Annotated in this window: 53 protein-coding genes (1 of these 53 only partly in view); 33 read left to right on the top strand and 20 right to left on the bottom strand. The window is 72.7% G+C overall.

What is annotated here, in order from left to right; all coding sequences use genetic code 11:
* Window positions 1–190, top strand: the 3' end of a protein-coding gene (locus OJ962_RS14470) for an MEDS domain-containing protein (protein ID WP_270006420.1). The gene continues 728 nt to the left of window position 1, outside the view; the window shows 190 of its 918 coding nt (coding positions 729–918); the start codon falls outside the window, past its left edge; it ends in the stop codon at window positions 188–190.
* 51 nt (window positions 191–241) lie between these two features.
* Here the strand turns inward: OJ962_RS14470 and OJ962_RS14465 are convergent, their stop codons facing one another.
* Window positions 242–2,383 (bottom strand): hypothetical protein, encoded by a 2,142-nt coding sequence (locus OJ962_RS14465; protein ID WP_202957427.1) that lies wholly within the window; start codon window positions 2,381–2,383, stop codon window positions 242–244.
* Window positions 2,384–2,385: 2 nt separating this feature from the next.
* The gene (locus OJ962_RS14460; RefSeq protein WP_202957428.1) at window positions 2,386–5,586 is read right to left on the bottom strand and encodes a hypothetical protein; all 3,201 of its coding nucleotides are present in this window, start codon (window positions 5,584–5,586) and stop codon (window positions 2,386–2,388) included.
* 231 nt (window positions 5,587–5,817) lie between these two features.
* On the opposite strand from OJ962_RS14460, the gene OJ962_RS14455 reads away from it, so the two are divergent.
* Entirely contained in the window at window positions 5,818–6,084 is a 267-nt protein-coding gene (locus OJ962_RS14455) for a hypothetical protein (protein ID WP_202957429.1), read from the top strand.
* Window positions 6,066–7,778 carry an APC family permease gene (locus OJ962_RS14450; RefSeq protein WP_202957430.1) on the top strand — a complete coding sequence of 571 codons (1,713 nt, stop codon included), beginning with the start codon at window positions 6,066–6,068 and terminating at the stop codon, window positions 7,776–7,778. Before OJ962_RS14455 ends, OJ962_RS14450 begins: the two co-directional genes overlap by 19 nt.
* A gap of 225 nt (window positions 7,779–8,003) precedes the next feature.
* On the opposite strand, the gene OJ962_RS14445 is transcribed toward OJ962_RS14450, so the two are convergent.
* Both OJ962_RS14445 and OJ962_RS14440 read right to left on the bottom strand, forming a co-directional pair.
* The gene (locus tag OJ962_RS14445; RefSeq protein WP_202957432.1) at window positions 8,004–9,407 is read right to left on the bottom strand and encodes an MFS transporter; all 1,404 of its coding nucleotides are present in this window, start codon (window positions 9,405–9,407) and stop codon (window positions 8,004–8,006) included.
* 11 nt (window positions 9,408–9,418) lie between these two features.
* Window positions 9,419–10,711, bottom strand: a complete 1,293-nt coding sequence (locus tag OJ962_RS14440) for an FAD-binding oxidoreductase (RefSeq protein ID WP_202957433.1) — start codon at window positions 10,709–10,711, stop codon at window positions 9,419–9,421.
* A gap of 157 nt (window positions 10,712–10,868) precedes the next feature.
* On the opposite strand from OJ962_RS14440, the gene OJ962_RS14435 reads away from it, so the two are divergent.
* Genes OJ962_RS14435 through lysS form a run of 4 tightly spaced genes read left to right on the top strand, consistent with a single transcriptional unit; the run spans window position 10,869 to window position 16,165 of the window.
* Entirely contained in the window at window positions 10,869–12,086 is a 1,218-nt protein-coding gene (locus OJ962_RS14435) for a phenylacetate--CoA ligase family protein (RefSeq protein ID WP_202957434.1), read from the top strand.
* A gap of 23 nt (window positions 12,087–12,109) precedes the next feature.
* On the top strand, window positions 12,110–12,604 hold the full coding sequence (locus OJ962_RS14430; protein ID WP_202957435.1) for a hypothetical protein: 495 nt from the start codon (window positions 12,110–12,112) through the stop codon (window positions 12,602–12,604).
* Between the two features lie 4 nt (window positions 12,605–12,608).
* Window positions 12,609–13,355, top strand: a complete 747-nt coding sequence (locus tag OJ962_RS14425) for a hypothetical protein (RefSeq protein ID WP_238932279.1) — start codon at window positions 12,609–12,611, stop codon at window positions 13,353–13,355.
* Window positions 13,352–16,165 (top strand): lysine--tRNA ligase, encoded by a 2,814-nt coding sequence (lysS, locus tag OJ962_RS14420; RefSeq protein WP_202957436.1) that lies wholly within the window; start codon window positions 13,352–13,354, stop codon window positions 16,163–16,165. Before OJ962_RS14425 ends, lysS begins: the two co-directional genes overlap by 4 nt.
* Here the strand turns inward: lysS and OJ962_RS14415 are convergent.
* The gene (locus tag OJ962_RS14415; RefSeq protein ID WP_270006419.1) at window positions 16,074–16,616 is read right to left on the bottom strand and encodes a hypothetical protein; all 543 of its coding nucleotides are present in this window, start codon (window positions 16,614–16,616) and stop codon (window positions 16,074–16,076) included. The genes lysS and OJ962_RS14415 overlap by 92 nt on opposite strands.
* 32 nt (window positions 16,617–16,648) lie before the next feature.
* A complete protein-coding gene (locus OJ962_RS14410; protein WP_202957438.1) occupies window positions 16,649–17,419 on the bottom strand; it encodes a DMT family transporter in 771 nt (256 codons plus the stop codon).
* A gap of 197 nt (window positions 17,420–17,616) precedes the next feature.
* On the opposite strand from OJ962_RS14410, the gene OJ962_RS14405 reads away from it, so the two are divergent.
* The 11 genes from OJ962_RS14405 (at window position 17,617) to OJ962_RS14355 (ending at window position 32,055) form a co-directional block, all read left to right on the top strand.
* On the top strand, window positions 17,617–18,723 hold the full coding sequence (locus OJ962_RS14405; protein WP_270006418.1) for an alpha/beta hydrolase family protein: 1,107 nt from the start codon (window positions 17,617–17,619) through the stop codon (window positions 18,721–18,723).
* Between the two features lie 35 nt (window positions 18,724–18,758).
* Entirely contained in the window at window positions 18,759–19,238 is a 480-nt protein-coding gene (locus tag OJ962_RS14400; RefSeq protein WP_202957440.1) for a hypothetical protein, read from the top strand.
* A 53-nt stretch (window positions 19,239–19,291) separates the two neighbouring features.
* On the top strand, window positions 19,292–21,895 hold the full coding sequence (locus OJ962_RS14395; RefSeq protein ID WP_270006417.1) for a helix-turn-helix transcriptional regulator: 2,604 nt from the start codon (window positions 19,292–19,294) through the stop codon (window positions 21,893–21,895).
* Between the two features lie 17 nt (window positions 21,896–21,912).
* Window positions 21,913–24,483, top strand: a complete 2,571-nt coding sequence (locus tag OJ962_RS14390) for a helix-turn-helix transcriptional regulator (RefSeq protein WP_202957441.1) — start codon at window positions 21,913–21,915, stop codon at window positions 24,481–24,483.
* A 113-nt stretch (window positions 24,484–24,596) separates the two neighbouring features.
* The gene (locus OJ962_RS14385) at window positions 24,597–25,028 is read left to right on the top strand and encodes a hypothetical protein (RefSeq protein WP_202957442.1); all 432 of its coding nucleotides are present in this window, start codon (window positions 24,597–24,599) and stop codon (window positions 25,026–25,028) included.
* A gap of 29 nt (window positions 25,029–25,057) precedes the next feature.
* Entirely contained in the window at window positions 25,058–25,519 is a 462-nt protein-coding gene (locus tag OJ962_RS14380) for a hypothetical protein (RefSeq protein ID WP_202957443.1), read from the top strand.
* Between the two features lie 35 nt (window positions 25,520–25,554).
* The gene (locus OJ962_RS14375) at window positions 25,555–26,178 is read left to right on the top strand and encodes a DJ-1/PfpI family protein (protein ID WP_202957444.1); all 624 of its coding nucleotides are present in this window, start codon (window positions 25,555–25,557) and stop codon (window positions 26,176–26,178) included.
* A 52-nt stretch (window positions 26,179–26,230) separates the two neighbouring features.
* Window positions 26,231–28,834, top strand: a complete 2,604-nt coding sequence (locus OJ962_RS14370; RefSeq protein WP_238932280.1) for a helix-turn-helix domain-containing protein — start codon at window positions 26,231–26,233, stop codon at window positions 28,832–28,834.
* Window positions 28,835–28,990: 156 nt separating this feature from the next.
* Window positions 28,991–31,036 (top strand): putative bifunctional diguanylate cyclase/phosphodiesterase, encoded by a 2,046-nt coding sequence (locus tag OJ962_RS14365; RefSeq protein ID WP_270006416.1) that lies wholly within the window; start codon window positions 28,991–28,993, stop codon window positions 31,034–31,036.
* A gap of 138 nt (window positions 31,037–31,174) precedes the next feature.
* Entirely contained in the window at window positions 31,175–31,678 is a 504-nt protein-coding gene (locus tag OJ962_RS14360) for a metal-dependent hydrolase (RefSeq protein WP_202957669.1), read from the top strand.
* On the top strand, window positions 31,675–32,055 hold the full coding sequence (locus OJ962_RS14355) for a DUF4186 domain-containing protein (protein ID WP_202957446.1): 381 nt from the start codon (window positions 31,675–31,677) through the stop codon (window positions 32,053–32,055). The genes OJ962_RS14360 and OJ962_RS14355 overlap by 4 nt, the downstream gene beginning before the upstream one ends.
* Here the strand turns inward: OJ962_RS14355 and OJ962_RS14350 are convergent.
* A complete protein-coding gene (locus tag OJ962_RS14350) occupies window positions 32,032–32,334 on the bottom strand; it encodes a hypothetical protein (RefSeq protein ID WP_270006415.1) in 303 nt (100 codons plus the stop codon). The genes OJ962_RS14355 and OJ962_RS14350 overlap by 24 nt on opposite strands.
* 275 nt (window positions 32,335–32,609) lie before the next feature.
* Between OJ962_RS14350 and OJ962_RS14345 the strand changes: the two genes are divergently transcribed.
* The gene (locus tag OJ962_RS14345; RefSeq protein WP_202957448.1) at window positions 32,610–32,807 is read left to right on the top strand and encodes a hypothetical protein; all 198 of its coding nucleotides are present in this window, start codon (window positions 32,610–32,612) and stop codon (window positions 32,805–32,807) included.
* A gap of 15 nt (window positions 32,808–32,822) precedes the next feature.
* On the opposite strand, the gene OJ962_RS14340 is transcribed toward OJ962_RS14345, so the two are convergent.
* Window positions 32,823–33,257 carry an Lrp/AsnC family transcriptional regulator gene (locus tag OJ962_RS14340; protein ID WP_202957449.1) on the bottom strand — a complete coding sequence of 145 codons (435 nt, stop codon included), beginning with the start codon at window positions 33,255–33,257 and terminating at the stop codon, window positions 32,823–32,825.
* Window positions 33,258–33,330: 73 nt separating this feature from the next.
* Here OJ962_RS14340 and OJ962_RS14335 point away from each other — a divergent pair, with 73 nt between their 5' ends.
* The gene (locus OJ962_RS14335) at window positions 33,331–35,394 is read left to right on the top strand and encodes a DUF6421 family protein (RefSeq protein ID WP_202957450.1); all 2,064 of its coding nucleotides are present in this window, start codon (window positions 33,331–33,333) and stop codon (window positions 35,392–35,394) included.
* On the opposite strand, the gene OJ962_RS14330 is transcribed toward OJ962_RS14335, so the two are convergent.
* Window positions 35,395–35,721, bottom strand: coding sequence for a cupredoxin domain-containing protein (locus OJ962_RS14330; protein WP_202957451.1), 327 nt, complete (start codon window positions 35,719–35,721; stop codon window positions 35,395–35,397).
* A gap of 71 nt (window positions 35,722–35,792) precedes the next feature.
* Entirely contained in the window at window positions 35,793–36,605 is an 813-nt protein-coding gene (locus OJ962_RS14325; RefSeq protein ID WP_238932281.1) for an HD domain-containing protein, read from the bottom strand.
* Window positions 36,606–36,724: 119 nt separating this feature from the next.
* Here OJ962_RS14325 and OJ962_RS14320 point away from each other — a divergent pair, with 119 nt between their 5' ends.
* The 3 genes from OJ962_RS14320 (at window position 36,725) to idi (ending at window position 41,978) form a co-directional block, all read left to right on the top strand.
* Window positions 36,725–38,905, top strand: coding sequence for an LVIVD repeat-containing protein (locus tag OJ962_RS14320; protein ID WP_202957453.1), 2,181 nt, complete (start codon window positions 36,725–36,727; stop codon window positions 38,903–38,905).
* 140 nt (window positions 38,906–39,045) lie between these two features.
* Window positions 39,046–41,241, top strand: a complete 2,196-nt coding sequence (locus tag OJ962_RS14315; protein ID WP_202957454.1) for a hypothetical protein — start codon at window positions 39,046–39,048, stop codon at window positions 41,239–41,241.
* Between the two features lie 218 nt (window positions 41,242–41,459).
* Complete coding sequence (gene idi, locus OJ962_RS14310) at window positions 41,460–41,978, top strand: isopentenyl-diphosphate Delta-isomerase (protein WP_202957455.1); 519 nt, start codon at window positions 41,460–41,462, stop codon at window positions 41,976–41,978.
* On the opposite strand, the gene OJ962_RS14305 is transcribed toward idi, so the two are convergent.
* Window positions 41,959–42,525, bottom strand: coding sequence for a DUF1707 SHOCT-like domain-containing protein (locus tag OJ962_RS14305; RefSeq protein WP_202957456.1), 567 nt, complete (start codon window positions 42,523–42,525; stop codon window positions 41,959–41,961). The two genes, idi and OJ962_RS14305, sit on opposite strands and share 20 nt — an antisense overlap.
* Before the next feature lie 44 nt (window positions 42,526–42,569).
* Between OJ962_RS14305 and OJ962_RS14300 the strand changes: the two genes are divergently transcribed.
* From OJ962_RS14300 to OJ962_RS14290, 3 genes are read left to right on the top strand one after another with little or no spacing between them, the layout of a single operon-like run.
* Window positions 42,570–43,694 (top strand): S1C family serine protease, encoded by a 1,125-nt coding sequence (locus OJ962_RS14300; RefSeq protein WP_202957457.1) that lies wholly within the window; start codon window positions 42,570–42,572, stop codon window positions 43,692–43,694.
* Entirely contained in the window at window positions 43,691–44,611 is a 921-nt protein-coding gene (locus OJ962_RS14295) for a VWA domain-containing protein (protein WP_202957458.1), read from the top strand. Before OJ962_RS14300 ends, OJ962_RS14295 begins: the two co-directional genes overlap by 4 nt.
* A gap of 34 nt (window positions 44,612–44,645) precedes the next feature.
* The gene (locus OJ962_RS14290) at window positions 44,646–44,858 is read left to right on the top strand and encodes a hypothetical protein (protein ID WP_202957459.1); all 213 of its coding nucleotides are present in this window, start codon (window positions 44,646–44,648) and stop codon (window positions 44,856–44,858) included.
* A 70-nt stretch (window positions 44,859–44,928) separates the two neighbouring features.
* Here OJ962_RS14290 and OJ962_RS14285 read toward each other — a convergent pair whose 3' ends face one another.
* Window positions 44,929–45,117, bottom strand: a complete 189-nt coding sequence (locus OJ962_RS14285) for a hypothetical protein (RefSeq protein WP_202957460.1) — start codon at window positions 45,115–45,117, stop codon at window positions 44,929–44,931.
* A 17-nt stretch (window positions 45,118–45,134) separates the two neighbouring features.
* Here OJ962_RS14285 and OJ962_RS14280 point away from each other — a divergent pair, with 17 nt between their 5' ends.
* The gene (locus tag OJ962_RS14280) at window positions 45,135–45,566 is read left to right on the top strand and encodes an HIRAN domain-containing protein (protein WP_202957461.1); all 432 of its coding nucleotides are present in this window, start codon (window positions 45,135–45,137) and stop codon (window positions 45,564–45,566) included.
* Window positions 45,567–45,659: 93 nt separating this feature from the next.
* Here OJ962_RS14280 and OJ962_RS14275 read toward each other — a convergent pair whose 3' ends face one another.
* Genes OJ962_RS14275 through OJ962_RS14260 form a run of 4 tightly spaced genes read right to left on the bottom strand, consistent with a single transcriptional unit; the run spans window position 45,660 to window position 48,742 of the window.
* The gene (locus tag OJ962_RS14275) at window positions 45,660–46,565 is read right to left on the bottom strand and encodes a sensor histidine kinase (RefSeq protein WP_202957462.1); all 906 of its coding nucleotides are present in this window, start codon (window positions 46,563–46,565) and stop codon (window positions 45,660–45,662) included.
* 40 nt (window positions 46,566–46,605) lie between these two features.
* On the bottom strand, window positions 46,606–47,259 hold the full coding sequence (locus tag OJ962_RS14270) for a response regulator transcription factor (protein ID WP_202957463.1): 654 nt from the start codon (window positions 47,257–47,259) through the stop codon (window positions 46,606–46,608).
* 53 nt (window positions 47,260–47,312) lie between these two features.
* Complete coding sequence (locus OJ962_RS14265) at window positions 47,313–48,224, bottom strand: NADP-dependent oxidoreductase (RefSeq protein WP_202957464.1); 912 nt, start codon at window positions 48,222–48,224, stop codon at window positions 47,313–47,315.
* Window positions 48,221–48,742, bottom strand: coding sequence for a cupin domain-containing protein (locus tag OJ962_RS14260; protein ID WP_202957465.1), 522 nt, complete (start codon window positions 48,740–48,742; stop codon window positions 48,221–48,223). The genes OJ962_RS14265 and OJ962_RS14260 overlap by 4 nt, the downstream gene beginning before the upstream one ends.
* A gap of 46 nt (window positions 48,743–48,788) precedes the next feature.
* Between OJ962_RS14260 and OJ962_RS14255 the strand changes: the two genes are divergently transcribed.
* The 5 genes from OJ962_RS14255 to OJ962_RS14235 are packed head-to-tail and all read left to right on the top strand — an operon-like array spanning window position 48,789 to window position 52,418.
* Complete coding sequence (locus OJ962_RS14255) at window positions 48,789–49,340, top strand: TetR/AcrR family transcriptional regulator (RefSeq protein WP_202957466.1); 552 nt, start codon at window positions 48,789–48,791, stop codon at window positions 49,338–49,340.
* Between the two features lie 33 nt (window positions 49,341–49,373).
* A complete protein-coding gene (locus OJ962_RS14250) occupies window positions 49,374–49,571 on the top strand; it encodes a hypothetical protein (protein ID WP_202957467.1) in 198 nt (65 codons plus the stop codon).
* Complete coding sequence (locus tag OJ962_RS14245) at window positions 49,571–50,581, top strand: AAA family ATPase (RefSeq protein WP_202957468.1); 1,011 nt, start codon at window positions 49,571–49,573, stop codon at window positions 50,579–50,581. The genes OJ962_RS14250 and OJ962_RS14245 overlap by 1 nt, the downstream gene beginning before the upstream one ends.
* On the top strand, window positions 50,578–51,483 hold the full coding sequence (locus OJ962_RS14240; RefSeq protein ID WP_202957469.1) for a DUF58 domain-containing protein: 906 nt from the start codon (window positions 50,578–50,580) through the stop codon (window positions 51,481–51,483). The genes OJ962_RS14245 and OJ962_RS14240 overlap by 4 nt, the downstream gene beginning before the upstream one ends.
* Entirely contained in the window at window positions 51,480–52,418 is a 939-nt protein-coding gene (locus OJ962_RS14235) for a VWA domain-containing protein (protein WP_202957470.1), read from the top strand. The genes OJ962_RS14240 and OJ962_RS14235 overlap by 4 nt, the downstream gene beginning before the upstream one ends.
* On the opposite strand, the gene OJ962_RS14230 is transcribed toward OJ962_RS14235, so the two are convergent.
* From OJ962_RS14230 to OJ962_RS14215, 4 genes are read right to left on the bottom strand one after another with little or no spacing between them, the layout of a single operon-like run.
* Window positions 52,384–52,905, bottom strand: coding sequence for an SRPBCC family protein (locus OJ962_RS14230; protein ID WP_202957471.1), 522 nt, complete (start codon window positions 52,903–52,905; stop codon window positions 52,384–52,386). The genes OJ962_RS14235 and OJ962_RS14230 overlap by 35 nt on opposite strands.
* A complete protein-coding gene (locus OJ962_RS14225; protein WP_202957472.1) occupies window positions 52,892–53,242 on the bottom strand; it encodes an ArsR/SmtB family transcription factor in 351 nt (116 codons plus the stop codon). Before OJ962_RS14225 ends, OJ962_RS14230 begins: the two co-directional genes overlap by 14 nt.
* A gap of 30 nt (window positions 53,243–53,272) precedes the next feature.
* Entirely contained in the window at window positions 53,273–54,016 is a 744-nt protein-coding gene (locus OJ962_RS14220; RefSeq protein ID WP_255526248.1) for an alpha/beta fold hydrolase, read from the bottom strand.
* A complete protein-coding gene (locus tag OJ962_RS14215; protein WP_202957473.1) occupies window positions 54,013–55,119 on the bottom strand; it encodes a hypothetical protein in 1,107 nt (368 codons plus the stop codon). The genes OJ962_RS14220 and OJ962_RS14215 overlap by 4 nt, the downstream gene beginning before the upstream one ends.
* 93 nt (window positions 55,120–55,212) lie before the next feature.
* On the opposite strand from OJ962_RS14215, the gene OJ962_RS14210 reads away from it, so the two are divergent.
* Window positions 55,213–56,784 (top strand): hypothetical protein (locus OJ962_RS14210; RefSeq protein ID WP_270006414.1); only part of this gene is annotated, 1,572 nt, incomplete at its 3' end.

The following is a 56,784-nucleotide window of genomic DNA, read 5'->3' as shown; positions in this document are numbered from 1 at the left end:
GCTGCGCAGCCACGGCACGACGGTGCGGCTCCTCGTGGCCGACGGAAGCCCGACGATGCCTGTCATCCGGGAAGCGACGTCCACGTCGACGTCGGGTCGCGGGCTGCAGCTCGTCGATGCGCTCGCCACCCGCTGGGGCGCACACCGCACCCCAGCCGGCAAGGTGATCTGGGCCGAGCTGTCGGGGTGAGCGCCGCGGCGGACGGCCGCGGCACGGTCCCGAGCACCCACGGCGCGACGCTCAGCGCAGCGTCCGCGCCACCTTGGCCGCCTCCGCCGCCGTGCTCGCCACGGCGATCGACACCTGCAGCGACTCCGAGCGGAACACGCGGTCGCGGCGGGCGAGCTCGATCACGAGCGTCGGCCCGGGCAGCGGCGCGGCCGGCTGCGCACCCGGCCTGATGACGGCGGTGCGCGCGCCGTCCGGCGCCGCCCGTGGCACCACGACGTAGCCCGCTTCGGGCTCCGCGCTCTTGATGTAGAAGTACGCGACCTCGTCCAGCGCGATCGTTCCGGAGGCCGCGGTCAGGCGCCGCGAGTGCCCGGTCTCGAGCACGGCTGTGATCGTCGCGTCCGTCCCGTAGGACGGGAAGTGCGCGTCGACGTCCAGCGCCGCCCGGCCGGCGCCGCGCGTCACCTTCCAGGTCGCGGTGATGCGGTCAGTCCGGAAGGCGTGGGTCGAGCGCACGGTCACGCCGCCGCCGCTGCGCTCACCCGTGACCTCGAGCGCTTTGAACGGGCCGGCGTAGGGCTGGTCGGGGTACTTCTCGCCCTCCGTCACGCGGCCCGGCGGGCCCATCGTCATCGTCATCGGAGCCGGTCCGCCGCGGCGCCTCGGGGCGGCGCTCGCGACCACGTCCCGGTGGCCGTCGGAGACGATCACGCCGAAGTTCGCCGCGCCTTCGCCGCCGATCGACGCGGCCACGCGCTGGTCGGCGTCCGAGAGCCGGCACAGGTCGAGCCCGCCGTACGGGAACGCGCCGTTGTTCTGCGCGAGGATCGCCGTGTTGTACCGGCTGGTCGTGACGGTCAGGCGGCCGATCGACGGGTCGTACGCGTACATGGCGGCCGGCGCCTTCGCGGGCAGCTGCTCGACGTCGTGGGCGACGGCACGCGCCGCGAGGAGCACGAAGCGCGCTGCCATGTCGGGCGCGTTCGGCGTGAGCTGGGACCTGACCGGATAGGTCGGGGTCTGCGGCACGGCCTGCCCGCGCAGCCTCGCCCAGCGCGTGTAGGTCACCAGCGCCCGGTCGAACAGGTACTTCGCGGTCGCGGCGTCGCTCGCGTCGCCCTGCTCGTCGTTGAGCATGATCGCGAACAACCCGCCGAGCGACCAAGCCCAGTAGCGGCCGAGGTGCCAGCGGCGCAGGAACAGGCCGGTGTCCCAGTTCGGGTAGCCCGCGTGCGTCCAGTAGGCGGGCAGCGCGCGCTTGGACCACGCGCGCAGGACCTTCCTCTGCTGGGTGCTGAGCACGAGGCCGTGCGCCTTGGCCTCCTTCAGGTAGCTGAGCGAGTCCAGGATGATGTTGCAGTACTCGTTGGACTCGATGTTCTCGGCGGCGTCGAGACCCGACAGCGGATCGCGATGGAAGTTCCAGCTCGGGCCCAGGTTCGGGATCGACCACGGCGCGACGGCTTTCTCGGCGCCTGTGCACCAGCGCCGCAGCTGGTCGCGGAACTCAGACAGCCAGCGCTTCGGGTCGTCGGCCGTGACCGCGGCCCACAGGTAGAGCTCGAGGTACCAGTTGATCTGGTTGAGCCGGATGTTCGGGTAGCGGAAGAAGACGCCCTCGGCGGTCGACTGGATGCGTTCGACGATCAGCGCCGCGGTGTCCGCGCTCAGGCCGATCGTGTCCCGCACGAGCCAGGCTCGGGCCAGCGCCTCGGCGACCTTCGGGTCGATCGAGACGTGCTGCTCGCCCGTGTTGGTCGTCGGCGATGCGGTCCACCCGGGCGTGTGCGTCTGGCCGCTGGTCCGCAGGTCGGTCGAGCCCGTGCTGCGGCCGTCCGTCGCGGGCTTGAACGGCGGCGCCTGGACGAGCGCCTCCGCCATCCGCTTCGCGCGCGCGTCGTTGCGCGTCGGGCCCCCGGCGTATCGGGTCTGCGCGGCGATCGCGTGCGCCGACAGCATCGCGCAGGACGTCCGGATGTCCGAGCCGTAGAAGCCGACCCGCTCGTCCCAGGCCGCCTCGGCGGCGGCCAGGGCCCAGTCCGCGAAGGTCCAGTATTCGTGGTTGGTCCAGCCGGCACCGGTCGGCAACGCCCGCGCCGGGACGGGCGCCGCGGAGGCGGCGCCCGTGATCGTCTTGAGGGCCGGGCCGGCCGCCATCCCCGCAAGGGTCAGGCGGCCGGCGTCGGCCATGAGCTCCCGGCGGGTGCGCATAGCTAGTACTTGGTCACCACGCAGCCGGTGCCCGGCGACGGGTCGCGGTCCGGGTTGACCTCGCGCACCGGGATGAACGGCAGGTAGTCGAGCGCGAAGTACGGCATCACGGCGCCGACGTTGACCTGCTGATCGACCGGCAGGGACGGGTCGATCGGCGCAAACAGCGGGTTGGTGACCGACGCGTCCAGCCCGATGTTGTTGTGCTGGTAGGCGTACTGCAGCGGGTTGCTCGTCTGCGTCATCGCGATCCACCAGTTGACCTGGACGCCGCTGGAGTCGGGCGCCTTCCAGCTCCAGTGGCTGTTGCCCGTCAGCACGTTCTTGAACGGGAACACCGGCGTGCCGTCGTTGTAGTTGCACTCCGGATTGGTCCCGATCGCCGCGGAGCCCGTGAACGCCGCGTAGCTCGTCCCGAGGATCGCGCCCCAAAGGTACTGGCGCACGCCGTATGTGGTGGCGGTGACGAGGTCGGACTTGGTGTCGGTCGTGAGCGCCAGGTCACCGCGCGACAACGCGTACGCGCCGGTGAACAGCTTCTGCGGGTCCTGGACCAGGTAGAGCGCGAACTGGTCGAGGTTGTCGGCCGCGGCGGAGAGGTTGGCCGCGACGGTGCTGCCCGCATTGGCCTCGGTCAGCTCGATCTGGTTGGCCAGCGACGGGGTCGGCTCGTCGGGCGTTCCGACGGCCTGCGCCATCTCGATCATGCCTTCGAAGAAGGACGCGATCGACCCGACGTCAGGCAGCGCCGAGGTCATCTGCAGCGTCGCGACCGCGATGTTCATGCCATCCGAGGTCGACGAGTTCTGCGCCTGCAGCTCGAGGTTCTGGGTCTTCTGGATCTGCTGGCCGATCGAGTTCGCGTCGACGATCGCCTGGATCGAGTTCTGGATCGAGTAGAGGTTCGCGTAGGCGCTCAGGTCCGCCTGGACGGACGCGACGTCGGCGATCTCCCACTCGAAGTTGTTCTGCGCGGCGGCGTAGTCGTCCGACGAGAAGCTCGTGGTCGTCGAGTACGCCGGCAGGTGGTTGGTGATGTTGTCCTTGAGGTTCTGCAGGTCCGTGGCGCTGGTCGTGCAGTAGGACGCGCGGATCGGGTCCGGCGCGCCCGGGCACTGCGCGGTCGCCGAGGTCACCGTCCAGTCGTTCGTGCTCGCGTAGTCCGCGATCCAGGCCAACGCCGCCGACTGCCCGGCCGTCGCCGGCACGACCGCGGTGTTGTTGGCGTTGCGGATGGCACCGGCCCACGGCGTCGGGGCACCGTAGACGAACGGCAGGTACTTGTAGCGCTGAGCGCCGGCGCTGTTGCCGGTGGCGCTGTCGCTCTGGCGCGCGACGTAGTTGTCGGCCTCCGGATCACGCGCGAGGAGCGCGGTCAGCGTGCCGCCGCCCGTGCGGTCGTGGGATGCCTCCTTGCCGTACCAGCCGCGGAGGTTGCCGGTGGTGCGCTGACCCGCGATCAGGGCGTACGCGCCGCCGTTGGCGTCGTGCGTCGCGTTCAACAGGAAGGCGACGTCCGAGCGCCCGCCGAGCGCGTCGAGCTCGTTGGCGAAGTCGCTGTTCGCGGGCACGCTCGGCAGCGGACCGAAGCCCTGGATCAGGATCGTCGTTCCCTGGTTCCAGTTCTCGATGTCGGCGGCGAGCTGGTTCTCGGTCGCCGTGTCCGCCGTCGCGTTCCCGGTGATGGGGTACGCGTCCGGCGTGAAGACCATGTTCCCGGCGTTGTCGAGCACCACCAGCTGGTAGCCGGCGGACACGCCGGAGGGCAGCGTGACGGTCTTGGGCTGCCCGTTGACGGTCATCGTGTTTTGGGGCAGCGCGCTCGTCTCCGCGCGCGTCTGGACCTGCAGGAAGTCGGAGGAGACCCACTGCGGCGAGGTGCGGACGGGCGACTTCGTCGACGTCGGCGTCAGCCACCCGTGCAGGTTCGAGTACGGGTTGCCGGCACCGCCCTGGCTGCCCGCGCTGCTGTTGGCGACGACCTGCGTCCCGATCCACACCATGGAGCCGTACCGGTCGTCGGTGTAGGGCACGCTGGCGTCGTTCCAGACGCCGATCGTGATCTTGCCCGCGGTGGGCGTGATCTGCGTGTGGTCGCCGGTCTGCAGGACCGCCAGCGTGGCGGGATCGATCTGTAGGAAGAGGTCGGGGTTGGTGGCGTTCGCCGCTGCGTACCACTCGCCGCCGTAGCGGATGGACGCGTAGTCGTCCGGGTCGTTGCCGTGCTCGAGATCGGTGCCGACGTAGAGGCCCTGGCTGCCGAAGGTCGGCGCGGCGTAGACCGTGGTCACGTCCTGGACCGCGCCGGCCGCGCTCGCGGCCCGCGCCTTGCCGCCGCGTGTGGCCCGCAGCGCGATCTCGTACACGCCGCTCTTGTCGGGCTTGAACGACGCCTTGGCCGAGTTCGCGCGACGCAGCTCCGGCTTGGCGCCCTTCGGAGCCTTCACCACCGTCCACGTGTAGTCGAGCTGCCGGCCCTCGCTGCGCGAGCCGTCGAGCGTGAGCCACCGGCCGGCCGTGGCCGCGCGCGACTGCGCGCCCGCCTCGACGAACGGCAGGTTCGCCGGGCGCTCGACCGTCCAGCGCTTGACCGCGTGGCGGCCGTCTTGGTCGTAGGTCCTGACCACCAGCGCGTTGCGTCCGGCGCGCAGGCCGTCCTGACGCGACACGAGCCAGCGGTGGTCCGTGTCGGCGACGCTGTCGTGCATGGCCCGGACGCGGCGGCCGTTGACGGTCAGCTCGGCCCGTGACGCCATCGGCGTGGCGACGGCCACGGGGAGCTGGCCGCTCCGGTCCGTGCCGCTGCGGACGGTCAGCGGAGACGGCTTGGCGCGGCCCGCCACGAACGTGACCGTGGTGGCCTCGCCGGAGCGGTCCCCGGCCATCGCCTGGACCACGAGCTTGTTCTTCCCGGGGTCGACGACCGAACGCGGGAGCTTCGCGGTCCACTGATCGCCACGACGGGAGAACCGGCGCGTGACGTCATGGGTGCCGTTGAACACGCGAACGGCCGTGATCTTCGAGCCGGTGCGCAGGCGCACCGGCACCTCGCCGGTGCCGGCGAACTCGTCGGCGGTGGGAGCGAGGATGCTCGCCCCGGTGGGGGCGTCGGCGTCGGCCATCACGTCGGGGGCGATGACGCCGAAGGAGGCGGCCACCGCGCCCGCGGCGAGCGCCGCGAGCGGTGCGGAGAGGTTGGGCATGCGGACCTTTCGGGGGAGGATGCGTTGCGTCCCGCATCGTCCACGCGGCGCGGCAGGCGGTCTTCAGTACCGCACTACGCAAACGCGCAGCGCCTCGTACGTAGCCGGGCCGGGCGCCGACACCGCTATGGGATGTACGTACGCCCCGGCCCCAGATGCAGTAGCGAGATACGGACGAGCGGCCACGCGGCCGCTGGGACGCTCCTGACTCCCTCCCCAGGAGCATCCCGGATGACGACCATCGACCTCGACCGAGCCCCGGCACGGCGGGCCCTCGCCCGTACGCTGCCCGACGTCTTCGACGCGACCGTCGAGACGCACCTGGACGTGGGCGCCACGCTCGGCCCGACCGCAGTGGTGCTGCCCCAGGAGGCGCTCGCGAAGGCGCTCGGCGACACGCGGCGCCTCGCGGGGCCGCGCGACGGCCTCGACGGCGCCTGGCGGGCTTCGCCGCTTCCCATGCCCGACGGCTTCTGCGGATGGGTGTGCTGGCGATGATCGAGTCCACGCTCAAGCGCAACGTCGGCTTCTGGGGCCTGCTGTGGGCCTCCGAAGGCTCCATCATCGGCTCCGGGTGGCTGTTCGGCGCGCTGGTCGCCGCGACCACCGCCGGCCCGTCGGCCCTGATCGGCTGGGTGCTCGCCTCCGCGATCGTGATCCTGCTCGCGCTCGTGCACGCCGAGCTGGCCGGGATGTTCCCCGAGAGCGGCGGCACGAGCCGGTTCCCGCACCACGCGTTCGGCAACCTCGCGGGCATGACGTTCGGCTGGGCCTCCTACCTGCAGGCCGCGGCCACCGCCCCGATCGAGGTGCTGGCCGCGATCCAGTACCTGTCGACCACGGACTGGGGCCACGGGCTCTACCGCGCGAGCGGCACCCTGAGCGGCAGCGGGATCGTGGTCGCCGTGGTCCTGATGGCGTGCTTCGTCGTGCTGAACCTGATCGGCATCCGCTGGCTCACGCGCGCCAACAACGCGATCACCGTGTGGAAGGTCGCGATCCCCGTGGTGACGATCGTCGTGCTGCTCGCGACGCACTTCCACGCGAGCAACCTCACGGCCGGCGGCGGCTTCTTCGTCGACGGCTCCGCCGTCCACTCGATCCTCGTCTCGCTGCCGTCGGGGGGGATCGTGTTCGCGCTGCTCGGCTTCGAGCAGGCGACGCAGCTCGGCGGTGAGGCGAAGAACCCCGGTCGCGACTTGCCGCGGGCGGTGATCGCGTCGATCCTGATCGGCGCCGCGATCTACACGCTGCTGCAGTTCGCGTTCATCGGCTCGCTGAACCCGGCACTGCTCGTGTCACACGACTGGACCGGCCTCGGGGCCGGCAGCACCGACCCGGCGATCGTGGCCCTCAACGCGGGTCCGTTCTACGCGATCGCGTCGGTCGCGGGGCTGGCCTGGCTCGCGTTCCTGCTGCGGCTGGACGCAGTCGTCTCGCCGTTCGGCAGCGGGCTGATCTATCTGACCACCTCCTCCCGGATCAGCCACGCGCTCGCGCGCAACGGCTACGTCCCGCAGCACTTCGAGCGCACCCACGAGCGCACGCTCGTCCCGGTCTTCGGCGTCCTGTTCTCCACCGCGATCGGCCTGCTGTTCCTGCTGCCGTTCCCGAGCTGGGGCAAGCTGGTCGGGATCGTCACCAGTGCGTCGGTGCTGATGTACGCCGCAGCGCCGCTCGCGCTGGGCGCGCTGCGCAAGAGCCGGCCCGACGCGCCCCGGGTGTACCGGCTGCCGGCGGCGGGCGTCCTCGCGCCGCTCGCGTTCGTGTGCGCGAGCTGGATCATGTACTGGTCCGGCTGGCAGACGCTGACCACGCTGATGGCCGCGATGCTCGTGGGCTACGCGCTCGTCGCGGTCTCCTACGCGCTCGATCTCAACCCGGCCGCCGAACCGATCCAATGGCGCCCGGCGCTCTGGATCGCGCCGTATTTCGCGGGCATGCTCGTGATCTCGTACTTCGGCGGGTTCGGGCCGGGCGGGATCATCGGCGGCGTCGGCGTGTTCAAGCACGTGCTCGCGGACGGCGGCAACAACGATCTCGGGCTCGTCGGCGGCCTAACGGCGTCGGCCGCCTGGAGCCTGGTGATCTACCGGCTGGCGATCGCCCTGCGGCTCCCCGAGGCGGTCACCGTGCCGGCGCACGCGCAGCCGGCGCACGCGCCGCTACGCACGTCCGTGCAGGCAACGTAGGTCCGCCGGGACCCGACGATCTCGCGACCAATCGCCCGCGAGGCGCGGTGCCCCGCCTGGATGCGCCGGTGGCCGACTTGCGCGCCCTCGAAGTCCCCGATGGCCGTGGCGATGCCGCCCTGGAAGGCATCGACGTGCACGAGCGAGCCGAACGTGTCGTCGCGCTCCCTGGGCGGCCACGACGCGCGCGCGAGGCGCAACTTGCCCACGCCCGCCGGGAAGGAGTCACACCGGGAATCTACGCCGAACCGAACGCGAGTAGGGCGTGTGCGACGCATGGAAGAACACCGCCATCGCACCGACGATCAGCGTGGCCGCGCCGACGTGCAGCGCGGCGTGGAACCCCGCGACGACGGCCAGCGGGTCCGTGTGTGGCCCGAGGTGCCCGACGTGGCCGGCCAGCACCGAGCCGAGCACTGCGATGCCGAGCGCGCCGCCGACCTCCCGCGCGGTGTCGTTGACCGCAGAGGCGACGCCCTGCTTGTCCTCGGGCAGCGCGCCGACGATGGCGGCGGTTGCCGGCGGCGCGGCCAGGGCCATGCCGACCCCGAGCGGGATCAGCGCGGCGAGCAGGTGCCAGTACGAGGCGTCCGTGCCCATCGTCGCCGCGATCAGCAGGCCACCGGCGATCAGCATCAGGCCGAGCGGGCCGACGGACCGCGCCCCCACCCGCTGGACCAGCTTCGGGACGCGTGGAGCGAGCGCGATCATGATCAGCGCGGTCGGCGCCAGCGCCGCGCCGGCCTCCAGCGGCGAGTACCGCAGCACGAACTGCAGGTACTGGAGCAGCACGAAGATCACGCCGAAGAGCGCGAAGAACTGCACGAACACCGACAGCGAGCCGGACGCGAAGCCGCGCCGTGTGAACAGGCGCGGGTCGAGCATCGGCTGCCGGCGGCGCAGCGACCACGTTACGAACGCCGTCAACAGCACGACGCCCGCGGCGAACGCGCCCACGACGATCGCGGACGTCCAGCCACGGTTGGGACCCTCGATGAAGCCGTAGACGATGCCGCCGAGCCCGAGCGCGGACAGCGCGGCGCCCACGCCGTCCAGCGGCGCCTGCTCCGTGGCCGTGGCCGGGACGAACCGCACCGTCATCGCGCCGCCGAGCAGCGCCAGCGCGGCGTTGAGGCCGAAGACCGACGGCCAGGCGAACCGCTCCAGCGCCAGCCCCGCCGCCAGCAGGCCGACGAGCGCGCTGCCGCCCGCGACGCCGGCCCATACGCCGACGGCACGGTCGCGCGTCTCGGGCGGGAAGGTGGCGGTGATGATCGAGAGCGTCGTCGGCATGATCATCGCCGCGCCGAGTCCCATCACGGCGCGCACGGCGATCAGGGGCGTGGGATCGCTGAGCCGCGTGGCGACGAGCGCGCCGGTGCCGAAGACGGCCAGGCCGGTGACCAGCACGCGCCGGCGGCCGAGCCGGTCGCCGAGCGCTCCGGCGGGAAGCAGCAGACCGGCGAACACGAGCGCGTAGGCGTCGACGATCCACTGCAACTCGGTCGTCGAGGCGCCGGTCGCGCGGGCGAGGTCGGGCAGGGCGACGTTCAGTGACGAGACGGCGCTGACGACGGCGCCGAGCGAGACGCACATCGAGATCAGGATCAGGCGGTGCGAGCGAGGCATGGGAAGGCTCCTCAGCGGTCGCCGAGCAGGCGGTCGGGGTCATGGGCGGCGCGGACCCGCTGCAGGCGCTCGCGAGACGCGGCGGGCACGGCCGCGTCGCCCCGTCCGGCGAAGGTGAGCAGGGTGTCGCGGTCGGCGGCAGGACCGAGCGTGTCGATCGCCGCGAACGTGTCGCGCAGGGCGAGTTCGTGCGCGCGGGTGGCCGGCACGCCGGAGGCGAAGACCAGCGCCTCGGCGTCCAGCCCGCCCCCCGCGCCCGGGTGCTCGGGACGGCGCAGCGCCCCGCCGAGATGCCGCAGCTCGAGCGTGGTGACCCGCGGGTCGGCGAGCGCGACGAGCGTGTCGATCGTGCCGGCGGTGAGCGAGCCGAGCAGGCGCGAGTGGCTGCGGGCGGGCAGTGGGTCGACCGGATCGCCGGCGATCTGCCCCAGCGCGGCCGCCGGCACCCGGCCGACGTGATCGATCTCCGGAGCGAGCGCGCGCAGCGGCGCCAGCGCGGCTTCGCCGTCTTCGCCGATGTCGGCCAGCGTGAGCTGGACCAGCGCGCGACCGCGCAGCGCGTCGGGCAGGCCCGGCAGCGGCGGGAAGTGCATCAGCCGCAGCGACGAGGTGAGCGTCTCCGGCACGGTTCCGACCCACTCGCGGTAGGCGTGAGCGACCTCCGTCGCACGCGTCATGGGCCACCACAGCGCGCCCGCATAGGCCTCGCGCACGGCGAGCAGCTCGAGCTCGATCGCGGTCACGATCACGCCCACGCCACCACCGCCGCGGAGCGCCCAGAACAGGTCCGGCTCGCGGTCGCGGTCGACCTGGGCCCGCTCACCGTCGGCGGTGACGACCTCGAACGAGCGCACGTGCTCGGACGCGAGGCCGTGCCGGCGCGCGAACCACCCGAGCCCGCCGCCGAGCACGTAGCCCGCGACTCCGACCCCGGCCGAGAAGCCGTGCAGGCCGGTGAGCCCGTGCGGCGTGACCGCGGTCAGCACGTCGCACCAGCGCGCGCCCGCGCCGACGCGCGCGGTCCGCGCGCGCGGGTCGACGGTGACGTCGTTCATCTGGCCGGTGCGCAGCAGGAGCGCGTGGTGCAGCGGCCCGAGGGCGGCGGCGCCGTGGCCCGTACTCTGCGCGACGACGCGCAACCCGTGGGTGCGGGCGAAGCGGACGGCGTCGATCACGTCCGCGACGTCCGCGGGCCGTGCGATCGACGCGGGACGCTGGTCGGCGAGCAGATGCCAGGGGGTGCGGGCCGTGTCCCAGCCCGCGTCCCCGGGGCTGAGAAAGTCGATTGCCGTGTGCGTGGTCATGCCGCGCAGCGTGCGCGCTGTCGGGCTGCGAGTCGTCAGTACGGCGCTACTGCGCTTTGCCGCGGGGGTACGCAGCCGCCCGATTACGTAGGGCGGCGGGCGAATGCAGTACCGCGCTACTGACGACCACGGGAGCCCGACGGTCGATCGTGACGGCATGACCACCACCCTCAGCGAGGCCCCAGTCCGCAGCGCCGTCGAGACGGCGCCGCGCGAGGCGCTCCATGAACTGCAGCTGCGGCGGCTGCGGACGGCACTGGCCCGTCGTGAACTCGTCGAACACGTTGAGACGCTCGAGGACGTGTGCCGGCTGCCCTTTACCGTCAAGGCGGACCTGCGCGCGAGCTACCCGCTCGGCATGATGACCGTCGCCGGCCCCGAGCTGGTGCGGCTGCACTCCTCGACCGGGACCAGCGGGCGCCCGACGCTGGTGGGCCACACCCGCGCCGACCTGGACGTGTGGGCCGAGCTCATGGCCCGCACGCTGGCGTGCGCCGGCGTGCGGCCCGGGATGGTGGTGCACAACGCGTACCCCTACGGCCTGACGACCGGCGGGTTCGGCTTCCAGCAGGGCGCCGAGCGGCTCGGCGCGACCGTCGTGCCGGCCGCGGGCGCGTCGCTGGAGCAGCAGGCGGCGCTGATCCGCGATCTCGGGGCGCAGGTGCTGTGCTGTCCGCCGTCCTTCGCCGTCCAGCTCGCCGGCGTGCTCGACGAGACGCCGCTCGAGATCGGCCTGTTCGGCGGCGAGATGTGGACGCCCGTCCTGGGCGAGCGGATCGAGTCGGCGCTGGGCCTGAAGGCGCTCAACACGTACGGCCTGAGCGAGGTCATCGGCCCGGGTGTCGCGTCCGAGTGCCACCTCGGCTGCGGGATGCACGTCAACGAGGACCACTTCCTGGTCGAGGTCGTCGATCCCGGCACGCTGCAGCCGGTTCCCGCGGGCGAGCTCGGCGAGCTGGTGATCACCACGCTCACGCGCGAGGCGATGCCGCTGATCCGCTACCGGACCGGCGATCTCACGTCGCTCATCGACGAGCCGTGCGCCTGTGGCCGCACCACGGCCCGCCTGCGCCCGCTGCTGGGCCGCATCGCCGACGTGCTGCAGCTCCGCGGCGTCGCCGTGTACCCGTCGCAGATCGAGCAGGCACTGCTCGCCCAACCGGGCCTCGCGCCCATCTACCAGCTGGTCGCCGGCGACGACGACGCCTTCGCGCGTTGCGAGCCGCTCGACGCGTCGGCCGACCGGCCGGCCCTGGCCGAGCGGGTGCGCGCCGCGCTGCTCGACCGGTACGGACTCGACCTTCCCATCGTGATCGAACCGCCGGGCGCGCTCCCCCGCACCGCCGGCAAAGCCGTTCGCGTCATCCGTCTCTGAACCCCCTCCCCAAGGAGTCTCCCATGCACCGCAAGATCCTCGGCGGCGTGGCCGCCACCGCCGCCGCGCTGGCGATCGCCGCCCCGGCACACGCGCAGGAAGTCATCCCGCCCGCCCAGCCGTCGACACCCACGCCCAGCGTCTCGCCGGCCCAGCCGGCCGCGCCGGCCGCCACGATCGGCTTCGGCAGCCACTGCTCCGTCGCGCGCAGCCGCCACGGCTACACCTACGCGGTCTGCTCGGTCCAGGCCGCCAACGTGCCCGCCGGCCAGACCGCGACCCTCAGCTACAGCTCCAACCTGCGCGCGTTCAAGCCGCGCACGAACGGCACCTGGAGCGGCACCACCGGCACGATCTCGCTGTCCAACGACAGCGTGTCCGGGAGCCCGAGCAACGTGACGACCAACGTCAAGCTCGCCTTCAAGGGCAAGACCGTCGCGCAGGTCCGCAAGGAGCTCGTCATCGCCGCCACCGGCAGCAGCGGCGCCGGGATCGTCCAGCCGATCGCGGGCGGCTGACGGCATGCGGTCGCCGATCGTCTCGATGGTCGCCGTCGACCCGTTCGGCGACCGCCTGCATCCCGGTCCGGGCGCGGCGTTCGTCGTGCTCACGGCCTTCCTGATCTCGTTCCTGGCCATCCGCACGAGCGCGCGCATGACGCGCAGCGTGCGCTGGTGGCCGGGCGGGATCGAGACCCGCGGCGTGCACGTCCATCACCTCGTGTGGGGGATCGGGCTGATGCTGCTGTCGGGCTTTCTCGCCTTCGCCGCCCCGCTGCAGGCGCCGTGGTGGCATCTCGTCGCGATCGGCTTCGGCGTCGGCGCCGGCTTCACGCTGGACGAGTTCGCCCTGTGGGTGCACCTCGACGACGTCTACTGGGCCGAGCGCGGCCGCTCGTCCTTCGACGCCGTGCTGTGCTCGCTCGCGTTCGCCGCGCTGGTCGTGATCGGGACGCGCCCCTTCGGGCTCGACGAGCCGCTGTCGCTGTGGGGGACGATCGCGGTCGCGGGCGGCGTCGTCGGCCTGGCCGCCGTCGCGTTCGCCAAGGGCCGCGTGCTGCTCGGCGTGATCGGCCTCTTCATGCCGATCGCGGCGCTGATCGGAGCGCTGCGGCTTGCGCGCCCGGGCTCCCCGTGGGCGCTCTGGCGCTATGACGATGTCAAGCAAGCGCGGTCTGCGGCGCGCTTCGACGCCGCCCGTCCGCTCGAGCGCCTGCGCCGCCGCGCCGGCGATCTCGTCGCCGGCCGGCCTTCCGAGGTGCAGTCATGAGCGCGCTGGAGACCCACTTCGACGAGCGCGAGCGCCGGCTCGCGAAGGTCGACGCGGTGCGTGCGCAGGGGACCGAGCCGTACCCACCGACGTTCGCGCGCGACCACACCGCCGCCGACCTGCACGGGCGCTTCGCCGGCCTGGCGGCGGACGCCGACCCGGGCGTGTGCGTACGCGTCGCGGGCCGGCTGATGCTGATCCGCCGTCACGGCGGCCTGCTGTTCGGCACTCTCACCGACCAGAGCGGCAGCATCCAGGTGCTCGCCTCCCGTGAGGTCCTCGGCCACGCCTTCGACGCCGTCGAAGCGCTCGACCGCGGCGACTGGATCGGCGTCACCGGCACGGTGATGACCACGCACACGGGTGAGTTGACCGTCGCCGCGAGCGAGGTACGTCTGCTGTCGAAGGCGCTGCGCCCGCTGCCCGACAAGCACCGCGGGTTGGCCGACACCGAGGCGCGGCTGCGCGAGCGCCACCTCGACCTGATCGCCAACCCGTCCACGCGTCACACGTTCGACACCCGTTCCGCGGTGGTCGCCTCCGTGCGCTCGACGCTCACCGAGCGCGGCTTCACCGAGGTCGAGACGCCGGTGCTCGAACCGCACGCGGGCGGCGCCGCCGCGCGCCCGTTCGTGACCCATCACCACGCGCTCGACGCCGACATGTACCTGCGGATCGCGCTCGAGCTGCCGCTGAAGCGGCTCGTCGTGGGCGGGTTCGAACGGGTCTTCGAGCTCGGCCGGGTGTTCCGCAACGAAGGCCTCGACCCGTCGCACAACCCGGAGTTCACCCTGCTGGAGGCCTACCAGGCGTTCGCCGACTATGGCGACATGATGGAGCTCGTCGAGACGATCGTCTCCCGCGCCGCGCTCGCGGCCACGGGCACGACGGTGCTCGCCTCGGGGGTCGACCTGGCGCCCCCGTGGCGGCGCGTGACGATGGCGTCGCTGATCGCCGAGCACGCCGGTGTGACCATGCATCCGTCGATGCCGCTCGAGGACGCGCGGGCGATCTGCGACCGGCTCGGTGTCGTCTACGAACGGGGTTGGGGCGCCGGCAAGCTCATGGCCGAGGTCTTCGAGGCCACCGCGGAGGCGTCGCTGATCGAGCCGACGTTCGTGCTCGACCATCCGCGTGAGATCTCGCCCCTGGCGCGCGCGCACCGCGACGACCCGTGGTTGACCGAACGCTTCGAGGCCTTCGTCGGCGGGCGTGAACTGGCGAACGCCTACAGCGAGCTCAACGACCCGGTCGACCAGCGCGAGCGCTTCGAGGCCGAGGGCTTCGTCGACGAGGCCTACGTGCGCGCGCTGGAGTACGGGCTGCCACCGACCGGCGGGCTCGGGATCGGCATCGACCGCCTGGTGATGCTGATCGCCGGTGTGTCGAGCATCCGCGAGGCCGTGCTGTTTCCCGCGCTGCGTCCCGAGCGGCCCGAGGCCGAAGCCCAGCCGGTCCCGCCGCCCGCCCACGTGCCCGAGACCGGGCCGGCCGTCCGGCGCCCGCGGCTCCCCCGCGCGCTCGGCGCAGCGACCGGTCTGGCGGGTGCCGGGCTCGTGGTCGAGCATGCGCTCGGCGACTTCCATCACGTCCCGACGGCGGTCATCGGCCTGCTGGCGATCGTGTTGGCGCGCGGGCTGTGGGCGGGCCGCCGACGGGCATGGGCGGCGGCCACCGTCCTGTCCGGCGCGACCGCGCTGCTGCGGTTGGGCGAACCCGAGGTGCTGATCCCCGCGATCGCTCTGCTGCTGACGCTCGTCTGGCACCGTCAGGCGTTCCCGGTGCGGCGCCGCCGCCAGGAGCCGCCGGTCAGCGCGACCGACCGCGAGCGCGCGCGGAGCCTCGTGCTCGAGCACGGCACCGGCACGCTCGACTACTTCGCGCTGCGGCCCGACAAGCGCTGGTTCTTCACGCGCGAGGGCGACGCGATGCTCGCCTACCGCACGCTGGCCGGCCACGCCCTGGTCTCCGGCGATCCGATCGGCCCGCCGGACGCCCACGAGCGGCTGCTGCGCGAGTTCCTCGAGCACTGCCGCCGGCATGGCCTGCGCGCCGCCTTCCTCGGCGCCCGCGAGGCCGACCTCGCGCACTACGAGCGGTTCGGCCTGCACGCGAACTACCTCGGCGACGAGGCCGTGCTGCACTGCGACCGCTTCACGCTCGCCGAGGCGCACAAGAGCGTCCGGTCGGCGGTCACACGGGTCGGCCGCGAATGCACGTTCCGCGTCCTGCGCGAGACCGACGCGCCGGGCCAGCTGCGTGACGCGCTCAACGCCCTGCGCGAGCGCTGGCGGGACGGCTCCGAGGAACGCGGCTTCACGATGGAGCTGGGCGGCGGCGTGCGCGGCGAGGACCCCGAGCTGCTACTCGCGGTGGCCTTCGCCGAGGACGGCCGGCCGCTCGGGTTCCTGCGGCTGACGCCGTGCTACGGGAGCGAGCCCGGCTGGTCGCTCGACCTCATGCAGCACGATCCGGACGCCCCGAACGGCATGACGGAGTACCTGATCGCGACGACGGCGCTCGAGCTGCGGTCCCGCGGCGACAAGCGTCTGTCGCTGAACTTCGCCACCTGGGGGCGGCTGTTCGAGCCCGAGGCCTCGCTCACGGTCGCCGAACGCGCACAGCGCAAGCTCGCCTCCGTGCTGAGCCCGTACTTCCAGATCCGCTCGCTGCGTGACTTCAACGCGAAGTTCGAGCCGGAGTGGGTTCCGCGGTCGATCATCGTCCAGGACGTCGAGGACCTGCCGGTCGTCGGGTTGCTTTACGCGCAGGTCGAGGGCTTCGTGCGGCTGCCCGGGCTCGGGCGGTGACGGCGGCGCCGAGCACGACGGCGAGCGGGTGCTCGAGCCCGATCCAGCCGGAGGAGAGCGGCAGCAGCGCGAGCGTGCCGGCGATGCCGAGCACGCGCACGCGGCCGTTTACGGTCAGCAGCGCTCCGAAGCTTGCGCCGAGCACGCACGAGACGCCGTAGTCCGGCGTCGCCGCGGCGCGCTCGGCGCCGGCGAAGGCGATCAACGCGTAGGCGATCAGCGCCGACCCGACGTGCCCGACGAACGCCGCGCGCCACCACGCGCGCGCGCCGAGGCGGCCGACCACCAGCCCGGCGACCGCTGCCGTGAGCGCGACCTGCGCGAGCGGCATGGGCCCTTGCGCGGCGAGCGCGCTCGTCAGCAGCAGCCAGATGCGCCCGCGGGCGATGGTCTCGGCGCTCGCGGGCGCGACGATCCCGACCGCGGCGGTGACGAAGTAGGCCGCGGCCAAGCCGGTCAACACGCTCGATCGCGAACTCCGCATCACTCGGCGGCGTGACGGGCGAGGGCCGTGAGGCCGGCGAGGGCGAGCAGCAGGCCGGCGAGCGTGACCGCAAGCGCAAGCGGGCGTGTGTGCAGGCGCTCGCCGAATGCGACCACGCCGATGATGAGGCTCGTCAGCGCGTCGAGCGCCATCTGCGCGGCCAGCGCCGTGCCCAGTGAGCCGGCGCGGAGCGACGCCTGCGAGCGGTCCAGGGCGACGGCACCCACGAGGATCAGCGCGAGCACGTGCCAGTCGATCAGCGCGGCGATCACGCCCTCGTCGAGGCGCCCGACGACCACCTTCGTCAGCGCCGCGCTCAGGCCGAACAACACGCCGGTCGCGCACCCGAGCGCGACCGGCCCGCGCCGGCACAGCGCACACACCGCTGCGCAGGCGGCGAAGGTCGCCGCCCATGCCGCAGGGCCCGCGTCGGCCTGGCCGCCGGCCGGGTCCGCCACGGTCACGAACAGCGCCAGGCCGGCGCCGACGGCGAGCGCCGCGGCGACCTCGACGCGCTGCAGCCGCCGGCCCTCGAGCGGCAGGGCGAACACGAGTGTCGCGACCAGCAACGGCTGGACGACGGCGAGCCGCCCCGCGGCCAGCGCCGCGGCTTGCGCGGCATAGCCGGCGATGTCGGCGGCGATCCCGGCCAGCCAGGGCGGCCGCCGGACCAGGGCGAGCCACGACGACCCCTCGACGGCGACACGCCGCTGGAGCGCGGAGCCGAGTGCGAAGAGCAGCGCGGCCGCGAGCGCGAACGCGACCGACATCACCGGGTGGGCGTTGCGGTGAGGGGAACGGGCGCGGAGATCGCGATGCGATTCAAAAGCATGGCCGCAGCGTCCTCGCGCGACGCGCGCGCGTCGTCAGTAGCGCGCTACGGCATCGCGAGCCGTGCGTACGTAGCCGCGAAATGCAGTAGTCGACTACTGACGCCGTGCGGGCGCTCCGCAGCGATCGTGACGGCATGGACTTCACCACGGATTCCTTCCAGGAGGGGTTTGCGACCCTGCTGGCGGCCGCCGCCGCGGGAGCGGCTGACATGGGCGAGGTCCTCGCGACGGCCGCGCGCGTGCAGGACGGCGACCCGGATTCGTGGCTGCGCGAATGGACCGCCACGGGCGGCGCCGCCTGGGCGGCCGCGAACCGCCGGCCGAGCGCGCGACGCTATCTGCACGCCGCGACGTACTACGCGGCGCCGCTGGCGCTGATCGCCGATACCGACGGCTCGGTCTCCGAGGCCGAGCTGTGGCGCCGGCAGCGCACCTGCTGGGAGCGCGCGGTCGCGCTGCTCGGGGGTGTCCAGATCGCCATCCCCTACGAGCAGACGGCCCTCCCCGGCTTCTTCCTTCCCGCCGGACCCGGTCCGCGCCCGCTCGTCGTGATCGACCACGGCGGGCGCGAGGCGACCTCGCAGGCGTGGGTCCGGGCCGGTGCGGCCGCGCATGCCCGCGGCTACCACCTGATGACCTTCGACGGCCCGGGCCGCCAGGCGGCGCTCGTCGAGCAAGGGCTCCACCTGCGCCCGGACTGGGAGGCCGTGCTCACGCCGGTCGCCGACGCGATGCTCGCGCGCCCCGACGTCGACCCGGCCCGTATGGGCGTGATCGGCTTCGAGCACGCGAGCTACGGCGTGGTCCGGGCACTGGCGTTCGAGCACCGCTTCGCCGCCGCCGTCGTCGACCCCGGCGTCGTGGACCTGTCGACGCTATGGACGGACCCGCTGCCGCCCGAGCCGCGCGCCGCGCTGGCGGCGGGCGACCGCAGCGCCTTCAACTGCGAGATCCACCTCGCCGGCCTGTTCGACCCGCGGGCGAACGCCGTGCTGCGCGGGCGTGGACGCTGGTACGGGCTCGACGGGCGCTCGCCCTTCGAGCTCTACGCACGCGTGCGCGAGTACCGGCTCGGCTCCGAGATCGAACGGATCACGACCCCGATCTTCGTCCGGCAGAACCTCCGCGAACGGCGCTGGCCCGGACAGGCCCAGGCGCTCTACGACCTGCTGCCCGGCACCCGCCACGTCCTCTCGGCCGACGAGCCCTTCGGCTGGCTCGACCGCACGCTCGCTCCATAGACCCAAACCCGCCACCTGACCCGAGGAATGAACCGATGACCGTTCTCGCCATCCTGCTGATCGTCCTTCCCTGGTCGATCTGGCGGCAGATGCACGCCCGGCCCGTGACCGTCGAAGGGCTCGTCAAGCTGCCGCTGATCTTCGCCGTCGTCGCGGCTGTCTTCGCGCTGACCAGCAAGCCCTCCGAAGTCACCGCGGCGGTCATCGCGTACAACGCGGCGTGCGCGGTCCTCGCCATCGGCTTCGGTGCCTGGCGCGGCCAGCGGCTCTCGATCTGGGACGTGGACGGGACACCGATGCAGCGCGGCAACCGCGTGACCATGACGACCTGGGTGCTGATGATCGCGCTCAAGATCGCACTCGGCACGGTGGCGTCGGTCACGGGCTGGATTCCCGCCGAGGGCGCCGGGGCGATCCTCGCCTTCCTGGCGCTCACCTTCGCGATCCAGAACCTCGTCGTGGCCCGCAGGACGGTGTGGGCGCCTGGCAGCCGGGAGATTCGTGCGACCACGTGACCGCGCTGCCGATGGGGTTCACAGCACCAACAGTGGCCCGTAGAGTCCGGTCCGTGGACGCGGTGTCGCTCGAGTGGCCGCTCATCGGCCGGGACGCGGAGCTCGCGGTGATCGGCCAGGCCTTCGCGGACGGGCGCTGCGGCGTCGTGCTGCGGGCCGCGGCCGGCACGGGGAAGTCGCGCCTCGGCCGCGAGGCGCTCGCGGCGCTCGAACGCGGCGGTGCGATGACCGAATGGGTCTGCGCCACCCGCAGCGCCGCGACGATCCCGCTCGGCGCGTTCGCCCGCCTGGTGCCGGACACGGTGCGCTCGGACCAGGCCTTCGACCTCCTGCGCTCGAGCGCCCAGGCGTTGCGCGCTCGAGCGCAGGGTCGGCGGATCGTGGTAGGTGTCGACGACGCCCAGCTGCTCGACGCCGCCTCGGCCGCGCTCGTGCAGCACCTGGCGACGCGGTCCGGCGTGTTCGTGATCGCCACCGTCCGCAACGGCGAGCCGTGCCCGGACGCGATCGTCTCGCTGTGGAAGGACTGCGGGGCGCAGCCGCTCGAGCTCGACCACCTCGACGAGCCGTCGATGCGGACGCTCGTCGAAGCGGGGCTCGGCGGTCCGGCGCAGGAGGAGGTGCACCGCTGGGTCCTGGACCGCAGTCAGGGCAACCCGCTGTACGCCCGCGAGCTCGTGCTCGGCGCCGTGGAAAGCGGTCGCCTGCTCGCCGACCACGGCTTGTGGCGACTCACGGGCCGTCCGTCGGTGGCCGCCTCGCTCGTCGAACTCGTGGGTGACCGCCTGCGCGAGCTCACCCAGGCGCAGCGAGCGCCGGTCGAGCTGCTCGCGCTGGCGGAACCGCTGCGCCTGTCGGAGATCGAGCTCCTGACGTCCTACGACGCGCTCGCGGACGCGGAGGCGCATGGCCTGATCGCCCTCGACACACGTGGGCAGGACGTCCGGCTCGCGCATCCCCTCTACGGCGACGTGCTGCGCGCCAGCATGCCCGGCCTGCGCTCGCGCGCACTGCGGCGGCGACTCGCCGACACGCTGCTGGAACGCGACCCGCTGGCGCCCGGTGACGCCCTGCGCATCGTGCGGCTGCTGCTCGACGCGGGCGCGCCGATCCCGTCGCCGTTGCTCGTCGACGCCGCCCGTGCGGCCAACCTCGCCGGCGACCCGGAGCTCGGCGCCCAGCTGGGGGAGCTGGCGGTGGCGGACGGCGGAGGCGTCGACGCCGTGCTCGCCCTCGCCCGCGCGAACGCGATCCGCGGTCACTTCGAGGCGGCCGAGGCCTCGCTGGCGGCGATCGAGTCCGAGCTGCCCGGCCATCCGTCCGTGGTCCCCTACCTCGAGCAGCGCGTACGGGTCCTCTTCTGGGGTCTCGGCGACACGGAGGCGACCCGCGCGCTGCTCGACCGCGCGGACGCGTGGTGCGAGGGCGAGCGCTGGCGGCGGCAGCTGCTCGCGCTGCGCATGCCCACCGCCGTGGCCGCGGACCTCGCCGCGGCGGTCGTCGCGACCGAGGCGGCGCTCGGCGACCCGGACCTCGACCAGGAGACGGGCCGGCTGCTGGAGACGCGGCTGGCGATGGCGCTGTTCTACTCCGGGCGCTGGACCGAGTCGCGCGCGCTGGCCCGCCGTCACTGCCCCGAGATCCCGATCCGCGACTACACCGGTCTGATGACGCTGCCCGCCTACCGGTTCGCGGCGCTCGAGTCGGGTGCGGACTGGCCCGGGCTGGCGGCGGATCTCGCCCGGATCCTCGGAGATGCCGTCCGCTGCCGCGACTACGAGGCGGCGGCGCAGGCCGCGGTCGGCCTGGCCGCTCTGGAGTTCTTCGGCGGGCGCTTCAACTCCGCCGCGCGCTGGCTGTCGGAAGCCGAGCTGCACTTCGCGCGCGAGGACGCGTTCGGCCTCGTCGGCGACGTGCACCTGCTGCGGATCGGGATCGCCGCCCGCACCGGCGACGCGGACGGCGCCACGCGTGCGCTCGAGCGGCTGCGGGTGATCGACGGCCCCGGCCGTCCGCGGCCGCTCTCCCGCCAGGCGTATCTCGCCCGCGGCGAGGGTTGGGCGAGCTGCATCCGCAACCCCCAGCAGGGCGCCGCGGAGCTGCTCACCGCCGCCGAGCGGTTCCTCGCCGACATGCCGGGGTTCACGGCGCTGCTGGCGTACGACGCCGTGCTGGCCGGAGCTTCGCCGGTGCGGGTGAGCGCTCTGCTGGCCGACGTGGCGCCGCGCTGCGAAGCCCGGCTCGTCGACGCCTACGCCGCCCACGCGGACGCGCTCGCACGGCGGGACGCAAACGCGCTGCTCGCCGTCGCCGACACGTTCGCGGCAATCGGCGCCCGACTGTACGCCATGCACGCCGCCGCGCAGGCCGCGAGGCGCTTCGTCGCCGACGGGCGCCAGGACTCGGCGCGCCGCGCCGCCGCGCGGGCCACGGAGCTGCACGAGCCGGGTCACGGCACCGCGCCGCCCGTCATCGACGGGATCGACTCCGTCGCCGTGGCGCTCACGGCGCGTGAGGACCAACTCGTGGGCCTCGCGCGCCAGGGCCTCAGCAACGCCGAGATCGCCGACCGGCTCGTGCTCTCGGTGCGCACGGTCGAGACCCACCTCTACCGCGCGATGAACAAGCTCGGCGTCGGCGACCGGCGGGACCTGTGACCGGATACCGTTGACACGTGCCAACCCGTGCGGGATCGTGGCCGCTGGTCGGGCGCGAAGCCGAGCTGGAGCGGATCGCCGGTGCCCGCCGGCTCGATGGCTGCCCCGGGGTGATCGTGCACGCGCCGGCCGGGGTCGGCAAGTCGCGGCTCGCGCGTGAGGCCAACGCCGCCGCCGCGGCTGAGGGCCTGCCCGCGATCTGGGTTCAGGCGACCCGCAGCGCCTCGACCATCCCGCTCGGCGCGTTCGCCGACGTGGTCCCGGACGACGTCCGCTCCGACGATCCGCTCGAGCTCCTGCGCCGCAGCGGCGACGCGTTGCGCGAGCGGGCCCGCGACCGCCGCGTCGTCCTGGGCGTCGACGACGCGCAGCTGCTCGATCCCGTGTCGGCCGCGCTCGTCCTGCACCTGGCGTCGACCTCGACCGCCTTCGTCGTCGCCACGGTCCGATCCGGAGCGTCGGTCCCGGACGCGATCCGATCGTTGTGGAAGGACGCGGGAGCCCACCGGCTCGAGCTCGCGAGGCTCAGTGACGAAGCCGTCGGGGCGCTGGTCGAGGCGGGTCTCGGCGGTCCCGTCGAGCAGCGCGCGCTCGCATGGGTGATCGGCGCCTGCCAGGGCAACGCCCTGTTCGCGCGCGAGCTGGTGCTCGGCGCGCTCGAGGCCGGGACCCTCGTCCGCGCCGGCGGCCTGTGGACGCTCAAGGGCCGCCCGCCCGTGAGCGCCACGCTGCGTGAGCTGATCTCGGAGCGGATGTTCACGCTGTCGGCGCAGGAGCGGGCCCCGATCGAGCTGCTGGCTCTGGCCGAGCCGCTGCGGGTCGACGAGCTGACCGCGCTCGCGAGCGTCGAGGCGTCGGTGCAGGCGGAGGCGCTCGGGCTGATCTCGATCGACGTGCCGGGTGACGAGGTCCGGCTCGCGCATCCGCTCTACGGCGAGGCGTTGCGCGGCGAGCTGCCGGCGCTGCGCGCGCAGCGGCTCCGGCTGCGGCTCGCCGACGTCCTGCAGGAGCGCAGGCCGCTTACGCCCGAGACGGCGATGCGCGTCGCCCGATTGCTGCTGGACGCGCAGCAGAGCGTCCCGCCCCGGCTGCTGCTGGACGCGGCGCGGGCCGCGCTCCTGGCAGGCGATCCCGACCTCGGCGCGCGGCTCGCCGAGCTCGCGCTGCGCGACGGCGGCGGCCTCGCCGCGGCGTTGCCGCTGGCGCGCGCCCACACCGTGCGCAATCGCCACCGAGAGGCGGAGGAGGTGCTGGCCGCCGTCGAGGCGCAAGCGGAGGCTGCAGTGTCCGGTGACTACGTGGAGCAACGCGTCGTCGGTCTGTACTGGGGCCTGCGCGAGGTGGACGCCGCCCGCGCGTTCATCGAACGCGCGGGTCGATGGGCGGACGGGCGCGTGTGGACGCACCGGCTGCTTCCACTCCGCGACTTGCTCTCGGCCCAGCGCAGCGACTTCGGCACCACCGTGCGCGTGACCGCCGAGGTGCTCTCCGGCGGGCAGGCCGATGACGAGACCCGCCGCGGCAACGAGGCGCGGCACGCGCTCGCGCTGCTGTTCACCGGCGAAGGCGGCCGGGCGTACGAGCTCGCTCACGCGCTCCGGCCCACGGTGCCGTTGCGCGGCTATCACGAGACGCTCGCGCTCGGCGGGTGGACGTTGATCGCGCTCGAGACGGGCGAGAACTTCGACGACGGTGACGCCTACCTGTCGCGCGTCCTGCGCGACGCGGTCCGCGCCGACGACCACGAGACCGCCGGGCTGGCAGCGTTCGGGCTCGCGGCGACGGAATTCACGCGCGGGCGCTACCGCTCGGCGGCGCGCTGGTTCGACGAGGCCGCGCTGCAGCTCGAGCGCCGTGACACGTTCGGCACGATGACCGTCGTCAGCGCCTTCCGCGTCGGCATCGCCGCCGCCACGGGCGACGCCGTCGCCGCCCTGGACGCACTCGCGCGCATGCGGGACACGTTCGGGCCCGCCGGCCCGTGGCGGCACCAGGTGCCGTACGTGCAGCGCGCCGAGGGCTGGGCGGCCGGCCCCGGCGCCGCCGAGCACTTCCTGGGCGCCGCCGCGCAGTGCGAGGCGCTGCCGATCTTCGCCGCCCAGCTGCTCTACGAGGCGCTGCGCGCCGGAGCCGAGGTCGCCGAGCCGATGGCTGCGCTCGCCGCCCGTGGCGACGCGCGCCTCGTGCGCGCGTACGCCCGGCACGCCGCCGCTCGTGATGCGGCGCAGCTGCTCGCGGTCGCCGACGAGTTCGCGGCGATCGGCGCGCTCCGGTACGGCATGGAGGCGGCGTTCGCAGCGGCGGCCGCGGCCATGCGCGCCGGCGACCGCGAGTGCGCGCACCGTGCCGCCGCCCGCGCCCGCGAGCTCTTCCAGCCGGATCAGGGCGCCGCACCCCCGGTCTTCGAAGGCCTCGACCCCAACGCGGCGACGTTGACCAAGCGCGAGGCGCAGCTCGTCGAACTGGCGCGCGAGGGCCTGTCCAACGCCGAGATCGCCGACCGGCTGATCGTCTCGGTGCGGACGGTCGAGAGCCACCTGTACCGCGCGATGAACAAGCTCGGCGTCCGTGACCGCCGCGCGCTGTAGCGCGTCCGCTACGTACCGAGACCGCGCGAGTTCAGTAGCGCCCTACGCAAGACGCGGGGCCCGCTGGAGGGGAAGCTGGCTGCATCGTCAACCCTCCCCGAAAGGCACTCCCCATGTTGATCGCCCGCAAGGCCGCCACGGCCGCCGCCGTCATCGCCTCCCTCGGCGCCGTCGCGCTGCCCGCCACCGCCGGCGCCGCCACCACCACTACCACCACGCAGAACCACACGTACCACATCTCGGTCAACCCGGGCATGCTCGCGGGCGGCCAGAACACGGTGACCGCCCGCGTGAAGGTCACCAACCCCGAGAACAGCGTCCGCCGCTTCTGGAGCCGCTCGACGGTCCAGCAGGTCGTGCGCCAGGGCGTCAACAACGGCTACCAGAAGCCGTACATGAGCCAGGGCTTCCGCTGCACGCCCACGCTCGACGGCTCCATGAACGCCAGCACCGCGCGCTTCACCTGCAAGCTGCAGGGCGCCGACGTCCCGACCACGGTGACGCTCACGTTCACCGCGCCCTATCTGCCCCCCACCGCCGGCTGATCGCCTCCTCCCCAAGGACCATTTTCACCATGCGCACCAAGCTCCTCACCGCGCTCACCGCCGTCGTCGCCGCCACCGCCGTCGCGGCGCCCGCCCACGCCCAGCTCATCTCCGAGCCGGGCCCGCAGATCGACGCCGGCGCCTGCAAGGTCCGCTCGTCCCACGACGAGGGCCAACGGTTCACCTACGCCGACTGCGAGGTCACGGTCAACGGCGTCCCCGCCGGGCAGTCCGTCAAGGTCCGGTACAAGTCCAACCTGAAGACGTTCAAGCCGCACGCCGAGTTCGGCCCGTGGGACTCCACGACCGGCACGATCACCGCCGGCAACCAGGGCGCGCCCGCCGGGACCACCGACGACATCGTCGTCGGCCTGCAGCTCGCGTTCCCGGGCAAGAGCGTGGCGCAGGTCAAGAAGGACCTGACCGTCACGCTGTCCAGCGCCACGCCGGGCGCGACCGTGACCGACGCGACCGCGACGCCGTCGCGCTGATCGGTGTCAGGCCCGCTCACCGAGGGACGGTTCCCATGACACGCGTCGTGATGCCGGTGTACGAGGACGTCGAGATGCTCGACGTGAGCGGGCCCTATGACCTGTTCCGCTGGACGCGGGGCAAGGTCATGGTGGACCTCCGCGCAGAGGTGCCCGGGCCGGTCACCTTCAACGGCGGATTCACCTTCAATGTGGACGAGGGCCTCGGCGAAGCCACGCCGTGCGCCGCGCTGTGGGTGCCGGGCGGCGACCCCGCGGCGCTGCAGCGGCTCGTCGCCGACCGGGACGGGCCGTACCTCGACTTCCTGCGTCGCCAGGCTGCCGTGAGCGACTACGTGTGCTCGGTCTGCGAAGGCGCGATCCTGCTCGCGGCCGCCGGCCTGCTCGACTCGTACACGGTGACGACGCACTGGGCGTTCGCGTCGTATCTGCGTGAGCGCCATCCCGCCGTGACGGTCGCCGACGGGCACCCGCGCTTCGTGCTGGACCGCAACCGCCTGACCGGCGGCGGCATCTCCTCCGGTCTGGACGAGGCGTTGAAGCTGATCGAGCTCATCACCGATCGCGACACCGCTGAGCGGGTGCAGCAGACCACGCAGTACTACCCGGCCCCGCCGGTTCACAGCGAGATCCCGGACGCGCGCACGTCGCCGGTGTGAGGCCGGCGCGGTCAGGCGCGAGCGCGCGGCGGCACGTAGACTCCGGCGCCGCATGACGGACCGGGACGTGGGGCCGCCGCTCGCCTCTGACGCTGCGTGGCCGTTGCTCGGTCGCGACGCCGAACTGAACGCGATCGCCGCCCATCTCGGGGACGCCTCCCTGCGTGGCGTCGTGATCACGGCCCAGGCGGGCGTCGGCAAGTCGCGCCTGGCCCGACGAGCGGTCGCCGCGGCCGCCGACCGGGGTGCGGTGACCGAGTGGGTCCAGGGGACGCGAAGCGCCGCGACCGTGCCGCTGGGCGCCTTCGCCGCCCTGGTGCCGTCGGAGGCGCGGGCAGAGGACGCGCTCGAGCTGATGCGCCGCAGCGGTGAGGCTCTGCGCGAGCGCGCCGCGGGCCGCCGTGTCGTGCTGGGCGTGGACGACGCGCAGCTGCTGGATGCGATGTCGGCGACCCTTGTGCTGCACCTCGCGAGCCGCGAGGACGTCTTCGTCGTCGCCACCGTGCGGTCGGGCGAACCGTGTCCCGACGCGATCGTCTCCCTCTGGAAGGACGGATTGGCGCCCCGCGTGGAGCTGGCGCCGCTCGACGACGCGCACGTCGCGACCCTGGTCGAGCAGGCGGTCGGCGCGCCGCTCGAGGAGCCGGCGCTGCGCTGGCTGCAGGTCACCGCCCAGGGCAATCCGCTGTACGTGCGCGAGCTGGTCACCGGCGCGGTCGAGGCCGGAACGCTTGCGCGCTCCGCCGGCCTGTGGCGGCTGGTCGGCCGGCCCACGCCGAGCTCGTCACTGCGGGAATCCGTCGGGCGGCGCCTGGGCGGGCTGCCCGACGAACAGCGGGCCGCACTCGAGCTGCTCGCGCTCGGGGAGCCGTTGTGGTTGCCCGAGATCGCCGCATTGGCGGGCGAGGACGTGCTCGTCGAGCTCGAGTCGCGCGGGCTGATCGTGACGCAGCCGCGCGCCGGCACGTTGGAGGTCCGTCTTTCGCACCCGTTGTTCGGCGACGTCCTGGGCGAAGCGCTCGGAGCCCTGCACGCGCGGCGCCTGCGTCTGCGCCTGGCCGAGCAGCTCGAGCTCCGGAGCCCGGTGACGGCGGACGACGCACTGCGCATCGCGCGGCTGCGGCTCGACGCGGGCTCGCCGATCCCACCGACGTTGCGGCTCGACGCGGCACGGGCCGCGAACCTGGCCGGCGACCCGGATCTGGGCGCGACGCTCTCCGAGCTGGCGCTCGCGGACGGTCCTGACCTCCCCGCGGCGATGACGCTCGCGCGTGCTCGCAGCATGCGCAACCGACAGGAGGACGCCGAGCAGGCGCTCGCGGCGGTCGAGGCGCTCGCGCCGCGCCACCCTGACGCCGCGGCGTACCTGACCCAGCGCGGCTCGGTGTTGTTCTGGGGTCTGCGGAGGCCATCGGACGCGCTCGCCTTGATGGAGCGGGCCGAAGCGTGGTCGCCCGATCCGGAGTGGGCGGCGGCGGTCCAGCGCGCCCACCAATCGTGGGTCGCGCAGGCGGGGGGCTTCTCGCTGCCGCCCGGCGCCGCCGAGGCGCCGACGGCGGACGACGCCACTGACCGCACCCTGCGGGCGGTCAAGACGCTGTCGCTGCTGTTCTCGGGCCGGGGCGATCAAGCGTGGGCCGCGGTGCGCCGGATGAGGCCGTCGTTGCCCCTGCGCGAGCTGCCGGACACCGCCAGCCTGGCCAACACGATCCTGATCGCCCTGGAGACGGGCTACGACTGGCCCGAGGTCGAGGATTACATGACCCGGACGCTCCGCGAGGCCGTTCGGCTCAACGACCACGAGGCCGCAGGCTTCGCGGCGTTCATGCTCGGCGCGCTGCTCTTCCTGCGAGGGCGGTTCCGCGACGCCGCACGCTGGATGGCCGAGGCGGAGCTGCGCTTCGGCCATCACGACACGTTCGACGCGGTCGTCCACGTCCACACGTTCCAGGTGGGGATCGCCTACCACACCGGCGACTACGACGACGCCCTGCGCCAGCTCGATCGTGTTCACGCCGCGCTTGCGGACCGTGAGCCGCTGGCCGTGCACCAGCCCTACGTGCTGCGAGCGGAAGGCTGGGCGGCGCGCGTGCGCGGCGACGCGCACGGCGCCAAGCGGTTGCTGGCCGCGGCCGACGAGCTCGGGGACTCGCCGATCCACGCCGCGCAGCTGACGTATGAGGCACGACGGGCCGGCGCTTCGGTCGGCCCCGCGCTCGCCGCGCTGGCCGACCGCTGCACCGCTCCCCTCGTCGCGGCCTATGCCGCCCATGCCGTCGCCCGCGACGGTGAGGCGCTGCTCGCGGCGGCCGACGCGTTCGCGGCCATCGGCGCGCAGTTGTACGCGCTGGAGGCCGCGGCCGACGCGGCCGCCGCGTTCGTCAACGAGGGCCGCGCGCAGTCGGCGCGACGTGCCGCCGCCCACGCCCGTGCCCTGCACGTGCCCGGCCAGGGCACGGAACCGCCGGACGTCGACGGCGTCGCGGGGACCGCGGTCGGACTCACCGCGCGGGAGGCGCAACTCGTCGAGCTGGCCGGGCGCGGCCTCAGCAACGCCGAGATCGCCGAGCGCCTCGTCCTCTCGGTGCGAACGGTCGAATCGCACCTGTACCGGGCGATGCAGAAGCTCGGGATCAGCCGGCGCGGCGACCTTTGACCGCGGGGCGGCCGGGCCTCGTCAGCGTCGACGCTGAGCCCGACGCCCTGGGCGGTCGTTGAGCACGTATCCCACCGGGTAGGAATACCGCATCGATTTACATCTTTCTGATCCCGTGCCGCTGTGAGCCGGCCCGCGAACGACCGACGGGTCCCGGTGCGTACCCATGCGCCGGTCGAAGGTCCGGCGCTGGACGTGATGCTCGACCAGGTCGGCGAGGCGCTGCTGGTGCTCGACCGGGAGTTCCGGTGCGTGTACCTGAACCGCAGCGCGGCCCGGCGGCTGGGACGGACGCCGGCGGAAGTGCTCGGCCGGGACGTCTGGGAGCTGTTTCCCGAAGCCGTCGGGCAGCCCGCTCACGGCGCGTACCAGCGCGCCATGCGCGAGCAGGTGCCCGTCAGCTTCGAGGACTACTTCGAGCCGCTCGACGGATGGTTCGAGACGCGGCTGCAGCCGGCGCCCGGGTACCTGATCGCGATCGTCCGGGAAGTGACCGCGCGCAAGCGGGCGGAGCTCGACCTGGCGCGCAGCGAGCGGCGTTACCGGGTGCTCAGCCACGCGCTCAGCAGCGTCGTGTGGCAGACCGACGCGCAGGGACGCTCGATGCGGGCGCTGGCCTGGAAGCAGCTGACCGGGCATCCCGTGGGTCCGGACGGGACGCCCGACTGGGGGGCGATCACGCATCCCGACGATCTCGAACGCCTCGGCGCGGCGTGGCGGCGGTCGCTCGCCACCGGGGAGGAGCTCGAGGTCACGTACCGGATCCGGCACGCCGACGGGCGGTGGCTGCACCTGCGGACGCACGGCGTGCCGGTCCGCGAGGACGGCGTCGTCACTGAATGGGTGGGCGTGGTCTATGACCTCACCGAGCAGTTCGTGGCCGAGGATGCGCTGCGGCGCGCGGCGGCCGAGGACCCGCTGACCGGCCTGCTCAACCGGGCGGTCTTCCTCGAGCGGCTACGCATCATCCTGCGGGGCCGGGGCCGCTGCTCGGCGGTGCTGTACGTGGACGTCGACGAGTTCAAGTCGATCAACGATCGCTTCGGTCACGCGACCGGCGACCTGCTGCTGCAGGCCGTGGGCGAGCGTCTGCGGGACGCGGTCCGGCCGAGCGACGTCGTGAGCCGGCTGAGCGGTGACGAGTTCGCGGTGGTCTGCGACGGGCTCGCGACCGACGATGAGGCGCTGACGATCGCGGCGCGTGTCTGCGCGGCCGTCGAGGACCCGCTGCCGTCGGACGAGCGGGTGCACGCGTCGGCCTCGATCGGCGTGACCGTCGTGGGCCGGGACAAGGACGAGGAGCCCGAGCACGTGCTGCGCGCGGCGGACGCGGCCATGTACCGCGCGAAGGCCCGCGGCGGCGGCGCGGTCGAGGTCTTCGACGACGCACTGCGCCGGCGGCTGCGCCAGCGCGCCGTGATCGAGTCCGAGCTGCGCCTCGGGCTCGTCGAGGGCGGGCTCAACCTGCACTTCCAACCGGTCGTGGCGCTGGACGGTGCGCGCTCGGCGGCCGAGAGCCTGCTGCGCTGGCAGCGTCCCGGCGGCCCGGCGATCCCGGCCCCGGACGCGATCTCGGTGGCCGAGGCCACCGGGCTGATCGCTCCGATCGGACGCGCCGTGCTCACCATGGCGTGTACCGAGTGCGTGCGCTGGGATCTCGACGTCGGCGTGGGCGTGAACGTCTCCGCCCGCCAGCTCGCCCGCCCGGACGAGCTCGTCAGGGACGTGCGTGCGGCGCTCGAGGCGAGCGGACTGCCGCCGGCGCGGCTGACGCTGGAGATCACCGAGACCGTGCTGATGGACGACATGCTCCAGGGCGAGGCGATCGTCGGCCGGCTGCGCGGCCTCGGAGTGCGGCTGGCGATCGACGACTTCGGTGTGGGCTACTCGTCGCTGTCGTATCTGCACCGCCTGCCGGTGGAGGCCTTGAAGCTCGATCGCTCGTTCATAGCCGGCCTCCCCGACGACACGGCGAGCGTCCGGATCCTGGAAGCCGTCGTCGGCCTGGCGGCGGCGTTCGACGTGCGCGTCGTGGCCGAAGGGGTCGAGACCGCCGCGCAGCTGGCGGCCGTACGGGAGGCCGGGTGCCACGCCGCGCAGGGCTACGCGCTGGCGCGGCCGGGCCAGGCCCAGGAGCTGCCCGCGCGCCTCGAGGGGGCGCGCGCGGTGGCGGCGGCGTCGCACGGCGGCCATGATGTGTGAGCCGGGCGCCGCCGGCCATGGGGTCCGGCATGCATTTCGGCGCGACCGGCCCGCTGCGTCTCGTGCGACCGCACAGAGCGCCGCGGCTACGACCGGTCGGTCGCCTAAGGTCGCGGTACGCGCGCCACGACCCATCAGATCGCCGGTGTCGGCCTGGCGGCCGTCGCTGTTGCCGCGCTCGACGCGCCGGCCGGGACCACGCCGCTGCTGCTCGCCGGGGCGTGGCTCGGCTCGCTGCTGCCCGACGCGGACAAGGCCGACAGCCGCATCTACCGCACCCGCCGGCTCGAGCGCAAGGTCTGGCCCGTCCGCGTCGCGGGCCGGCTCGCGCGCATCCCGCTACGACTGCTGATCCTGCTCGGCCACCGTGGGCTCACGCACTCGCTGGCCGCCGCGGCGCTGGTGGCCGCGGCCGCCGCGCTGCTGGACCCCGCGTTCGGCGCCGGCGTGGCGATCGGCTACGGGTCGCACGTCGCCGCGGACGCGTGCACCCCTTCCGGGGTCCCGCTGCTCGCGCCGCTGACGCGCCGCCGCTGGTGGCTGCTTCCTCGGCGTACGCGGATTCCCACGGGCAGCTTGCGCGAGCTGGGCGTCGCGGCGCTGCTCACGGCCGGCGCGATCGCCGGGACGGTGATGCTGTGAGGCCCGACATCGACGCGACGCTGCGCGCGCTCGCGCGCCAGCCGTTCCGGGCGAGGTTCCGTCTGCGCGGGCGTGAGGCGGCGGCGGTCGAGTTGCGCGGGATGGCGGTCATCCGTGCGCACGCGCACGAGCTGCTGGCCCAGCGGCTGGCGCCCGCTGCACCGCACAAGGACGGCAAGCAGACGCCGTATCGCGGGCATCCGGTGTTCGTCGCCCAGCACGCCACGGCGACCTGCTGCCGCACCTGCCTGCGCAAGTGGCACGCCGTGCCGAGCGGGCGCGAGCTGACCGCGGCCGAACGCGACTACGCGGTTGAAGTCATCTGCCGCTGGATCGAGACGGAGCTGGCGACCTCAGAGCGCCGGCTTCCCCGATGACGGGGACGAGTGAGGGTCGGTGACCGGCGCCGGCGGCGTCGACTGGGCGTTCGTCACGGCCGTCGGCGGCGTCGGCGGGACCGTCGAGCCGGGCGCGGCGGTCGGCGCGGACTCGTTGCTGCTCTTGCGCTTGCGCAGGACCGCGCCCGCGACGCCGGCCAGCGCCACGCCGAGCGCGGCGGCACCCTTCGTGCCCGGCATCCCCCGCTTGAGGGCGCCGACCGCCTTGGTCTTGCGCGACGGGGCCGGCTTGCGGCGCTGCAGCCAGCCGCCGGCCACGCCGCGGCGCTGCTGCGCGGTCGAGCGGCGCGTGGTCGCGCGACGCGGTGCGGTCGAACCACGACGGGATGCGGTGTTGGGACGAGCGGTGCGAGTTGGCATGGGGCCTCCTGAAATCGGTGAAGCGTCCGCTACCCACACGCAACCGCCAACCGATCGCCTCGTCAAACCGCGCTGACTCGCAGGGTCCCGGACCAGACGCTGCGTACGGCACGACGCCGACTTGCTGACGTCCACCGTTTCACGACGCCCGTCCGCTGGAGAGCGCCCCGCGCATGGAGATCCCCAAGGAGAAGATCCTCGAGCTGATCCGCGAGCGGGTCGGCGGCGAGAAGGCCCAGCAGGCCGACCAGGAGCTGCCGGGCCAGGTCGACCCCGAGAAGCACGGCGACCTGCTGTCCAAGTACGGCATCAACCCCCAGGACCTGCTCGGCGGCGGGCTGGGCGACCTCGGCGGCAAGCTCGGCCTCTAGGAGCCCGCTGAAGACCTAGCCGCGCGGCGTGATCAGGTTGCTCATGATCACCTGAGAGCGCGTCCTGATCACGCGACCGTCGCTCTGGAGATCCATGATCAGGCGCTCCAGGTCGGCGTTGTCGGACGTGCGCACGCGGGCGATGGCATCGGCGTCGCCCGTGACGCTCCACGCCTCGACGACCTGCGGGTGCCGCATCAACGATGCGGCGACCTCGCGCAGCTGGGTGCCGGGCGCGTAGAAGAGCTCGACGAGCGCTTCAGTTCGCCAGCCGAACGCCTCCGGGTCGACGACCGCCGTGAAGCCGCGGATGGCGCCGTCGGCGCGCATGCGGTCGATGCGGCGCTTGACGGCCGGCGCGCTCAGGGAGACGCGGCGGGCGATGTCGTCGTAGGAGCGGCGGCCGTCTTCGACGAGAAGCGCAAGGATTTGCCGTCCGACGTCGTCCATGCGTTGGATTCTTGCGCACAGACGCCACGAAGTGGCATTGAGGCGGGCAGGCGCGGTCCGTACCTTCTCGGCCATGGCACTTCTGCATCCGAACAAGACCGCGACGCTGCTGTTCGACGAAGCCCACAGCCAGGCCTGGACGATCCGGCCTGAGGTCGCGCAGCGGATGCAGCCCGCGCACCCTGAGGACGCCTCGTACGTGAAGGCCGCGCGCCTGCTCGAGCAGCGCGACTTCACCGTCACGGCGCACACCGACGGCGAGCTCACGGACGTGCCCGCGGACGTGCTGGTCATCGCGCACCCGTCCGACCCGCGCTGGGAGGCCACCACCGAGACCGGCTCGCCGCGCTTGAACACGCAGGAAATCGCCGCGATCGAGCGCCACGTGCAGGCCGGCGGCGGCCTGATCGTCCTCGGCGAGTGCGATCACGACCGCTACGGCAACAACCTCAACGAGCTGCTCGCCACCTTCGGCATCCAGATCGAGACCGCGACCGTGCAGGACTACGAGCAGTCCGACGCCGCGCCCACCTGGATTCGCCCGCACCTGACCTCCAACGGCCGCGGCGCGCAGGCCGACGTGCTCGCGCGCGTGAACGAGGTCCGGCTCTACCGCGCCGGGACGCTCGCGCTGTCCAACGGCGCGAAGGTGATCGCGCACGCTTCGCCTTCAGCCACCAAGCCGCACGCGCCGCTCGCGGTGGTCACGACCTACGGCGAGGGCCGCGTCGTCGTGCTCGCCGACTCCGACCTGTTCGGCGACGACACGATCGACCAGCACGACCACGCCGACCTGTGGCTGAACCTCGTGTACTGGGCGGCCGGCCCCGCGTTCGCGCACGCGGAGACGGTCACGCCCTCGGCGGCGAAGAACGACCCCGCCTGGCAGACGCTCAAGGACGAGATCGAGCAGCTGCGCACGCTCCAGAACGAGGACGGCTCGACCGACAGCGAGCCCGACCTGACACCGATCATCGACTCGATCGAGGCGCTCGCGCCGTACTTCCCGCACCAGGCCGACTACCTCGCCGCGCTCGTGCAGGACCTCAAGGACTGGGACTTCGGCGTCCCGGACTTCACCCGCTCGCTCGAGGCCTTCCGGCCCGACCAGCAGCGCGTCGACGGCATCGAGCACCTCGTCGTGTTCCCGATGTACAAGCAGAACGGCCCGCGCGAGCGCCACTTCGAGGCGCTGATCGTCCGCGTGCCGTGGCCCGAGTGGCTCGCGCAGCTCGAGCGCACCCGCTTCCAGAACCCGAAGTTCGTCCCGGTCACGTTCGTGGACCGCACGTCCGGCTACGAGTCCAACTCCGCCGTGCTGTTCCCCGAGACGGTGAGCACGGGCACCAACAAGCCGGCCAACCACTTCGGCGCGATCTTCTGCGACCGCGAGGCCGCCCGCCTGCGCGCCGTGGCCACGCACGCCGCCGACGTCCTCAGCCTCAACCTCGCCCCGGACGCCGCCGCGCTGCTCAACAGCGCCGAGCTGTCGCGCCAGGCGTTCGTGCTGTGGGACCTGATCCACGACCGCGCGCACAGCCGCGGCGACCTCCCGTTCGACCCGTTCATGATCCGCCAGCGCCAGCCGTATTGGATGTACGCGCTGGAGGAGCTGCGCTGCGACCTGACCGCGTTCGTCGAGGCCGTGCAGCTGGAGCGCGAGGGCTTCGCCTTCGCCCGCTACGTCCAGCACGCGATCGTCCTCGACCGCCTGTTCCGCTTCCCCATCACGGGCCCGCGGGTGCGCAACTACGACGGCCTCGGCGGCCAGCTGCTGTTCGCCTACCTGCACAAGCGCGGCCTGTTGCACTGGACGAACAACGAGCTCACGATCGAGTGGGAGCGCCTCGCCGACGGCGTCGCGGACCTGCGCGCGGAGATCGAGACCCTCTACAAGCACGGCATCGACTCGTCCAAGCCGCAGTACTGGGCCGCGGCGCACGACCTGGTCTCCACCTACGTCAAGCCGGCGGCGGACAGCCGGTGGGCCAAGGGCCGGCGCGAGCTGTCCGACAGCGGCGACCCGCGCCGGTTCATCGACCTCGTCCAGCCCGACGAGTTCCCGCTCAGCCTGTTCTACGTCTCGCTGCAGGCCAAGCTGGCGCCCACCGTCGAGCTGGCGGGCACGGCGGCGTGACTAGCCGACCTTGACCGTCGACTTCATCGAGGAGTGCAGCGTGCAGACGTACCGGAAGGTGCCGGCCTTCGTGAACGTCTTGGTGAACGTGTAGCCCTTGGTCGAGGTCGTGCGCGAGCCGGCCCCGCCGCTCGCGGGCGTGACGTTGTGGGCGACGCCGCCCTGCGTCCAGCGCCAGACGACCTTGTCGCCCTTCTTGATGCTCACCGTGCCGGGGGAGAACGCGTTGTTCTTCACGGCGACGGTCTTGGTCGAGCCGGCCTGGGCGGGCGCGACGGCCACGGCCGCGGCGATCACGGCCGCGCCGGCGATCAGTGTGCGTCTCATACCGGGGCAGACGCCGGCGCCGACGTGGCTATTCCGCCCAGTTCCTGTACTGACGCACCGCCTGCGCGCACCTATATCTGGTAGACCTTGAGCAAGCGCTTTTCGTGCTCGGCGTCGATGCGCGCGATCAGCTCGACGTGCGGTTCCAGCCCGGACCCGCGCAATTTGGTGGCCATCAGCTCGTCGAGCTGGAACACGCCGGCGGAGTTGTTCATCGCCACCTCCACGCGCACCGCGCGCTGCTCGCCGGGGACGATCCGGACCTCGTCGATCGCCGCGGCCGAGAGCGAGTGGATGTTCGGCAGGCTCGTCTCGACCGCCACGCGGGAGCGACCGTGCTCCATGTCCAGCGCGTCCGCGACGCGCACGACGCCCGCCTCCAGCGTGAGCGGCCGGCCGCCCTTGCGGTGGCCGATGATCGCGTGCGTGATCTCGGCGGCGACGACGGTGCGCTCCGGCTCCTCGTAGGCCGGCTCGAGCAGGCCGTCGAGCAGACCGGCGGCCAGATGGAGGCTGTAGACCTCGTGGTCGACGCGATGGATCGACATGCCGAGGTCGTGCAGGAGGCAGCCGCCCGCGATCACCACCTCCGCGTCCTTGTGGGACATCCCGAAGTCGCGCTCCATCGCGGACTCCAGCCCGGCGCGGTGCAGCAGCCGGAACAGGTGCAGCGCGCGGTTGAGGACGATCTGCAGGTGCACCCAGGAGTGGTCGTTCATGTCCATGCGGGTCGCCGTGACCTGCTGGACGTGCCAGCGGGCCTTGAGCTTCACGCTCTCGTTGGCGGCCTCGAGGAAGCGGGCGAGCTTGGGGTTGCGCTCGGTCGGCGCGTGGATGCGCATCGCCGCGACGGCTTCGCGCGGCGACAGGGGAGGATCGGTCATCGCGCCTCGCATCATCCCAGTCGTGCAGAGAACTGCACACTCGGGGAGTTTCCACGCCGGTGAGAACCTGATTAGCTCGCGGCCGGCGCTGATGCGTCCACTGCGAGAGGAGAGGGTCGATGGGAAGGATTCTGCGAGGCGCCGTAGCCGGCGCTTCAACTGTGGCCGCGTTGGCGCTGTTCGCGCCGCCGTCGGCGATCGCGCATCCGTGCGCGAACAGCCAGCGGGTGGAAGCGAGCAGCTTCCTGTCGTTGCATTCGTCGAGCTGGGCGGGCTACCCGACCTTCTCGAACGAGCACGAGTGCGACGGTGAGGGCGGCGCGGTCCAGAACCAGTTCGAGAACGCGCGGGCGGCCGCGGACCCCGTCCAGGACGCCGTGAGCACGTTCACCTACTCGGAGAACATGACGCCGATCGGCTACTCGGCGCGCAGCGTCCCCACCAGCGGCACCGGGTCGGGCGCGATCAACTCCGACCTGGCGTTCAAGGGCAACTACGCCATCCAGGGCACGTACACGGGCTTCCGCGTGATCGACATCTCGGACCCGGCGAACCCGGTGCAGAAGGTCAACTACACGGGCTGCACGACCGGCCAGGGCGACATCGTCGTCCACGGGAACATCCTCGTCCGCTCGTGGGACTCGCCCGTCAGTGCCGGCGGCGCCGCGACGCAGTCGTGCGGCGGCACGCTCGTGGGCCAGGGCTTCGAGGGGATCCACATCTTCGACATCTCCGACCCGGAGAACCCCGTCATGGTCGATGTCGGCAACGACCCCAGCGACGGCAAGCAGGGCCTGCGCTTCTCGGACCGCGACAACCGCCCGAACGTTCCGGGCTGCGGCTCGCACACGGCGACGGCCGTCCCGGACGAGGCCCGCGGTTACCTGTATCTCTACAACGGCGGCTCCGACAGCGACTGCACGTGGATGGACGTCATCAAGATCAAGCTGTCCGATCCGACCGACGCCAAGCACGTCAACAAGGCGATGGCCGGCCGCGAGTGCCACGACAACACGGTGCTGCTCAACGGCGCCAACAGCTACGCGACGTGCGCCGGCGGCAACGGGATCTCGATGTTCAAGTTCGACACGACGATCGACCCGACCGCTCCGGGCGGCACCGAGAACCCGACGCTGCTGTGGTCGCGCGCCATGCCGCCGATCAACATCGGCCACTCGGCCGCGTTCAGCTACGACGGCAAGACGGTCGTCTTCGGCTGGGAGCCGGGCGGCGGCACCTCGGCGCAGTGCCAGGCCTCGAGCTCGGTCACGGCCCGCACCCTCTACTTCCTGGACCCGCAGACCGGCGCCACGCAGGGCACGCTCCTGCACCCGCGTCCGCAGCTGAGCACCGAGAACTGCACGTGGCACAACTTCAACACCGTCCCGACCCAGCGCGGCAACTACCTGGTGTCGGGCAACTACCAGTCCGGCATCTACGTCATCAACTACACCAACCCGGCCGCGCCCGAGGTCATCGCGTACGCCGATCCGGCCCCGCTGCCCAAGACGCCGACCGGCGGTGACCCGGACGGCGGCGACTGGTCGACGTACTGGTACAACGGCAAGATCTACGAGTCCGACATCTACCGCGGCATGATGGTGTGGGACCTCGACAACTTCGACACGGACCGCGCGAAGACGGTCACGTACTCGAACCCGCAGACCCAGATCGGGTCCTACGAGCAGGACTTCACGGGCCCGACGGCCAGCTCGACCAACGAGGGCGCCGGCTACAAGCAGGGGTCCACGGTCCCGGCCGCGTTCACGTGCGCCGACCCGGCGGGCGTGCAGTCGTGCACGGCGAGCGTGACGAACCTCGACACCGCGTCGATCGGCCGCCACTCCTACACGGTCACCGCCGTCGACAACGCCGGCAACCAGTCGATGACGACGGTCAACTACATGGTCAACAGCACGGACGTGGCCGGCAGTGCCGGGGGCACGGTGGCCGCCACGCTCTCGCTCAGCATGGGCACGGCGCCTGCGTTCGCGCCGTTCGTCCCGGGCGTCGCGCAGGAGTACACGGCGTCCACGACGCCGACGGTGACCTCGACGGCCGGCGACGCGACGCTCTCGGTCACCGACCCGAGCACGACCAACAAGGGCCATCTGGTCAACGGCTCCTTCGTGCTGCCGCAGCCCCTCCAGGGCCTCGGCACCGTGAAGACCTACACCGGCCCGGTGTCCAACGACAAGCCGACGATCACCTTCAAGCAGGCGATCGGCGCCAACGACGCGCTCCGCACGGGCACGTACAGCAAGACGCTGACGTTCACCCTCTCCACGACCAACCCGTGAGCGGCACGCGAGGCCCGGGGCGCGCGCCCCGGGCCTCGCGCCGTGCAGAGACCTGCACGCTCGGCCAGTTGCCTGTGGGCATGAGGACTTGGTTAGCTCGCGTTTAGGAGGAGTGGAGTCCTTACGTGAGAGGAACGGGAATGGGTAGAGGGTTCAAGAGCGTCCTGGCGGGAGCCGGGGCGCTGGCCGCGGTGGCGCTGTTCGCACCGGCGTCGGCCGTCGCGCACCCGTGCGCGGGCGCCAACGCGAAGGCGGCGACGAGCTTCCTGTCGCTCAACAACGCGCTGTGGGCGGGTGTGCACCGCCCCGACTTCGCCCACGAGTGCGGCGGCGAAGGCGGCCCGGTCGCCTCGCCGGCGAGCAAGTCGATGGCCGCGGTCGCCGCGGCGGCGGCGCTCGAGGACCCGACGCTCGAGCAGGTCGCGAGCGAGTTCGAGTACACGCCGAACATGACGCCGGTCGGCTACTCGCCCAACGTCATCCCGTACCTGCCGGTCCCGTACAACTCGGACCTGGCGTTCCAGGGCGACTACGCCTACATGGGCACCAACGACGGCTTCGTCGTGATCGACATCAAGGACCCGGCCAAGCCGAAGCAGGTCCATCTCAACAAGAGCTGCACCACCTCGCAGGGCGACGTCGTCGTCTACGGGAACATCCTCGTCCGCTCGTGGGACTCGGCGGTCCGCGCCTCCGGCGCCACGACGCAGTCCTGCGGCGGCACGCTCGTCGGCGTCGGCTTCGAGGGCGTCCACATCTTCGACATCACCGACCCGACGAACCCCGTCATGGTCGATGTCGGCAACGACCCGTCCAACGGCAAGCAGGGGCTGCGCTTCAGCGTCAACGACGTCCCGCGCCTCGGCTGCGGCTCGCACACCGCCACGGCCGTCCCGGCGCCGCAGTTCGACGCGCTCTACATCTACAACGGCGGCTCCAGCGGCACCTGCACCTGGATGGACGTGCTGAAGATCAAGCTCTCGGACCCGACGCAGGCCTCCTACGTCAAGCAGGCCCCCGCCGGCCGCCAGTGCCACGACAACACGGTGTTCCTCAACGGCGCGAACAGCCTCGCGAGCTGCGCGGGCGGCAACGGCATCACGCTGTTCAAGTTCGACGCCACGATCGACCCGACGCTGCCGGGCGGCATCGAGAACCCGGTCCAGCTGTGGTCGAAGAACATGAACGCGAGCGGCGGCCACTCGGCCGCGTTCAGCTACGACGGCAAGACCGTCGTGTTCGGGCACGAGCCGGGCGGCGGCGTCGTGGCGAACTGCCAGGCCGGCAGCTCCGCCCACTTCAAGTCGCTGTTCATCCTGAACGCCGAGACGGGCGACCAGATCTCCACGGTCCCGATGCCGCGCGTGCAGAACGAGACCGAGAACTGCACCTGGCACAACTTCAACACGGTGCCGACCAAGGGCGGCAACTACCTCGTGTCCGGCAACTACCAGGCGGGCATCAACGTGATCGACTTCTCGCAGCCCGCCGCGCCGAAGGTGATCGCCTACGCCGATCCCAAGCCGCTGCCGTGGTCGAGCACCTACGGCGACGACGGCTACCCGGACGGCGGCGACTGGTCGACGTACTGGTACAACGGCAAGATCTACGAGGCCGACATCTACCGCGGCCTGCTCGTGTGGGACCTCGACAACGCGTTCACGGATCGCGCGAACACGGTCGCCTACTCGAACCCGCAGACGCAGATCGGCGCGATCGCGGCCGACAACGCCGCGCCCACGATCGCCTCGACCAACGAAGGTGTCGGGTACGCGATCGGCTCCACCGTCCCGGCCGCGTTCACGTGCGCCGACGAGGACCTGGGCGTCGACAGCTGCACGGCGAGCGTGACCACCCTCGACACGTCGAGCTTCGGCCCCGCCTCCTACACCGTCACGGCGGTCGACAAGGCCGGCAACACGACGACCAAGACCGTCAACTACACCGTGACGGCCGAGACCCAGAGCAGCGCGAGCGGCAGCGTCGCTCCGGCACTGGCCTTGTCGCTGGGCACGGCGCCCTCGTTCGAGCCCTTCGTCCCGGGCGTCGCGCAGGTCTACGAGGCCTCCACGATGGCCAACGTGATCTCCACCGCCGGTGACGCGACGCTCACGGTCACCGACCCGAGCACCACCAACACCGGCCACCTGGTCAACGGCGCGTTCGTCCTCCCGCAGCCGCTGCAGGGGCTCGGCGTGGTCAAGACCTACACCGGCCCGGTCTCCAACGACAAGCCGACGATCACGTTCAAGCAGCCGATCGGCGACAAGGACGCGCTGCGCACGGGCACGTACAGCAAGACGCTGACGTTCACCCTCTCCACCACCAACCCGTGAGAGCCCGCTGAGGAATACCGGCACACCTGGTGCGGCACATCCGCGGCGCCTCGCGCCACCCACGACGCTCACGTGCCAGAGGCACGCCACGCTTGTCGCGGGCGGCGCGAGGCACGGGCGGCTGCACCACCCCAGGCGCACCGCACATTCCTCAGCGAACTCGAACATTCGGCCGAGGCCCGGGGCAACGGTCCCGGGCCTCGATACCGTCTCTTCTCGTGCTTGAGGAGAACGTGGTGCTGATCGACGAGGAGGACCGCGAGCTGGGGGTCGGTGAGAAGCTCGCCGTGCACCGCTCGGGTGAGCTGCACCGGGCGTTCTCGGTCTTCGCCTTCAACCCCGCGGGCGAGCTGCTGCTGCAGCGCCGCGCGCTCGGCAAGTACCACTCCCCCGGCCTGTGGACGAACTCGGCCTGCGGGCATCCGCGGCCCGGCGAGACCACCGAGGCGGCCGCGGCGCGGCGCTTCGAGGAGGAGCTCGGGATTCCGGCCGGGACCCTGCGCGAAGTGGGCGTGCTGCGCTACCGCGCCCAGCTGGCCGACCTGGTCGAGAACGAGTACGACCACCTGCTCGTGTGCGAGATCGACGTCGAGCCGTCGCCGGACCCCGATGAGGTCATGGAGTGGCGCTTCGTGCCCGTGGACGAGCTGAACGCGTGGATCGCACGCGCCCGCGAGGCCGACTTCACCGCCTGGTTCCCCCCGGCGTGGGAGATCGTCAACGCTCCAGCTCGCTGAGCGCACGCCGGATCGCCAGCGGCGCCTTGCCGCTCACGCTGATCAGCGTGCCGTCCTCGTGCTCGTGGAGGTCGCACACGATCTCCTCGCGCTCGGTGTGGAGCAGCGCCAGCAGCCCCAGCGGGAACAGCGCGACCGCGAGCACGTACGTCCACACCGGCCGGTGCTTGCGGGCGAAGACCATGTGCGCGTCGCTCGCGTGCTCGAGCGCGTACCCGTGGGCGCGCATCGGCGGCGCCACGAACTCGGCGAGCTCGGTCGCGGCCTGACGGCGCCGCGCGGGAGCGAGCCAGCGCGCGGTGAAGCCCGTGCGGCCGGGCGTCGTGGGGAGCCGGCGCTGCGGCGACGGGGAAGGCGGCGCGACGCGCGCGGTCGGGATGTCCTCGATCAGCTGCAGCAGCTCGCCGCGGGTCTTCGACGTGTACGCGGATGCGGTGCGCTCGTCGAGCTCGTCGACGTCGAGCCGGCCCTCGGTCGCCGCCTGGCGCAGCTCGGCCACGATCCGCTCGCGTTCGACGTCGGAGGCGCGCATGGGGTCAATGGACACCTCCTTATCTTGACCTGACGTGCCGCCCTCCAACCTCGGTGGACATGACCGATCCCCTGCTCTGGCTCGACGGCGACCCCACGGACGGTCGTCGCGCGCGCCCGTATGAACCGGAGGTGCCGTCGGCCCCGCCGCCGCCGGCCGCACCGCCGCCCGCCGCGCCCAAGCGGCGTGGCCACTTCAGCGCGGCCGTGGCCGGCGGGCTCGTGTCCGCCGTACTGGTGAGCGGCGGCGCGTTTGCGTTCGGCGTCGTCGACACCGACGGCAATCCCGCGGCGGTCAACAGCGGGCCCGCGCTGGTCGGCGCCAAGCAGACCGGCGACGTCGCCGCGATCTACGCCGCGGCGCGCGAGTCGGTCGTCTCCATCCAGGTGCGCGGCGGGTCCGGCACGGGTTTCGTCACCGGCGCCGACGGGACGATCGTCACCAACGCGCACGTGGTCGGCAGCTCGCAGACGGTGCAGGTCCAGTTCGCCGATGACGAGACCGCGACCGGCCGCGTCCTCGGCGTGGACGAGTCGAGCGATCTCGCGGTCGTCAAGGTCGACGTCGGCCGGCCGCTGAAGGCGCTCTCGCTCGCCGACTCGGATGCCGTCCGCACGGGCCAGCTCGCGGTCGCGATCGGCTCGCCGTTCGGGCTCTCGCAGACGACCACGGCGGGCATCGTGTCCGGCACGGGCCGTCACATCCAGGCGCCGGACGGCTTCCAGATCGACTCGGTGATCCAGACCGACGCGCCGATCAACCCCGGCAACTCGGGCGGCCCGCTGCTCGACGCGCAGGGCCGCGTGATCGGCGTCAACTCGCAGATCGCGTCGCAGAGCGGCGGGAGCGTCGGGATCGGGTTCGCGGTGCCGTCCAACACGGTGCGCGACGTGATCCCGCGCCTCGAGCGCGGCGAGGACATCAAGCGCGCGTTCCTCGGCGTCTCCACGAGCGGGGGCACGAACGGCGTCACCGTCGCTTCGGTGAACGCCGGCGGCCCGGCTCAGGCGGCCGGCCTGCGCGTGGGTGACGTGATCCGGTCCGTCGGCGGCGAGCGCGTCGCCGACTCCGACGACGTCGCGTCCGCGGTCCAGGACCGCCGTCCCGGTGAGCGGGTCGCGGTGGAGATCACCCGCGGCGGCGCCCAGCAGACCGTCCAGGTCGAGCTCGGGACGCGGCCGTGAGCTTTCAGTCCCCGTGGCTGCTGGCCGGGCTGGGGCTGATCCCGCTGCTCGCCGTGGCCTACGTGCTGACCGAACGTCGCCGCCACCGCGCTGCGGCGGCGTTCGCGTCCCCCCGTGTGGCGATCTCGGCCGTCCCGCGCTCGCCCGGCTGGCGCCGCCACCTCCCACTCGGACTGGCTGGACTCGCGACCGCGGCGTTGATCGCCGCGCTGGCCCGTCCCGAAGTGACCGTGGCGGTGCCGGCCGAGCAGGCGACGATCGTGCTCGCCATGGACCACTCCGGGTCGATGATGGCCACGGACGTCGCTCCCTCCCGGCTGGCGGCCGCGAAGGAGGCGGGCGAGACGTTCCTGGACGAGGTGCCCGAGCGGGTGCGTGTCGGCGGCGTGGTGTTCAACCACCGCGCGCAGGCCGTGTCCTCGCCGACCACCGAGCGCGACGAGGTGCGCCGCGCCATGGACGCCGCGATGACGCCGAGCGGCGGCACCGCGACCGGCGACGCGCTGGCGACCTCGCTGGAGATGATCAAGGCGCAGAAGGCGCCGGGCGCGATCGTCCTGCTCTCGGACGGCCAGGCGACGCACGGACGTGACCCGCTGCCGATCGCCGGCGAGGCCCAGCGGCTGCGGATCCCGATCTACACCGTCGCGCTCGGCACGGCGTCGGGCACGTTGCCCAACGGCGACGCGGTCCCGCCGGACGTCGCGACGCTCGCGCAGATCGCCGAGCGCTCGGGCGGCCAGGCGTTCACGGCCGACCAGGCTTCGCAGCTGAGCGAGGTCTACGAGCAGCTCGGCTCGGAGGTCGCGACCAAGGAGGAGCAGCGGGAGGTCACCAGCGCGTTCGCCGGTGGCGCCGCGATCCTGCTCCTGCTCGGCGGCGGACTCTCCCTTAGGTGGTTTCGTCGGTTGCTTTGAGGTTGCGTTCAGCAACCCGGGATTGACTGTGGGCATGCGCAAGGCCGGATTTGCCGCCACGCTGGTGGCGGGCGTCGGACTCCTCGGCGTCTCTCTCCACGGGATGACGGGCGTGGACCGCACGCTCGCCATCGCCGCCGCCACGCCCGCTCCCACGGCGCCCTCGCAGGACCTCGTGCTCGAGCGCTCCAAGCTCGACTGCGACCGCTACGAGCGTCCGCACCGGGACCGCGGCGGCCGCGTCTAGGGCGCCACATCGCGGCGACCGGCTTCGCCGGTGCGTCGCGATTTCGGCTGAGAGATCGCTTCGCGGATCTCTAGTCGGACTGCTTGGCGATGCGCACGACGGTCTGGATCACGTAGTAGACCGAGAGGACGAAGAACGCGCCGCCGATCAGCGCCCGCGCCGTGTCGTCGTTGATCGGCGCGCGCGGCGCGACCACGTCGGCAACCTTCTCCCGCCACCCGATCAGCCCGGCATGCCCGACTTGCTTGTGGAGCTCCATGCCAGGATCACTACCCAGTGATCGTCCCGGTCGAGCGCCAGGAGCAGTACTGGTATCCGGATGACGGCGGCGAGGTCTGGGTCGCCGGCTTCCAGCTGGTCGACGACTCGGGACGGTTCCTGGGCCGGGACGCGTTGCCGGACGGGCTGATCGTGGCGAACGTCGCGGGCGCGGTCCACCGGCCCGAGGCGCTGGCCTCGGACCTGGCCGCGCCCGGATCGGTGTTGCGGCTGCGGCCGGAGCCGTCCAACCCGCACGACCCGTCCGCGGTCGCGGTGGACCTCGGTGACGGCACGCCGCTCGGCTACGTCCCGCGCGAGTACACGGTCGAAGTGGTTGGCTGGAACGCGCTGGTGTTGCGCGAGCGGCGCCGGTCGCCGCGTGACCCGCGCGACGGCGTGACGATGTTGCTCTCGCGCGAGCCGGTCGAGTTGCGCGTGACCGCGTGAACGTCAACGGCGAGCGTGCGCGTTCGCTCGGGTGCGATCGTGGTGGGTGGTCGACGGAAGTATCGGATAGCGAGAGTTTCGTCGACCACCCATTCAGGCGGCCGGCAGTGAGACGCGGACGGCGAGGCCGCCCTCGGCCCGCGGCGACAGCGCGAGCCGGCCGCCGTGCGCCTCGGCGACGCTGCGCACGATCGACAGGCCGAGCCCCGCGCCGTGCGTGCCCGTGCGGCCACCGCGCTCGAACGGCTCGACGAGCCGGTCGGCGATCGAGGCGTCGACGAGCGGGCCGGAGTTGACGACGTCCAGCACGGCGCCGTCTTGCGAAGCGCGCGTCGTGACCGCCACGAAGCCGCCCGGCGCGTTGTAGCGGACGCCGTTCTCGATCAGGTTCGCGGCCAGGCGCTCGAGCAACCGGCGCTCGCCGCGGACGCCCGCCGGGGCGAGGTCGAGCCGGACGTGCACGCCGTCGGCGCGCACGCGCCTCGCGGCGGCGCGGGCGGCGGCGGCAAGGTCCACGGGCTCGACCGAGGGCAGGCCGTGGCCGGAGCGGGCCAGGACCATCAAGCCGTCGAGCAGCGCGTCCATGTCCTCGACGGCCGACACGATCTCGGTGCCCATGGCGCGGAACTCGTCGACGTCGGCATCCGGGTTGGCCATCGTCACGTCGGTCTCGGTGCGGATGACGGTCAGCGGCGAGCGGAGCTCGTGCGACGCGTTGGCCACGAAGCGCTCGCGGGCGTCGAAGGCAGCCTGCATCGAGCGCAGCTCACGGCCGGCGAAGAACCAGCCGAGCGCGCCGGCGACCAGCGTCGCGCCGAGGAAGAACAGCAGGTACTGCGTGCCGAGCTGGGCCTGCGCGGCGTCGGCCTCCAACTCGCTCAGCGTCCGGTGCAGGTGGCGTCCCATCAGCCAGTAGGAGACGCCGAGCACCACCGCCACGAACGCGGCGAACAGGCCGCCGTAGATGACGGTCAGCCGGACACGCAGATGCGGAATCAAGGTCGGATGATCGGGGTGGGGCGGAAGGGCTGCGTCGCCTTCAGATTCGGTAGCCGGCTCCGCGGACGGTCTCGATCAGCGCGGGCTCGCCGAGCTTGCGGCGCAGCCCCATCACGGTCATGCGGACCGTGTTGCTCAGCGGGTCGAGCATCTCGTCCCACGCGCGCTCGAGCAGCATCTCCGGTGTGACGACCGCGCCCTGCGCCTCCAGCAGCGCCTCGAGCACGGCGAACTCCTTGGGCGTGAGCTCGAGGTCGCGGCCGCCGCGTGACGCCTCGCGCCTGGACGGGTCGAGCACGACGTCGCCGGCGGTCAGCACGGGCGGGCGCGCCTCACCCGTGCGACGCCCGAGCGCGCGCAGGCGCGCGACCAGCTCGGCGAAGCGGAACGGCTTGGCGAGGTAGTCGTCGGCGCCCAGCGCGAGCCCTTCCACCAGGTCGTCGGTGGACCGCGCCGCGGTCAACATCAGGACCTTCGTGCGCGGCTGCTCGGCGGTCAGCGCGCGGCATACATCGTCGCCGTGGACCTCGGGCAGGTCACGGTCGAGCACCACGATGTCGTACGGGTTGATGCGCGCCTTGTAGAGGGCGGCGGCGCCGTCCTCGGCGACGTCCACCGCCATGCCCTCACGGCGCAGCCCGCGCGCGACGGCGCCGGCGATGCGGGGGTGGTCCTCAGCGACCAGGACTCTCATGAGAGGGCAAAATAGGCGCGGCGCCTGAACGCCCCCTCAACGGCGCGTATGCGTCAGACGAGGATCACGACCTTGCCCGACACGGTCTCCGCGCGGGCGTGCAGCGCGGGCAGCTCGGCCAGCGGCACGCGCTCGGCCACGTCGACGCGCAGCTCGCCGCGGTCGACCAGCGCCGACAGCTCCGCCAGCTGTTGCGCGTCGCTGCGGACGAAGACGCCCACGAAGCGCACGCGCTCGTCGTCGGTGGGCATGGCGATCGTCGGGACGGTGTTCACGACGACGCCGCCCGCGCGGACGAGGGCGACGAGCTCCGCCAGCTCGACGCGCGCGAGGTTGAGCAGCACGTCCACGGGCTCGGCCACCGTCACCGGCTTCGCGGTGTGGTCGATCACCTCGTCCGCGCCCGCGGACCGCACGCGCGCCTCGCTGCGCGGGCTGGCGGTCGCGACCACGTGCGCGCCGGCCCGCTTGGCCAGCTGCACCGCGTAGGCGCCGACCGCGCCGCCCGCGCCGTTGACCAGCACGCGCTGGCCGGTCTGCAGCCCCGCTTCGTCGAACAGCGCCTGCCAGGCCGTGAGGGCGACCATCGGGAAGGCTCCGGCGTCCGCCAGCGGGATCCTCGTGGGCGCCGGCGCGAGCAGCTCCGCCGGTGCCACCACGTACTCCGCGGACGCGCCCGGCGCCGTCATCGGCAGGAAGGCGACGACCGCGTCGCCGACGCCCACGCCGGTCACGCCCTCCCCCACCGCATCGACCGTCCCGGCGACGTCGATGCCGGGAACGTGCGGCAGCGTCACCGGGAACACCTCGCGCAGGTAGCCGCCGCGGATGCCGTCGTCCACGGGGTTGAACGACGTGCCGGCGACGCGCAGCCGCACCTCGCCCGGGCCGGGCGCTGGCTGGGGGGCGTCCTCGTAGCGCAGGACGCCGGCGTCGCCGAACTCGTGGAAGCGCACCGCCTTCATCGCGGGCCTCCCAGCAGCTCCATGCCGTAGTGGGGAGCGCGCTCGACGGCGCGCTTCAGGCGCGCCTGGCGCTCCTCGTCGCTGAGCGGCGGGGCGGGCGCCGTCCTGGACTCGACGGGGTCGCCGAACTCGGCGAAGAACCGCTCGAGGCCGGCCGGGACCGCGGTGCACAGCAGCCGCGCGGTGTCGTCGCCGACGTTGCGGAACGAGTGCGGCGCGTGGCCCGGGATGTTGACCGTCTCGCCGGCCTGAAGGCGCACGGGCGGATCGTCGCGCAGCGTGACCTCGACCGAGCCCGCGAGCACGTGGAAGCACTCCTCGAACGCGTGCCGGTGCGGCGGCGGCCCGCCGCCGGGCGGGATCAGCATGTCGATCAGCGCGAAGCGCCCCGCGGTCTGCTCGCCGGTCAGCAGCACGGTGTAGGTGTCGCCGACCACGGCCAGATGCGTCAGGTCCGGGTCGTCTGGCCGCGCGACCGCAAGGCCGCGCCGGAGGTCGTCGTCATGCAGGTCGCTCATCGTGAAGCGGACGATATCATCCGTTTTGTACTGCGATGATCCCGGGGTGTCTCGGGCCCCCCGCAAGGACGCCGCCGCCAATCGGGAGCGGGTGCTGGACGCCGCCACCGAGCTGATCCGGCGCAACGGCGAGAAGGTGCCGATGGCCGACATCGCGAGCCAGGCGGGCGTGGGCATCGGCACCGTGTACCGGCACTTCGCCACGCGTGAGGAGCTGTTGAGCGCGATCGTGCACCGGTCATTCGAGCTGGCCCTGGCGAACGCGCGCGCCGCTGCCGGCCAGCCCGGCTCCGCGCTCGAGGGCGTGCGCTCGTTCCTCGTCGCCACGCTGCGCGATCGCGACCGCTTCGTCCTGCCCCTGCACGGCGGCCCGGTGGTGTTCGACGACGCGATCCGCGCGCTGCAGGCCGAGGTCCGCGTCGTCCTGCAGAGCCTGGTCGACCGCGGCCACGCGGCGCACGAGCTGCGCTCCGACCTCACCCCGATCGACCTGATCGTCAGCGCGTCGCTGCTCTCGCGCCCGTTGCCGTCCGTGGAGGACTGGGACCTGTACGCCGGCCGCCAGATCGAGCTGCTGTTGAACGGCCTGCGCTTATGAGGACCTGACGGACCGGCCGCCACGCTCGGTCCCATGAAGAAGTTCCTCGTGATCGCCGCCGCGGGCGGCGCCCTCGCCATCGGTGTCCCCGCCGCGTTCGCCGTGACGGACACGCCTGAGACGCAGACGATCCAGCAGCAGACGCCGACGCCGGCGCCGCAGGATCGTGGCGACGATTGCCCGGACAAGAGCAACGACGCCGCCGCGGAGACGGCCGGCGCGGAGCTGTGATGCACGACGAAGACACGCAGCGGCTCGAGTTCGACGATCCGCGCGCCGGCCTCGAAGGCGCGCTGTACGAGCTCAAGCGCGTGATCGTCGGCCAGGACGCGATGCTCGAGCGCCTGCTCGTCGCGCTGCTCGCGGGCGGCCACGTGCTGCTCGAGGGCGTTCCCGGCCTCGCCAAGACGCTGACGATCAAGACGCTCAGCGACGTCCTCGGCGGCTCGTTCCGCCGCGTCCAGTTCACGCCGGACCTCGTGCCTTCCGACCTCGTCGGCACGCGCATCTACCGCCCGGACACGGGCCGCTTCGACACCGAGCTCGGCCCGGTGTTCGGCAACTTCCTGCTCGCGGACGAGATCAACCGCGCGCCCGCCAAGGTGCAGAGCGCGCTGCTCGAGGTCATGCAGGAGCGTCAGGTGACGATCGCCGGCGAGACGTTCCCGCTCCCGCGCCCGTTCCTGGTCATGGCGACGCAGAACCCGATCGAGAACGAGGGCACCTACCCGCTGCCCGAGGCGCAGGTCGACCGCTTCCTGTTCAAGCTGATCGTGGACTACCCGACCGTCGGCGAGGAGGCCGCGGTCGTCGGGCGCGCGATCTCGCCGCCGGTGCAGGTGCGCGAGAAGCTCACCACGGCCGACCTGGAGCGCTACCAGGAGCTCAGCCGCCGCGTCTACGTGGACCGCGACGTGATCGGGTACGCCGTCGCGCTCGGCGACGCGACCCGCCATCCGGGCAAGTACGGCCTGCACGAGCTGGAGGGCCTGATCGAGTTCGGCGCCTCCCCGCGCGGCCCGATCGGCGCCGTCCAGGCCGCCCAGGCGCTCGCGCTGCTGCGCGGCCGCAACCACGTGGTCGCCGAGGACGTGGCCGATCTCGCCGCCGACGTGCTGCGCCACCGCCTGGTGCTCACCTACGACGCGCTCGGCGACGGCGTCAAGGCCGACGACCTGCTCGACCGCGTGCTCGAGCGCGTCGGCGGCATGAAGCCCGCGCGGGAGGCAGTTGCGGCGTGAGCACGCTGGTCTCTTCCCCGCCCGGCTCGCAAGGCCCGGGCCCGATGCAGGCGGCGCTGGTCGAGGCGCTCGACCTCGTCCTCGCCAGCCGCGCGGCCGGCCCGCTCCCGGGTGAGCGCCGCGCGGTCGGGCTGGGGCTGGGGACCGAGCTCGCGCAGATCCGGCCGTACCAGGTCGGCGACGACGTCCGCACGCTCGACGCCGCCGCCAGCGCCCGCACCGGCCTGCCGCACGTCCGCGACCACGTGCCGGAGCGCACGCTCACGACGTGGCTGCTCGTGGACGTCTCCGCGAGCATGGCCTTCGGCACCGCGGACCGCCTGAAGTCGGACGTGGCCGAGGGCGTCGCGCTCGTGCTCGGCCGCCTGGCGGTGCGCCGCGCGGGCCGCATCGGCCTGCTCACGTGCGGCGCGCCCGAGCCGCAGCAGATGGCGCCGAGTGCCGGACGCTCCGCCCTCGTGCAGCTGCGCCGCTCCCTCGCGAAGGGCGTCGCCGCCGACGGCCACGCGCCCGAGGACGCGCTCGAGCAGGGGATGCGCCGCGTGAACCGTCTGGCACGGGGCCACTCCCTGGTTGTCGTGGTGAGTGATTTCCGGGAGGAGAGTCGGTGGGCGCGGGCGCTGCGCGCGCTCGGCGCGCGCCACGACGTGCTGGCGGTCGAGGTCTTCGACCCGCGCGAGACCGAGCTGCCCGACGTCGGCCACCTCACGCTCGTGGACCCCGAGACGGGCCAGCGCGTGGAGGCCGACTCGTCCAGCGCCGAGCTGCGGCGCCGGTTCGCCGCCGCCGAGCTCGCCCGCCGCGACGGGCTCAAGTCCCACCTGCGCCGCGCCCGCGCGCGGCACGTCGAGGTCGGCACCGATCAAGACTGGCTGCGGGCGCTCGGAAGGAGCCTCAGATGAGTTTCCAGGCACCGCTGTTCCTGGCCGGCCTGGCGGTCGTCCCGATCGCGATCCTGGCGCTGCTGCTCTCGCGCCGCCGACCGTCCAGGTACGTGATCCGCTTCCCGGCCGCGGCGACGCTCGCCGCCGTCGCGCCCAAGCACGGCGGCGTGCGCAAGAACCTGCCGCCCGCGCTGCTGATGATGGCGCTGGCGGGCATGGCGATCGCGCTGGCGCGGCCGGAGGCGACGGTCGCCGTCCCGGTGGAGCGGGCGAGCGTCATGCTCGTCACGGACACGTCGGGCTCGATGAACGCCGTCGACGTGCAGCCGAGCCGGCTCGCGGCCGCCAAGCAGGCCGCGAACCGGTTCCTGGACAACGTGCCGGAGCAGCTGCAGGTCGGCCTGGTGGCGTTCGCCGATGGCCCGCACACCGTGATGCGCCCCACGCAGGACCGCATGACCGTCGAGACGACGCTCAACGCCCTGCAGGCCGAGGGCGGCACGGCGACCGGCGACGCCCTCGACTCCGCCCTGCAGGCGCTGGAGACGCGGGACGAGAACAGGCCGCCGGCCGCGATCGTGCTGCTCTCGGACGGCGCGAGCCAGTCCGGGCAGGACCCGGCCGAGGTCGCCCAGCGCGCCCGGGCGGCCAGCGTCCCGATCTACACCGTCGCGCTGGGCACGCCCGACGGCGTGGTGGAGGGCAACTTCGGCCAGAGCATGCCGGTGCCGCCGGACCCGGAGGCGATGCAGCAGGTGGCCGAGATCTCCGGCGGCCGGGCGTTCACCGCCGAGGACGCCGGTGCGCTCGACGAGGTCTACGAGACGCTCGGCTCGCGCATCGGCACCAAGGAGGAGAAGCGGGAGGTCAGCGCCGGCTTCGCGGCCTTCGGTCTGCTCGCCCTCGCGGGCGCGGCGTTCACGTCGCTGCGCTGGCGCGGTCGGCTGCCGTGAGCTCCGCCACGATCTCGTCGATGATGTCCAGGCCTTCCTGAGCGCCGGTCTCCATGCCGGTCCCGATGATCATGTCGCGGACCTCCTTGGAGCCCACGCTCGTGGTCATCGTCAGGCGCGTCCGACCGCCGTCGATCGCCTCGAACACGTTCGTGTTGAGCGCCGCCCCCGCCTCGGGCGGCGCTCCCTCGAACACCTCGGTGTTGACGAGCTTCTCCGCCGGCTCGATCTCGCGGTACTCGCCGTGGAAGCCGACCTCGTAGCCGCCCTCGCTCGTCTCCATCACGTAGCGCCACTTGCCGCCGACCTGCAGGTCGATCTCGCAGCGCTTCATCGTGCCCCGCTTGCCGGGCCACCAGCGCGAGACCAGCTCGGGCGTCGTCCACGCCTTCCACACGAGCTCGGGCGGCGCGTCGAACTCCCGCGTCATCACGATCTCGGTGTCCGACGGCGTGGTCAGAACCGCTGAACCGCTAAGGCCGCTCATCACGCGCCTCCTTGTCTTTGAGTTCGTCGAGGACCACGTCCAGGGCGTCGAACCGCTCGCTCCAGGTGCGCTCGTAGTTCGAGACCCAGTCGTGGATGGGCTTGAGCCCGCGGCCGTTGAGGCGATAGACCCGCATCCGGCCGTCTTCACGTGCGTCCACCAGACCCACCTCTCGGAGGACCTTCAGATGCTTTGACACCTGTGGCTGGCCAAGTTCGAGCCGTTCGACGATGTCGCCGACCGGGCGCTCGCCCTCCATCAGCAGATCGAGGATCTCGCGCCGCCGCGGCTCGGCCACCGCGTTGAACACATCGGCTGTCGTCGCTGCTCGTGCCACGCACACAATATATACCCATATGGGAATGTGTCAAGCGAAGCCGCTAATGAGCTCTGCGGTCTCGAGCGGCACGTCCACCTGCGGACAGTGGCCGACGCCGTCGAGCTCGATCCACTCCGCGTGCGGCAGGTCGCGACGGTAGCGCTCCGCCGCAGCCGGCCACGGCAGCAGCTTGTCCTCGGTGCCCCACACCATCCGGATCGGGCAGGTGATCGGGCCGAGCGCCCAGTCGGACCGGCGCGCGACCTCGATCATGCGCGGCGTCTCGACGCACAACGCCGCGGCGCGGATCACGTCGGCGACGAGCTCGGCCGGAACGTGCTCGTGTCGCTCCGACATGGACGAGAGGACCTGACGGCGCCGCTCGGGCGAGGACGCGATCCACGCCGCGCGCGGCGCGGCGCCGCGGACGAGCTCGTGCATGCCGGCGAACCACTCGAGCGTGGCGTCGCGGACGCGGTCGTCGAGCCAGCCGCCGCCGGGGGCGAGACCGATCACCGCGCGGGCGCGCCCGCGCGCCGCGAGCCGCAGGGCGAGCGCGCCGCCGAGCGAGTTGCCCACGATGTACGCCGTCTCCCATCCCGCCTCGTCCATGCACCGCGCCACGGCGTCGGCCATCGTATGGGGCGTGATCTCCTCCGGCAGCGGCGGTCCGCCGAGGTGGCCAGGCAGCGCCGGCGTCAAGACCTCGAAGTCGCGCTCCAACCGCGGCCTCACCAGGTCCCACACGCGCGGGGAGCCGGTGAAGCCGTGGATGAGGACGAGCGGTTTCAGCGTGGCGTGTATTCCGCCACGATAAACGGCGGCTGGAACTGGTCGCTCGTGATGCCCGTGTTGAGCACCGAGAAGCGGTACTCCTGGTCGGACGCGGTCACGAGCGGCGCCTGACGCTTGCGCTTGGCCGGCGGCAGGAACGCGGTCGCGACGGTGAAGTGCAGCCGCTTGGCGTCCTTGGACAGCACCTCGCGCTTGCCCGTGCGCGAGTGGATGCGGATCAGCTGCAGCCGGAACGGGTCGCCGGCATAGATCCACGGATCGCGCGCGTCGTACGGGTCGAACGTGATGCCCTTCAGGCTCTCGAGCTCGTACTGGCGCTTGGCGACGGTCACGATCTCCGCGACCCGCTCGATCGCCGGGCGGCTGCTGTCGCGCAGCGTGGAGAGCTTGAGCTTCTGCACGCCGCCGGCGCACGTCGAGGACAGGTACAGCTCATCCCCGCGTACCGCGAGCGAGCCCGCGCCGGGCGCGAAGCTCCCGGGCGCCGCAAACGGCAGGCCGCCGACGGTCTGGCCCGAGCCGAGGAACGGGCAGCCGGCGAGGCCGGGCAGCGGCGTCCCCTGGTCGGGCGGGACCAGCCCTGGCCGGATCTGGCCGTCGCGACCGATCAGCCACAGGCCGCCGAGCACGGACTCGGACACGACGTACTCGCCGTTGGGCAGCACCTCGAGGTCCTCGGCGAACGCCAGCGGCAGGCCCGCGAAGTCGACCGTGCGCGTGAGCTTGGCGCTGAACCTGCCCTTGCGGTCGGAGTAGGTGTAGTCGTAGACGACCGGCGGGCCCTGCGGCGGGAACCCGCCCGCGTCGAGCACGACGAGCTTGCCCTCCCTCGGCGAGCGCAGCGCGAACGGCAGCTTGAAGCCGTTCGGCGGTGCAGGCAGGACGGCCTTCTCCCGGCCGCTCTTGCGGTCCAGGACGACGACGCGCGGCCCGTCGGTGGCGACGCCGATTCCCGGCTCGGTGACGAACACGTAGTCGTCGTCACCGGCGATGCCGTGGATCAGCGCGTCGCGTTCCGCGAGCGTCTTGACCTTGGCGGATGCAGCCTGTGGTGCGAGCAGCAGGAGCAGGGCCGCCAGCACTCCGAGCATGAACCTCATGGGCCCGCAGAGTAGTCAGCCCGAGCGAAGATCCGTCGGCGCGGCGGGCGCCGAAAATCCCACGGCGCGTCCGGCCGCGGGTACAGTCGGGCGGTGCACGAGCGAGTTCCCGCCCGAGCGCGCGATCCGCAGGCTGAGCCGGCCCAGGACCGGCCGCCGGCGGCGAGGATCCTCCAGCTGCACCAATCCGCGGGCAACGCCGCCGTGGCCCGCGCGATCCTCGCCCGCCAGACCCGCTATCCCGAGGGCAAGGACCTCGACAGCGGCTACTGGGGGCACCGCGGCCAGGGCATCCCGACCGACGAGCTGGCGACGAAGATCGTCACGGACCTGCTGCGCGATCCGCAGTACGCGGCCGCCGCGCCCGAGGTGCTCAACGGCTACTGGATCGTGCACATCGTCGAGGCGGTCGAGCACATCCGCCAGGCGGGCGCGCTCGACCAGCTCGCGGCCGTGTCGGGGTCGGCGACGCGGGTGCGGCTCGCGATCGCGCTGGTCCGCGACCCGGCGACCTTCGACGCCGAGCGCCAGCTGGCCGGCGTCAGCGACCAGGAGTACGCCGACCTCACCGGCGCGCGCCGCGACGGCACGCCGGCGCCGGGCGCGCCCGCGCACCCGCAGGTCGCCGAGCTGCGGGAGCTGCGCATCCCGCTCGCGCTGGAGCAGTTCGCGACCCGCCGCGCCGCCAAGTTCCAGGAGCTGCGCGCGGGCGAGCCGGCGCCGGCCGTCACCCAGCCCGACAACTCCCCCCGGCCCGGTCGCGAGCTGGAGGAGATGCTGCGCTGGGACGCGACGAACCTGCCGCCGCTGGAGACGCTGACCGCCACGCGCGGGGGCGAGCGCTGGGCGCACCCGAAGCACGCCGTCACCGAGGCAATCCTGGCCGCCCTGCAGCTGCGGGCGGTCGGCGGCGCGATGGCCCAGCTCGAACGCGGCGAGGGCGCCACCCACGACGTCCACGAGGAGGCGCGCGCGGGCACCGGCTGGGGCGAGATGATCAACTGGTGCGGGATGTTCGCCTCGCAGATGCTCGCCGGCGGCGGCATGGACCGCGATCTGCGCGGCGGCATGGACTCGACCTCGAAGGTCTACGCCTTCTTCACCTACGGCGAGGGGCACCCGGACGTGGTGCGCAAGTACATCCGCACGCCGGACGGCGGTCTGCAGACGCTGCGCGACTACCACGAGACCGCCCGCAACTCGCGCCGCAACTGGATCCCGACCGCCTCGATCGGCGCCGACGGCCTCGACATCCGGCCCGGTGACGTGCTCACGCTCGCCGTGGCCAACGAGAAGAACACGGAGAAGGCGTTCGGCGACCACATCGTGCTCGTGCACTCCTACGACCGCGCGACCAAGCGTCTGTTCACCATCGGCGGCAACGACGGCGGCTACGTGGTCCGCAACGGCGCCCCGCCGGCGCGCGAGTCGGCGACCGACCGCGCCGATCGCGAGCGGCGTGAGGCGGCCACCGGCGAGCGGCTGCAGCGACCGACGCGCGGCGCCCACGTCGGCGTCGGGAGCCAGGACCTGGGCCATCAGCCGACGCCGGGCCGGCGCGGGACGATCGTGCAGCAGACCCATGTGGCGGGGATCGGCCGGCCCTCGATCGTCGACTTCGAGGACCACGTGTATCCGTCCAACGCGGCCGCCGAGCGCGAGCTC

This window comes from Solirubrobacter deserti, from assembly GCF_027587175.1.
In the GTDB taxonomy this organism is placed as follows: domain Bacteria; phylum Actinomycetota; class Thermoleophilia; order Solirubrobacterales; family Solirubrobacteraceae; genus Solirubrobacter; species Solirubrobacter deserti.
This window is presented reverse-complemented; position numbering and strand designations above follow the sequence as displayed.

Coding starts and splice junctions, on each gene's coding strand:
- OJ962_RS14340 (WP_202957449.1), bottom strand. CDS start 33,257: ATGGACGACGTCGGACGGCAAATCCTTGCGCTTCTCGTCGAAGACGGC.
- OJ962_RS14445 (WP_202957432.1), bottom strand. CDS start 9,407: ATGCCTCGCTCGCACCGCCTGATCCTGATCTCGATGTGCGTCTCGCTC.
- OJ962_RS14455 (WP_202957429.1), top strand. CDS start 5,818: ATGACGACCATCGACCTCGACCGAGCCCCGGCACGGCGGGCCCTCGCC.
- OJ962_RS14425 (WP_238932279.1), top strand. CDS start 12,609: ATGCGGTCGCCGATCGTCTCGATGGTCGCCGTCGACCCGTTCGGCGAC.
- OJ962_RS14265 (WP_202957464.1), bottom strand. CDS start 48,224: ATGAAGGCGGTGCGCTTCCACGAGTTCGGCGACGCCGGCGTCCTGCGC.
- OJ962_RS14405 (WP_270006418.1), top strand. CDS start 17,617: ATGGACTTCACCACGGATTCCTTCCAGGAGGGGTTTGCGACCCTGCTG.
- OJ962_RS14245 (WP_202957468.1), top strand. CDS start 49,571: ATGCACGACGAAGACACGCAGCGGCTCGAGTTCGACGATCCGCGCGCC.
- OJ962_RS14290 (WP_202957459.1), top strand. CDS start 44,646: ATGCGCAAGGCCGGATTTGCCGCCACGCTGGTGGCGGGCGTCGGACTC.
- OJ962_RS14400 (WP_202957440.1), top strand. CDS start 18,759: ATGACCGTTCTCGCCATCCTGCTGATCGTCCTTCCCTGGTCGATCTGG.
- OJ962_RS14460 (WP_202957428.1), bottom strand. CDS start 5,586: ATGCCCAACCTCTCCGCACCGCTCGCGGCGCTCGCCGCGGGCGCGGTG.
- OJ962_RS14385 (WP_202957442.1), top strand. CDS start 24,597: ATGTTGATCGCCCGCAAGGCCGCCACGGCCGCCGCCGTCATCGCCTCC.
- OJ962_RS14230 (WP_202957471.1), bottom strand. CDS start 52,905: ATGAGCGGCCTTAGCGGTTCAGCGGTTCTGACCACGCCGTCGGACACC.
- lysS (WP_202957436.1), top strand. CDS start 13,352: ATGAGCGCGCTGGAGACCCACTTCGACGAGCGCGAGCGCCGGCTCGCG.
- OJ962_RS14430 (WP_202957435.1), top strand. CDS start 12,110: ATGCACCGCAAGATCCTCGGCGGCGTGGCCGCCACCGCCGCCGCGCTG.
- OJ962_RS14285 (WP_202957460.1), bottom strand. CDS start 45,117: ATGGAGCTCCACAAGCAAGTCGGGCATGCCGGGCTGATCGGGTGGCGG.
- OJ962_RS14270 (WP_202957463.1), bottom strand. CDS start 47,259: ATGAGAGTCCTGGTCGCTGAGGACCACCCCCGCATCGCCGGCGCCGTC.
- OJ962_RS14465 (WP_202957427.1), bottom strand. CDS start 2,383: ATGCGCACCCGCCGGGAGCTCATGGCCGACGCCGGCCGCCTGACCCTT.
- OJ962_RS14370 (WP_238932280.1), top strand. CDS start 26,231: ATGACGGACCGGGACGTGGGGCCGCCGCTCGCCTCTGACGCTGCGTGG.
- OJ962_RS14320 (WP_202957453.1), top strand. CDS start 36,725: ATGGGAAGGATTCTGCGAGGCGCCGTAGCCGGCGCTTCAACTGTGGCC.
- OJ962_RS14435 (WP_202957434.1), top strand. CDS start 10,869: ATGACCACCACCCTCAGCGAGGCCCCAGTCCGCAGCGCCGTCGAGACG.
- OJ962_RS14375 (WP_202957444.1), top strand. CDS start 25,555: ATGACACGCGTCGTGATGCCGGTGTACGAGGACGTCGAGATGCTCGAC.
- OJ962_RS14330 (WP_202957451.1), bottom strand. CDS start 35,721: ATGAGACGCACACTGATCGCCGGCGCGGCCGTGATCGCCGCGGCCGTG.
- OJ962_RS14335 (WP_202957450.1), top strand. CDS start 33,331: ATGGCACTTCTGCATCCGAACAAGACCGCGACGCTGCTGTTCGACGAA.
- OJ962_RS14215 (WP_202957473.1), bottom strand. CDS start 55,119: ATGAGGTTCATGCTCGGAGTGCTGGCGGCCCTGCTCCTGCTGCTCGCA.
- OJ962_RS14325 (WP_238932281.1), bottom strand. CDS start 36,605: ATGACCGATCCTCCCCTGTCGCCGCGCGAAGCCGTCGCGGCGATGCGC.
- OJ962_RS14300 (WP_202957457.1), top strand. CDS start 42,570: ATGACCGATCCCCTGCTCTGGCTCGACGGCGACCCCACGGACGGTCGT.
- OJ962_RS14345 (WP_202957448.1), top strand. CDS start 32,610: ATGGAGATCCCCAAGGAGAAGATCCTCGAGCTGATCCGCGAGCGGGTC.
- OJ962_RS14315 (WP_202957454.1), top strand. CDS start 39,046: ATGGGTAGAGGGTTCAAGAGCGTCCTGGCGGGAGCCGGGGCGCTGGCC.
- OJ962_RS14260 (WP_202957465.1), bottom strand. CDS start 48,742: ATGAGCGACCTGCATGACGACGACCTCCGGCGCGGCCTTGCGGTCGCG.
- OJ962_RS14440 (WP_202957433.1), bottom strand. CDS start 10,711: ATGACCACGCACACGGCAATCGACTTTCTCAGCCCCGGGGACGCGGGC.
- OJ962_RS14380 (WP_202957443.1), top strand. CDS start 25,058: ATGCGCACCAAGCTCCTCACCGCGCTCACCGCCGTCGTCGCCGCCACC.
- OJ962_RS14235 (WP_202957470.1), top strand. CDS start 51,480: ATGAGTTTCCAGGCACCGCTGTTCCTGGCCGGCCTGGCGGTCGTCCCG.
- OJ962_RS14410 (WP_202957438.1), bottom strand. CDS start 17,419: ATGTCGGTCGCGTTCGCGCTCGCGGCCGCGCTGCTCTTCGCACTCGGC.
- OJ962_RS14450 (WP_202957430.1), top strand. CDS start 6,066: ATGGGTGTGCTGGCGATGATCGAGTCCACGCTCAAGCGCAACGTCGGC.
- OJ962_RS14250 (WP_202957467.1), top strand. CDS start 49,374: ATGAAGAAGTTCCTCGTGATCGCCGCCGCGGGCGGCGCCCTCGCCATC.